General features: G+C 68.6%; 53 protein-coding genes and 1 pseudogene (1 of these 54 running past the window's edge). 27 read left to right on the top strand and 27 right to left on the bottom strand.

The genetic code is table 11. From position 1 onward, the window contains the following. Positions 1 to 217, top strand: the 3' end of a protein-coding gene (locus tag QMO14_RS16540; protein WP_301508419.1) for a 2'-5' RNA ligase family protein. It extends 377 nt beyond the left edge of the window; the window shows 217 of its 594 coding nt (coding positions 378–594); its start codon lies off the left edge, out of view; it ends in the stop codon at positions 215 to 217. Positions 218 to 288: 71 nt separating this feature from the next. Here the strand turns inward: QMO14_RS16540 and QMO14_RS16535 are convergent, their stop codons facing one another. From QMO14_RS16535 to QMO14_RS16525, 3 genes are all read right to left on the bottom strand, one after another. Then, entirely contained in the window at positions 289 to 1617 is a 1329-nt protein-coding gene (locus QMO14_RS16535) for a sulfatase (RefSeq protein ID WP_301508418.1), read from the bottom strand. A gap of 53 nt (positions 1618 to 1670) precedes the next feature. Continuing rightward, positions 1671 to 2666: a Bug family tripartite tricarboxylate transporter substrate binding protein gene (locus QMO14_RS16530; protein WP_301508417.1), complete on the bottom strand. Its 996-nt coding sequence runs from the start codon at positions 2664 to 2666 to the stop codon at positions 1671 to 1673. Positions 2667 to 2835: 169 nt separating this feature from the next. Further along, positions 2836 to 3852, bottom strand: a complete 1017-nt coding sequence (locus QMO14_RS16525; RefSeq protein ID WP_301508415.1) for a tripartite tricarboxylate transporter substrate binding protein — start codon at positions 3850 to 3852, stop codon at positions 2836 to 2838. A gap of 132 nt (positions 3853 to 3984) precedes the next feature. Between QMO14_RS16525 and QMO14_RS16520 the strand changes: the two genes are divergently transcribed. Both QMO14_RS16520 and QMO14_RS16515 read left to right on the top strand, forming a co-directional pair. Beyond that, complete coding sequence (locus tag QMO14_RS16520; RefSeq protein ID WP_301508453.1) at positions 3985 to 4926, top strand: LysR substrate-binding domain-containing protein; 942 nt, start codon at positions 3985 to 3987, stop codon at positions 4924 to 4926. Continuing rightward, positions 4923 to 6146, top strand: a complete 1224-nt coding sequence (locus tag QMO14_RS16515) for a DUF418 domain-containing protein (protein WP_301508414.1) — start codon at positions 4923 to 4925, stop codon at positions 6144 to 6146. Before QMO14_RS16520 ends, QMO14_RS16515 begins: the two co-directional genes overlap by 4 nt. Here the strand turns inward: QMO14_RS16515 and QMO14_RS16510 are convergent. After that, complete coding sequence (locus QMO14_RS16510) at positions 6119 to 6739, bottom strand: LysE/ArgO family amino acid transporter (RefSeq protein ID WP_301508413.1); 621 nt, start codon at positions 6737 to 6739, stop codon at positions 6119 to 6121. The two genes, QMO14_RS16515 and QMO14_RS16510, sit on opposite strands and share 28 nt — an antisense overlap. Positions 6740 to 6845: 106 nt before the next feature. On the opposite strand from QMO14_RS16510, the gene QMO14_RS16505 reads away from it, so the two are divergent. Beyond that, positions 6846 to 7310 carry an Lrp/AsnC family transcriptional regulator gene (locus QMO14_RS16505; RefSeq protein WP_301508412.1) on the top strand — a complete coding sequence of 155 codons (465 nt, stop codon included), beginning with the start codon at positions 6846 to 6848 and terminating at the stop codon, positions 7308 to 7310. On the opposite strand, the gene QMO14_RS16500 is transcribed toward QMO14_RS16505, so the two are convergent. From QMO14_RS16500 to QMO14_RS16485, 4 genes are read right to left on the bottom strand one after another with little or no spacing between them, the layout of a single operon-like run. Next, positions 7307 to 7714, bottom strand: a complete 408-nt coding sequence (locus QMO14_RS16500) for a YbaN family protein (protein ID WP_301508410.1) — start codon at positions 7712 to 7714, stop codon at positions 7307 to 7309. The two genes, QMO14_RS16505 and QMO14_RS16500, sit on opposite strands and share 4 nt — an antisense overlap. 7 nt (positions 7715 to 7721) lie before the next feature. Next, positions 7722 to 8807, bottom strand: a complete 1086-nt coding sequence (locus QMO14_RS16495) for a mechanosensitive ion channel family protein (RefSeq protein ID WP_301508409.1) — start codon at positions 8805 to 8807, stop codon at positions 7722 to 7724. Further along, positions 8807 to 11059: an FUSC family membrane protein gene (locus QMO14_RS16490; RefSeq protein WP_301508408.1), complete on the bottom strand. Its 2253-nt coding sequence runs from the start codon at positions 11057 to 11059 to the stop codon at positions 8807 to 8809. The genes QMO14_RS16495 and QMO14_RS16490 overlap by 1 nt, the downstream gene beginning before the upstream one ends. A gap of 2 nt (positions 11060 to 11061) precedes the next feature. Next, complete coding sequence (locus QMO14_RS16485) at positions 11062 to 12126, bottom strand: inositol monophosphatase family protein (RefSeq protein WP_301508407.1); 1065 nt, start codon at positions 12124 to 12126, stop codon at positions 11062 to 11064. Between the two features lie 110 nt (positions 12127 to 12236). Here QMO14_RS16485 and QMO14_RS16480 point away from each other — a divergent pair, with 110 nt between their 5' ends. Together QMO14_RS16480 and cysE are read left to right on the top strand one after the other, a co-directional pair. Then, positions 12237 to 12995, top strand: a complete 759-nt coding sequence (locus tag QMO14_RS16480; protein WP_301508406.1) for an RNA methyltransferase — start codon at positions 12237 to 12239, stop codon at positions 12993 to 12995. Between the two features lie 89 nt (positions 12996 to 13084). Next, the gene (cysE, locus tag QMO14_RS16475; RefSeq protein ID WP_301508405.1) at positions 13085 to 13855 is read left to right on the top strand and encodes a serine O-acetyltransferase; all 771 of its coding nucleotides are present in this window, start codon (positions 13085 to 13087) and stop codon (positions 13853 to 13855) included. A 17-nt stretch (positions 13856 to 13872) separates the two neighbouring features. Here cysE and cadR read toward each other — a convergent pair whose 3' ends face one another. Continuing rightward, positions 13873 to 14343 carry a Cd(II)/Pb(II)-responsive transcriptional regulator gene (cadR, locus tag QMO14_RS16470; RefSeq protein ID WP_301508404.1) on the bottom strand — a complete coding sequence of 157 codons (471 nt, stop codon included), beginning with the start codon at positions 14341 to 14343 and terminating at the stop codon, positions 13873 to 13875. A 70-nt stretch (positions 14344 to 14413) separates the two neighbouring features. Between cadR and QMO14_RS16465 the strand changes: the two genes are divergently transcribed. Further along, the gene (locus QMO14_RS16465) at positions 14414 to 16738 is read left to right on the top strand and encodes a cation-translocating P-type ATPase (protein ID WP_301508403.1); all 2325 of its coding nucleotides are present in this window, start codon (positions 14414 to 14416) and stop codon (positions 16736 to 16738) included. A 334-nt stretch (positions 16739 to 17072) separates the two neighbouring features. Continuing rightward, positions 17073 to 17459, top strand: a complete 387-nt coding sequence (locus QMO14_RS16460) for a hypothetical protein (protein WP_301508402.1) — start codon at positions 17073 to 17075, stop codon at positions 17457 to 17459. 6 nt (positions 17460 to 17465) lie between these two features. Here the strand turns inward: QMO14_RS16460 and QMO14_RS16455 are convergent, their stop codons facing one another. Both QMO14_RS16455 and QMO14_RS16450 read right to left on the bottom strand, forming a co-directional pair. After that, positions 17466 to 18788 (bottom strand): heavy metal sensor histidine kinase, encoded by a 1323-nt coding sequence (locus QMO14_RS16455; protein WP_301508401.1) that lies wholly within the window; start codon positions 18786 to 18788, stop codon positions 17466 to 17468. Continuing rightward, positions 18785 to 19462 carry a heavy metal response regulator transcription factor gene (locus tag QMO14_RS16450; protein WP_301508399.1) on the bottom strand — a complete coding sequence of 226 codons (678 nt, stop codon included), beginning with the start codon at positions 19460 to 19462 and terminating at the stop codon, positions 18785 to 18787. The genes QMO14_RS16455 and QMO14_RS16450 overlap by 4 nt, the downstream gene beginning before the upstream one ends. Positions 19463 to 19640: 178 nt before the next feature. On the opposite strand from QMO14_RS16450, the gene czcI reads away from it, so the two are divergent. The 6 genes from czcI to QMO14_RS16420 all read left to right on the top strand — a co-directional run bounded on the left by czcI (position 19641) and on the right by QMO14_RS16420 (position 27466). Then, positions 19641 to 20015: a cation efflux protein, CzcI family gene (czcI, locus tag QMO14_RS16445; RefSeq protein ID WP_301508397.1), complete on the top strand. Its 375-nt coding sequence runs from the start codon at positions 19641 to 19643 to the stop codon at positions 20013 to 20015. A 99-nt stretch (positions 20016 to 20114) separates the two neighbouring features. Continuing rightward, positions 20115 to 21464, top strand: coding sequence for a TolC family protein (locus QMO14_RS16440; RefSeq protein ID WP_301508395.1), 1350 nt, complete (start codon positions 20115 to 20117; stop codon positions 21462 to 21464). 26 nt (positions 21465 to 21490) lie between these two features. Next, positions 21491 to 22897 (top strand): efflux RND transporter periplasmic adaptor subunit, encoded by a 1407-nt coding sequence (locus tag QMO14_RS16435; RefSeq protein ID WP_301508394.1) that lies wholly within the window; start codon positions 21491 to 21493, stop codon positions 22895 to 22897. A gap of 10 nt (positions 22898 to 22907) precedes the next feature. Continuing rightward, positions 22908 to 26120 carry a CusA/CzcA family heavy metal efflux RND transporter gene (locus QMO14_RS16430; RefSeq protein WP_301508392.1) on the top strand — a complete coding sequence of 1071 codons (3213 nt, stop codon included), beginning with the start codon at positions 22908 to 22910 and terminating at the stop codon, positions 26118 to 26120. Next, complete coding sequence (locus QMO14_RS16425) at positions 26110 to 27021, top strand: cation diffusion facilitator family transporter (RefSeq protein WP_301508390.1); 912 nt, start codon at positions 26110 to 26112, stop codon at positions 27019 to 27021. Before QMO14_RS16430 ends, QMO14_RS16425 begins: the two co-directional genes overlap by 11 nt. A gap of 58 nt (positions 27022 to 27079) precedes the next feature. Continuing rightward, positions 27080 to 27466 carry a hypothetical protein gene (locus QMO14_RS16420; protein WP_301508389.1) on the top strand — a complete coding sequence of 129 codons (387 nt, stop codon included), beginning with the start codon at positions 27080 to 27082 and terminating at the stop codon, positions 27464 to 27466. A 27-nt stretch (positions 27467 to 27493) separates the two neighbouring features. Here QMO14_RS16420 and mog read toward each other — a convergent pair whose 3' ends face one another. Beyond that, the gene (gene mog, locus QMO14_RS16415) at positions 27494 to 28087 is read right to left on the bottom strand and encodes a molybdopterin adenylyltransferase (protein ID WP_301508386.1); all 594 of its coding nucleotides are present in this window, start codon (positions 28085 to 28087) and stop codon (positions 27494 to 27496) included. Further along, positions 28084 to 28740, bottom strand: coding sequence for a ribosome biogenesis factor YjgA (yjgA, locus tag QMO14_RS16410; protein ID WP_301508385.1), 657 nt, complete (start codon positions 28738 to 28740; stop codon positions 28084 to 28086). The genes mog and yjgA overlap by 4 nt, the downstream gene beginning before the upstream one ends. Before the next feature lie 106 nt (positions 28741 to 28846). Here yjgA and pmbA point away from each other — a divergent pair, with 106 nt between their 5' ends. Together pmbA and QMO14_RS16400 are read left to right on the top strand one after the other, a co-directional pair. Further along, a complete protein-coding gene (gene pmbA / locus QMO14_RS16405) occupies positions 28847 to 30217 on the top strand; it encodes a metalloprotease PmbA (protein ID WP_301508384.1) in 1371 nt (456 codons plus the stop codon). A 40-nt stretch (positions 30218 to 30257) separates the two neighbouring features. Further along, positions 30258 to 31205, top strand: coding sequence for an AraC family transcriptional regulator (locus tag QMO14_RS16400; RefSeq protein ID WP_301508382.1), 948 nt, complete (start codon positions 30258 to 30260; stop codon positions 31203 to 31205). Between the two features lie 2 nt (positions 31206 to 31207). Here the strand turns inward: QMO14_RS16400 and QMO14_RS16395 are convergent, their stop codons facing one another. Beyond that, the gene (locus tag QMO14_RS16395) at positions 31208 to 32431 is read right to left on the bottom strand and encodes an MFS transporter (protein WP_301508452.1); all 1224 of its coding nucleotides are present in this window, start codon (positions 32429 to 32431) and stop codon (positions 31208 to 31210) included. Between the two features lie 291 nt (positions 32432 to 32722). Here QMO14_RS16395 and QMO14_RS16390 point away from each other — a divergent pair, with 291 nt between their 5' ends. The 9 genes from QMO14_RS16390 to QMO14_RS16350 all read left to right on the top strand — a co-directional run bounded on the left by QMO14_RS16390 (position 32723) and on the right by QMO14_RS16350 (position 42262). Further along, positions 32723 to 33967, top strand: a complete 1245-nt coding sequence (locus QMO14_RS16390) for a sugar ABC transporter substrate-binding protein (protein ID WP_301508450.1) — start codon at positions 32723 to 32725, stop codon at positions 33965 to 33967. Between the two features lie 4 nt (positions 33968 to 33971). Then, the gene (locus tag QMO14_RS16385) at positions 33972 to 34865 is read left to right on the top strand and encodes a carbohydrate ABC transporter permease (RefSeq protein ID WP_301508381.1); all 894 of its coding nucleotides are present in this window, start codon (positions 33972 to 33974) and stop codon (positions 34863 to 34865) included. After that, positions 34862 to 35713, top strand: a complete 852-nt coding sequence (locus QMO14_RS16380) for a carbohydrate ABC transporter permease (RefSeq protein WP_301508380.1) — start codon at positions 34862 to 34864, stop codon at positions 35711 to 35713. Before QMO14_RS16385 ends, QMO14_RS16380 begins: the two co-directional genes overlap by 4 nt. A gap of 160 nt (positions 35714 to 35873) precedes the next feature. Further along, a complete protein-coding gene (locus tag QMO14_RS16375; protein WP_301508378.1) occupies positions 35874 to 36986 on the top strand; it encodes an ABC transporter ATP-binding protein in 1113 nt (370 codons plus the stop codon). A 37-nt stretch (positions 36987 to 37023) separates the two neighbouring features. Continuing rightward, the gene (locus QMO14_RS16370; RefSeq protein WP_301508377.1) at positions 37024 to 38073 is read left to right on the top strand and encodes an NAD(P)-dependent alcohol dehydrogenase; all 1050 of its coding nucleotides are present in this window, start codon (positions 37024 to 37026) and stop codon (positions 38071 to 38073) included. A 114-nt stretch (positions 38074 to 38187) separates the two neighbouring features. Next, on the top strand, positions 38188 to 39009 hold the full coding sequence (locus tag QMO14_RS16365; protein ID WP_301508376.1) for an SDR family oxidoreductase: 822 nt from the start codon (positions 38188 to 38190) through the stop codon (positions 39007 to 39009). Continuing rightward, entirely contained in the window at positions 39006 to 40343 is a 1338-nt protein-coding gene (locus tag QMO14_RS16360; protein WP_301508375.1) for an NAD(P)/FAD-dependent oxidoreductase, read from the top strand. The genes QMO14_RS16365 and QMO14_RS16360 overlap by 4 nt, the downstream gene beginning before the upstream one ends. Positions 40344 to 40361: 18 nt before the next feature. Continuing rightward, on the top strand, positions 40362 to 41264 hold the full coding sequence (locus QMO14_RS16355) for a bile acid:sodium symporter family protein (RefSeq protein WP_301508374.1): 903 nt from the start codon (positions 40362 to 40364) through the stop codon (positions 41262 to 41264). Next, a complete protein-coding gene (locus tag QMO14_RS16350; protein WP_301508373.1) occupies positions 41261 to 42262 on the top strand; it encodes an SDR family oxidoreductase in 1002 nt (333 codons plus the stop codon). Before QMO14_RS16355 ends, QMO14_RS16350 begins: the two co-directional genes overlap by 4 nt. On the opposite strand, the gene QMO14_RS16345 is transcribed toward QMO14_RS16350, so the two are convergent. Beyond that, a complete protein-coding gene (locus QMO14_RS16345; RefSeq protein ID WP_301508371.1) occupies positions 42246 to 43157 on the bottom strand; it encodes a LysR family transcriptional regulator in 912 nt (303 codons plus the stop codon). The two genes, QMO14_RS16350 and QMO14_RS16345, sit on opposite strands and share 17 nt — an antisense overlap. A gap of 102 nt (positions 43158 to 43259) precedes the next feature. Here QMO14_RS16345 and QMO14_RS16340 point away from each other — a divergent pair, with 102 nt between their 5' ends. Further along, positions 43260 to 44015, top strand: coding sequence for a sulfite exporter TauE/SafE family protein (locus tag QMO14_RS16340; RefSeq protein ID WP_301508369.1), 756 nt, complete (start codon positions 43260 to 43262; stop codon positions 44013 to 44015). 5 nt (positions 44016 to 44020) lie between these two features. Here the strand turns inward: QMO14_RS16340 and QMO14_RS16335 are convergent, their stop codons facing one another. From QMO14_RS16335 to ybiB, 12 genes are all read right to left on the bottom strand, one after another. Further along, positions 44021 to 44497: an NUDIX domain-containing protein gene (locus QMO14_RS16335; RefSeq protein WP_301508368.1), complete on the bottom strand. Its 477-nt coding sequence runs from the start codon at positions 44495 to 44497 to the stop codon at positions 44021 to 44023. Beyond that, positions 44497 to 44946: a GatB/YqeY domain-containing protein gene (locus QMO14_RS16330; RefSeq protein WP_301508367.1), complete on the bottom strand. Its 450-nt coding sequence runs from the start codon at positions 44944 to 44946 to the stop codon at positions 44497 to 44499. The genes QMO14_RS16335 and QMO14_RS16330 overlap by 1 nt, the downstream gene beginning before the upstream one ends. Positions 44947 to 45056: 110 nt before the next feature. After that, positions 45057 to 45269, bottom strand: coding sequence for a 30S ribosomal protein S21 (gene rpsU / locus QMO14_RS16325; RefSeq protein WP_007833691.1), 213 nt, complete (start codon positions 45267 to 45269; stop codon positions 45057 to 45059). A gap of 229 nt (positions 45270 to 45498) precedes the next feature. Continuing rightward, the gene (locus QMO14_RS16320) at positions 45499 to 46728 is read right to left on the bottom strand and encodes an NAD(P)/FAD-dependent oxidoreductase (protein ID WP_301508350.1); all 1230 of its coding nucleotides are present in this window, start codon (positions 46726 to 46728) and stop codon (positions 45499 to 45501) included. Further along, on the bottom strand, positions 46725 to 47513 hold the full coding sequence (locus QMO14_RS16315; RefSeq protein ID WP_301508349.1) for a YaeF family permuted papain-like enzyme: 789 nt from the start codon (positions 47511 to 47513) through the stop codon (positions 46725 to 46727). Before QMO14_RS16315 ends, QMO14_RS16320 begins: the two co-directional genes overlap by 4 nt. Further along, positions 47513 to 48643, bottom strand: coding sequence for a sterol desaturase family protein (locus tag QMO14_RS16310; RefSeq protein ID WP_301508348.1), 1131 nt, complete (start codon positions 48641 to 48643; stop codon positions 47513 to 47515). Before QMO14_RS16310 ends, QMO14_RS16315 begins: the two co-directional genes overlap by 1 nt. A gap of 63 nt (positions 48644 to 48706) precedes the next feature. Next, positions 48707 to 49597 carry an ABC transporter permease gene (locus QMO14_RS16305; RefSeq protein WP_301508347.1) on the bottom strand — a complete coding sequence of 297 codons (891 nt, stop codon included), beginning with the start codon at positions 49595 to 49597 and terminating at the stop codon, positions 48707 to 48709. Between the two features lies 1 nt (position 49598). After that, positions 49599 to 50516, bottom strand: a complete 918-nt coding sequence (locus QMO14_RS16300) for an ABC transporter permease (RefSeq protein ID WP_301508346.1) — start codon at positions 50514 to 50516, stop codon at positions 49599 to 49601. Positions 50517 to 50669: 153 nt separating this feature from the next. After that, entirely contained in the window at positions 50670 to 51935 is a 1266-nt protein-coding gene (locus QMO14_RS16295) for a PotD/PotF family extracellular solute-binding protein (protein WP_301508345.1), read from the bottom strand. 75 nt (positions 51936 to 52010) lie between these two features. Continuing rightward, entirely contained in the window at positions 52011 to 53138 is a 1128-nt protein-coding gene (locus QMO14_RS16290; RefSeq protein WP_301508344.1) for an ABC transporter ATP-binding protein, read from the bottom strand. An 86-nt stretch (positions 53139 to 53224) separates the two neighbouring features. Further along, positions 53225 to 54034: a uroporphyrinogen-III C-methyltransferase gene (gene cobA, locus QMO14_RS16285; protein ID WP_301508343.1), complete on the bottom strand. Its 810-nt coding sequence runs from the start codon at positions 54032 to 54034 to the stop codon at positions 53225 to 53227. Beyond that, entirely contained in the window at positions 54031 to 54849 is an 819-nt protein-coding gene (gene ybiB, locus QMO14_RS16280) for a DNA-binding protein YbiB (protein ID WP_367618160.1), read from the bottom strand. Before ybiB ends, cobA begins: the two co-directional genes overlap by 4 nt. Between ybiB and QMO14_RS33390 the strand changes: the two are divergent. Further along, a pseudogene (locus QMO14_RS33390) lies at positions 54742 to 55124 on the top strand (DNA-binding protein YbiB); the annotation flags it as partial. The gene ybiB and the pseudogene QMO14_RS33390 sit on opposite strands and share 108 nt — an antisense overlap.

The following is a 55124-nucleotide window of genomic DNA, read 5'->3' as shown; positions in this document are numbered from 1 at the left end:
GCTCGCGCCATGGCTGTCGGGCCGGCATGACGACTGGGCGCCGCACATCACTATCGCCCGCAAGGCATCGGGCGCCGCTGCGCCGGCCATGCCGCCGGTTCGCTGGCCGGTGCGCGAGTTTCTGTTCGTGCGTTCGTGGCTGAAGACGCGGCCGGTGTGGCACGAGGTGCTGGCGTCTTATCCGCTTCAGCCACCCGGCAGTGTTCCGCTGCCGTAGCAGTGGCGCTGCGCAGCGTCACTGAATGAGAGAAGGGCATGACGGCAGGGAGCCCTGCCGCCGCCGCTCGCTTATCGCTGCGGCATGTCCTTAACCGAATACCCAAGGCTGACAGTCGCATCCTCTGGAATCGCCGGCATGGTCGCATTCCACGCCTGCCAATCCGCCCGCATCGCAGCCAACCGCTCCGGCTCTTTCTTCGCCAGGTTCGCCCGCTCGCGCTCGTCGCCGGGGATGTTGAACAGGTACTCGTTGCCGTCGACCTTCAGGTACTTCCAGTCGCCGTCGCGCAGAGCCTCCTGGCCGCGATGATTCATGCGCCAGTGCAGCGGCCGGCGGAAGCTCTTCGATGCGTCCTTGAGCACGGGCATCAGCGAGACGCCGTCCAGCGGGTAGTCGGGGTGCGCGGCCACGCCGGCTGCGTCGAGCATGGTGGCCGACCAGTCCATGGTCATGCACAGCTGGGTGCTCTCGCCGCCCTTGCCGATCACCGCTGGCCAGTGCGCGATCCATGGCACGCGGATGCCGCCCTCGGTCAGGTCCATCTTGCCGCCGACCAGCGGCCAGTTGTCGGAGAAGCGTTCGCCACCGTTGTCGCTGGTGAACACGACCAGGGTGTTGTCGGCCATGCCGTGCTTCTTCAGCGCGTCCATGATCCAGCCGATGCCTTCGTCCATGTGATGGATCATGCGGCGGTATACGTTGATGTTGCCGCCGGCCAGGTCGAACAGGTTGTCCTTGATGTTCGGTGCCTTGGCCGCGTCGTCGCGGGTTTCCCAGGGCCAGTGGGGGGCGGTGTAGTGCAGGCTCAGGAAGAAGGGGGTTTCCTTTTTCTTCTGGAGCTCTGACATGCGCTCGACGTAGTCGACGGCGCGTTTGGAGAGGATGTCGGTGAGGTAGCCGTCTTCCTGCTTGTCTTCCTCGCCGAACCACAGGTCGTGGCGGCCGGTGGAGTCGCAGTGGGTGAAGTAGTCGACGCCGCCCGACATGGGGCCGAAGAACTCGTCGTACCCCGAGCGCAGCGGGCCGAAGGTGGGCGGGTAGCCGAGGTGCCATTTGCCGATGAGGGCGGTCTGGTAGCCGCTGGCCTTCAGCAGCGAGGGCAGGGTGGGGTGGTCGGTAGGCAGGCCCAGGGTGGTGCTGCCCCGGCTGCGGCTGTTGATGGGCTCTTCGGCCGCGCCGCGCAGGCGGTACTGGTAGCGGCCGGTGATCATGCCGAAGCGCGTGGGCGAGCACACGGGCGAGTTGGCGTAGCCCTGCGTGAGCTTCAGGCCGTTGGCGGCCAGGCCGTCGAGCACGGGCGAGACGGGGCCGAACACCGCGTCGCGGCCGCCGTAGCAGCCGAGGTCGGCATAGCCGAGGTCGTCGGCGACGATGAAGATGATGTTGGGTCTTGCCATGTCTCTCTGGGGCTCTCTCGCTTGCTTGGTTCTTTGCTTCTGCTTGTCGGGGGTCAGGGCTGGTAGCCCGATTTCTGGACCACGGGCGCCCATTGCGCGCGGTAGGCCTTGAGCATCGCGGCGGTCTGCGCCTGGGTGCTCACCACGGGTGTCATGCCCGAGTCCTTGAACTTGCGCTGGGTGTCCGGGTCCTGCATGACTTCGCGGATGACGGTGGCGAGGCGCTCGACCTTTTCCTTCGGCATGCTGACCGGCGCGAAGAAGGCGTTCCAGCCGGTGGCGGCGAGGTCAAGGCCGGCTTCCTTGAAGGTGGGCACGTCGGGCACGAAGGGCGAGCGCTTGGTGCCCGAAATGGCGAGGATGCGGACCTTGCCGGCGGTGTGCTGTGGCACGACCACGTCTTCGGTGTCCACCGCGATGGGCACTTGCCCGCCGACCAGGTCGTTCAGCAGCGGGGCCGAGCCGCGGTAGCCGATCACCTGGGTCTGCACCTTGGCCTTCTCGCCGACCATGAGGCCGAAGAAGTGCGGCAGGCTGCCGGTGGCCGGCACGCCCACGTTGGCCTGGTTGGGGTTGGCACGCATCCAGGCGAGCAGGTGGTTCAGCTCGCGCACGGGCAGGGTGGGCGACACGGCGAGCGCGAAGTTGTAGTCGTTGACGTGCGACACGGGCACGAAGTCGCGGTCGGGGTCGTAGTTGTTGTCCTTGAAGACCAGCGGCGCCACGATCATCACGGCGGGGTTGGCGAGCATCAGCACGTTCTGGCTGGCGGGCGTGGTCTTCACCTGCTGCGCCGCGAGGCGGCCGCCCGCGCCGGGCTTGTTGTCGACCAACACGGGCACGCCCAGGCGGGCGGTGAGCTTGTCGCCCACGATGCGCGCCACGCGGTCGGTGGCGCCGCCGGGGGCGTAGCCGACGACGATGCGCAGGGGCGTGTCGAACTTGACCTCGGCGGCCGCCGCGCTGGTGGCGAAAGCCGTTGCAATGCCGGCAATGGCCAGCATGCCGGCAAGGCGTCGGGTGATGGAGAGGGATCGGGTCGGCAGCATGGTGGGCAGGTCCTTGTCTTCGTCGTTCAGGCGATGGCTATCGATGGCAATCGAGTATGGCCGCGGGATCCGCAGTTGCGGACGATTCTGAAGAGGCCGCGCTCGATTGATCAAATCAACCATTCACCGGACTTACCCTTCCTGCTGCTCTTTCCTTTCGTCTGCCTGGTCAGTCGACCTTCATGCCGGTGGCCTTCACGATGCGGCCGTAGCGCGCCTGGCTGGCGGCCAGGTGCTCGGTGGCGGCGGTGCCGGTTTCTCCCAGCGGCACCATGTCGAGCGAGGCGATGCGAGTCTTGATTTCGGGCAGCGCCATCGCCTTCCGCAGCGCGGTGCGCAGGGTCTGCACCACCGGCTCGGGCGTGCCGGCGGGCAGCATCGAGAGGTAGAGCACTTCGAACTCGAGGCCCTTCAGGCCCAGCTCGCCCACGGTGGGCACCTGGGGCAGCAGCGGCGAGCGTTGCTTGCCGGTCAAGGCCAGGGCACGCAGCTTGCCCGCCTGCACCTGCGGCAGCAGGCCCGGCGTGGCGAGGATGCCGGCCTGCACCTCGTCGCCCATCAGCGCCAGCACGGCGGGCGCGTTGCCCTTGTAGGGCACGTGGGTGATCTTCGCGCCGGTGTCGCTGGCGAAGATCTCGGCGGCGATGTGGCCGGGGCTGCCGTTGCCGGCCGAGCTGAAGGTGGCGGGCTCGGCCTTGGCCTGGGTGATGAACTCGGGCAGCGTCTTCGCCTTCACGCCCTGCGCCACGCCGAAGGCCAGGCCCGAGGAACTGAAGATCATCAGCGGCTTCAGGTCCTTGGCCGCGAAGGGCATCGAGGCGTACAGGTGCGGGTTGATGGTGAAGGTGCTGTCGATGCCCAGCAGCACGGTGTAGCCGTCGGCCGGGCTCTTGGCGACCAGGTCGGCGCCGATGTTGCCGCCCGCGCCGGGGCGGTTGTCGACGATGAAGGGCTGCTTCAGGTCTTTTTGCAGCGCGTCGGCCAGCGCGCGGGCGAGGATGTCGATGGGCCCGCCCGCCGGGAAGTTGACGAGCAGCCGCACCGCCTTGGTGGGGTAGGGCGCGTCGGCGGCGAGGGCCGGCGTGGTGGCGGTGGCCCCGAAGGCGAGGGCTGCGCAGGCCGCAAGGGCAGCGGCGAGGCGGCGGCGCGTGCCGCGAAAGGTGTTGCTGGGCGAACCGGTGGTCATGTCGTCTTGTCTCCGTTATCCAGGGCAACTCTAGGTGCGCGGCGGGGGCGGCACAACTGAAAGCTCTTCTGCCAGCTATTCCGGCTGGTTATATTGAAGCGGCCAATCTCCCAAGGAAACACCGTGTCAGCCATGAACTTTGGGCGCCTGAAGATGCGCCACCTGCAGTGCCTCGTGATGGTGGCGCAGGAGCGCAACCTGGTGCGCGCGGCAAAGGCGCTGTCGCTCACGCAGCCGGCGGTGTCCAAGACGGTCGCCGAGCTGGAGGAGATCGTCGGCCGCCAGCTGCTGCTGCGCCGCCGACGCGGCGTGGAGCTCACTCCCGCCGCCGAGGTGCTGGTGCGCCATGCCGTCTCGGCGCTGCGCGGCCTGCGCGAGGGCCTGGGCCTGGCCATGGACCAGCCCGAGGCCGACCAGCTCCGCGTGGCAGTCGGCGCGCTGCCGAACATGGTGGCCAACCTGCTGCCCGAGGCCGTGGCCTCGCTGCACGCGTCGCAGCCGGCACTGCGGGTGCGGGTGGTCAGCGGCACCAACGCGCAGCTGATGACGCAGTTGCGCCAGGGCGAGATCGACCTCGTGCTCGGCCGCCTCGCGCAGGCCTCGGCCATGGCCGACCTGGCTTTCGAGCAGCTCTACAGCGAGCCGCTGCTGCTGGTCGCGCGGCCCGGGCACCCGCTGGCGGCGCGCCGCAAGCCGCCGCTCGACGCGCTGGCGGGCCATCCGCTGGTGCTTCCGGTGTCGGGCACGCTGATCCGGCACACGGCCGATGCATTCCTCATCGCGCAGGGCATGGTGCTGCCCGGCCGGCTGGTGGAGGCGACGGACACCAGCTTCGTGCTGGGGCTGCTGCAGCGCTGCGATGCGGTGTGGTTCGCGCCGCAGGGCGCCGTCGAAGGGCTCATCGCCCAGAGCGAGCTGAAGCGCCTGGCCATCGACACATCGAGCACCGAGGGGCCGGTGGGGCTCACCGTGCGGCGCGGCGATGCGCCGGGCGAGGGCGCGCGGCTGCTGATAGAAACCATCCGCGAGATTGTCGCGGCGAGGCCCCGCGCGCCCGAGGGGGCGCCGGCATGAGCGGCGGCGAAAAGGCAGCCCCCGGCGAGCGCCAGTCGCTGGTCGACGCCCTGCGCGGCTTCGCGCTGCTGGGCATCCTCGTCGTCAACATCGCGAGCTTTTCCTCGACCTACTACGGCGCGGGCATTCCCGACCCGATGGCGCAGTCGGTGCTCGAACGCGCGGCGCTGTTGGTGCGCACGCTGGTGTTCGAGACCAAGTTCTACCTGCTGTTCTCCTTTCTCTTCGGCTACAGCTTCACGCTGCAGATGCAGTCGGCCGAACGCAGCGGAAAGTCTTTCGCGCCGCGCATGCGGCGGCGGCTGGTGGGGCTGTGGGTGCTGGGGCTGATGCATGGCGTGCTGCTGTACCACGGCGACATCCTCACCACTTATGCGGTGCTCGGCGCGGTTCTGCTTTTGCTGCGGCGTCGCGGCGACGTGTTCATGGCGCGTGCGGCGGTGTTCCTGGTGCTGGCTACCTCGCTGCTGTGGGCGGGCATCGGCTACCTGCTGGTGAAGGCGGGCGTGTCGAACGACACGCGCATGGCGCATGCGGATGCCGTTGCCGCGCTGGCCGCGTATCGCGGAACGCCGGCCACGGTGATCGTGCAGCACCTGCGCGAGCTGTCGCAGATCTGGTGGATCACCGGGCTGGTGCAGGCGCCGACCGCACTCGCGATGTTCTTCGCAGGCTTCATCGCAGGGCGTCGGGAACTGTTCGCGAATGCCGATGCGCACCGGCCGCTGTTTCGCCGCCTGCTGCGCTGGGGGCTGGTCATCGGGCTGCCGGGGGCGGCTGTGTACGCCTTTCCGTCGATCCGGCTGGACAGCGCGGTCCGCGAACTCTACGGGCTCGCCGCCACGCTGCTCACTGCCCCCTTTCTCACGGCAGCCTATGCGGCCGGCCTTGTGCTGCTGATGCTGTCGCCGCACGGCCGTGTGCTCGAAGGCATGCTCGCACCGGCAGGCCGCATGGCGCTGACCAATTACCTGATGCAGTCGCTGGTGTGCGCATGGCTCTTCCTGGCCTACGGGTTGCGCTGGATCGGCACCATCGGGCCGCTGGCCGCCACCGGCATCGCCTTCGCGATCTTCGCGGCGCAACTGGTGCTGAGCCGCTGGTGGCTGGGCCGATTCGTCTATGGGCCCGTCGAGTGGGTGCTGCGCGCGTTCACGAACCTGGAGCTTCCGCCGATGCGGCGCAAGGCAGCTCAGCGCGGCAGCAGCGTCGACAGCTGATAGACCGCGAAGGCCAGCAGGATCGCGCCCGACAGCCGGTTGATCGACTGCATGGTCTTCGCGCTGAGCTTGTGCCGCACCGACGAGACCATCGTCGAGAGCCCCAGCCACCACAGCGCGGAACCGAGGAACACGCCGAGCACCATCGTCGCGGCCTGGCTGCCGCCTGCGACGTGGCCCGTGGAGATGGAAGCGAACACCGCGACGAAGGACAGGATCGTCATCGGATTCGCCAGCGTGAGCACGAAGACCGAGAGCGTGGCCTTCAGCGGCGTGGTCGCGTCTGCCGCCTGACGGGCTTCGGTCGCCACCGGCGCGCGAAGCAGCTGCACGCCCATCCACGCCAGGAAGGCCGCGCCGCCCAACGCCAGCGGCACGCGCGCAGCCACCATCGACGCGATGACGGCCGACACGCCGAGCGCGCCGATGGCACCGTAGCAGGCGTCGGCCAGCGCGGCGCCGAACCCGCTGAGAAAGCCGATGGCGCGGCCGTGCGCGAGGGTGCGCTGGATGCACAGCAGGCCGATGGGGCCGACGGGTGCTGCGATGGAGAGGCCGATGACGAAGGCCTTGAGGAAGAGGGTGGAGTCCATCCCGAAATTGTCCCGAAGCGCCCACCTGTGGAGAATGCCGAAGCTGAGGCGGAAGGCCCTTCTTGCCTGAAATTCGAATACAACAGTAGCCCGAAGCCTGAAATCCATGGAAATCGACAGCAAGAACTGGCAGATCCTCGAAGTGCTGCAGGCCGATGCGCGCACTTCGCTCACGGCGCTGGCGCGGCAGGTGGGGCTGTCGGTGCCCTCGACCTCGGAGCGGGTGAAGAGGCTGGAAGAAGCCGGCGTGCTGGCCGGCTACCGGGCCGTGGTGCCGCCGCGCAATGTGGGCTATACGGTGATGGCGCTCGTCGGCATCACCACGTCGCAGCCCGACAAGGCGCGGCTGCTGAAGCTGCTCCAAGGCAAGAGCGAAGTGCTCGAGTGCTTGCACGTGACGGGGCAGGACTCGTACGTGCTGAAGGTGGTCACGCACGACATCGGGCATCTCGAAGCCTTCGTGAGCAGCATCAACCACCTGGGCGAGACACGCACCTCGATCGTGATGTCGGAGTCGATTCCGGCGCGGGCCGTGGCGGCGCCGAGGGCGCAGGAGCAGACTGGACGCTAAGGCGCCGGAGGCAGCGGCCGCGACCAGAGCCAGGCCAGCACGCAGGCCATGCACCCGATGGCCAGCGCGGCCAGCCACGCGCGGTGCGCGGTGAAAGACACGATCACCGCGCAAGCCGCCATCGTCACGGTCGCGCTCCACTTGGCGCGCCGGCTCACGGTGCGGCCGTTGGCCCAGTTGTGCAGCAGAGGGCCGAAGAGGCGGTGGTTCAGCAGCCACGCATGCAGCCGCGGCGAGCTGCGCGCCGCGGCCCATGCCGCCATCAGGATGAACACCGTGGTCGGCATGCCGGGCACGATCACGCCGATGAGGCCCAGCGCCAGGCACAGCACCGCGAAGGCATGGAGCAGCGCTCGCGTGAGCGCGGACTTGCGTTCGGGGGCGGGTGCTGGCGCTGGCTTCAAGACCGGATCAGGCGGGAACCTGTCCTTGCGGCAGTTGCTGCTCGCGCTCGGGCAGCCCGTCGGCCGAGATGCGCATCTTCGGCAGGAACTGCGGGTACTCGCGCTGCATGAAGTCGATGAGACCCTCGCGCACGCTGCAGCGCAGGTCGAAGGTCAGGCCCGAGGTGGCGGCGGTGCACAGCACGCGGATCTGCATGGTGCGCTCGGTGGCGTCGGTCACGCGCAGGTTGAAGAAGCGGCCGTCCCACTCGGGCGCGGCCTTCACGATGCGCTCGACCTCTTCGCGCAGCGGCGCGAGCGGCATGCCGTAGTCGACGTAGATGAACACCGCGCCCAGCAGTTGCGACGAATGCCGCGTCCAGTTCTGGAAGGGCTTCTCGATGAAGTAGGTCAGCGGCAGGATCAGCCGGCGCTCGTCCCAGATCTTCATGACCACGAAGGTGCCGGTGATCTCCTCGACGCGGCCCCATTCGCCCTCGACCACCAGCACGTCGTCGATGCGGATGGGCTGTGCCAGCGCGATCTGCAGGCCGGCGATGAGGTTGCTGAACACGGGCTTGGCCGCAAGGCCGGCCACGATGCCGATCACGCCGGCCGAGGCCAGCAGGCTCGCACCCACCTGGCGCGCTCCGGGGAAGGTCATGAGCATCATCGCGCCGCCGGCCACGACCACCACGGTCATCGCGGTGCGCGCGAGCACGCGCGTTTGCGTGAGTACGCGGCGTGCCTGCAGGTTGTCGGCGATGTCGGAGGGGTGTTGTGCGAGCACGCCCTCGGCGAAGCCGCTGATGGCTTTCACCGCGAGCCAGGTGGTGGCGGCGATGAGCAGCAGGCCGGTGAAATGCCGCACGTTGCCGATGAAGCGCAGGTCGTCCGGCGCGCCCTGCCACACCATGGTGAGCGCCACCAGCGGGAACACGAGCCGGGCGGGAGCCCTGCAGTTGACCACCATCGCATGGATGGCGGGCGCTGGGCGGGTGATCCGCCTGAGCACCATGCCGGCGATGCGGTGCGCGAGAAGAGAGAGGGGAACTGCGATCAGTGCGGCAATCCAGGTGCCGAACCAGGGGTGGGCGAATATCTCTTGGGTCATCAGGCGGGGGTCGTCTTCGCTTGTGCTGTTGTCTCGTTCAGAGGTTGAAGAATGCGCGCCGCGTCGTCGCGCAGCTGCGTGGCGAGTGCCGTGGCCAGGTCGAGCCGGCGAAGCAGCCAGGGGCTGATGTCGTTGTCGAACGGGTCGGGCAGTGGAATCGGGCCGCCAACCGTGGTCGAACCGGCACTCTCGGGGTGGGAGGGGCCGGTGGTCGGAATGGTTCCGATGGCCGCCTCGATGCGTTGTGCGGTGCGGCTGATGGGCCCCTCGACCTCGGCGGGCGTGAGGCGGTCGCGGCGCAGCACGAGCATCGACTTCACCGCGCTGAGCTGCGCGAGCAGCTGGTAGCTGTGGGCCTGCAGGTGTTCGAGCGGCTCCAGCGGCGGCTGCACCGCGCGAGGCTCCGACAGCGAGCGCTGCGTGGCCTGCACCAGCGCCGAGAGGCTGTCGTAGGCCTCGCGGCGCGCGAGGCGCCATTCGAGCTCGGGGCTGCTGTCGATGGCCTTGAGCTGGCCCAGGCCCAGCGCCAGCCGCGCATGCCGCGCCTGCGCGGTGAGCACGCGCGCGACCAGCGCCGGGATCTGCGTGCGCTCCCACGAGGGCAGCACGTAGCAGAAGCCCCAGGCCAGCGCGGCGCCGATGAGCGTGTCGGCGATGCGCTCGAAAAGCGCGAAGATCGGCGCCACGCCCACGTTCAGCATGTGGGCCTGCACCAGGCCCAGCACGGTGGCGGCCACCGCGGTGATGAGGTAGCGCCGCACCGCGAAGCTGTGGGCGATGGCTTGCGCCACCGTCATGATGACCAGCAGCGACAGCGCCGACGGATGCGCCGACAGCAGCCCCACCGCCAGCACGCAGCCCAGCAGCGTGCCGGCCACGCGGGCATTGCGGCGCTCCAGCGTCTGCGAGAGGCTGCCGCGCAGCACCACCACGATGGTCAGCAGGATCCAGTAGTCGTGCGAGCCCCAGGGCATCGACACCGCGATGGCGTAGCCGGCCGCGATGGCCAGCGCGGCGCGGATGGCGTGGCGCAGCGGCGGCTGGTCCCAGCTCCACAGCGTGAAGAAGGGGCGCAGCGACCAGTCGGTGGGGCTCACGAAGAGCTGCCAGTTGGCGCGCACGACGGCCAGGTTGGGCTCGGCGTCGCCGCGCGCCATGGCCGACAGGCGCAGCACCTCGTCGTTGATGTGGCCGATGCGGCTGGCCAGTCCGCGCGCGAGCATGGCGGCGGTGGGGCCCATGTGGCCGCCGCCGCTGCCGTCGGCGCTGTCGTCGGCACAGACGTGGATGGCCGCCAGGCGCGGGCGGCGGTCGGCCACGGCGTCCGGGTGGCGGCCGAAGAGCAGGGCGTCGGCMAGCGCGACGGTTTCGTCGGCGAGCTCCTCGAGCACGCGGCGCATCTCGATGAGTGCTTCGGCATGCGCGGGGTGGGCGCGCAGGGTGTCGAGGTCGAGCTCGCTGGCCAGCAGCTGGTCGCGCATCTCGAGCACGATCACCAGCATGGCCGCCAGCCGCTGGCGGCGCGGGGTGCGCGGCGATTCGAGCACGATGTCGCGCGTGGCCTGCAGCTGGTCGGCCAGCGCGGCCTGCTGGCGCAGAAGCTGGCCCAGCAGGGGCGCGGGGGTGTCGCGCACGTCGCGGGTCTCGTCCTGCGGCAGGAACTGGCTGGCCTCGGTGCGCATGAGCGCGGCCAGCGAATACAGCACGTCGGCCATCGACTGGGTGCGAAAGCGGCCGTTGAGCGCCAGGTTGGCGAGCGTGGCCCACACCACGTACAGGCCCGCGCCGAGGCCGAAGTGCCAGGTGCGCTTGATGACGTCCGCCATGTCGGTGGGCGGCTGGGTGGCCATGGAGAACACCATCGAGAACATCACCGCGATGGCGATCGGAATGCCGCGCTTGCCCCAGGCCATGGCCAGGAAGGCCATGAAGGTGGCGGGCACCAGCAGCAGCCCGAGGCGGATGGGGGCGCTGTGCAGCATCTGCACCGCGAAGAAGAGCGGCAGCCCGATGAGGGGCGCCGGCAGCATCTGCAGGAACTTGCCGCGGCGCGGGCCGGGCAGGTCGGGCGGCGCGGTGACGATCACGCCGGTGGCGGCGGCCGAGGCCGCGAGGGTGCCCAGCCAGAGATGGACCCCGCCGGAGATGAACAGCAGGCCCAGCGCGACGGTGAGCCCGCTCGCGACGTAGTGGCTCAGCGCGATGCGCAGAGCGGCGCGGACCCGGGGCGCGGCGTTGCTGGGCCCCAGCATCGTCACTTGGCGGAAGCGTTGCCCCCGGAGGGAGCGCCGTTGGCGGGCGCTTCGCGGCGCACGCGCGTGAGCTTGCGGGGCGCGGGCGGCGCCACCGGGGCGGCCGGTGCCTCGGCGTCGGCGGCCTCGTCGGCGAAGCCCACTACCGTGCTGCGGGCGTAGAGGTCGGTCGAGTCGTCGGCATTGCCGGCGCTGGCCTTGGCGGAGGCCGACACGGCGCGCACGCGGTCGCTGGCGCGCAGCTTGTCGTCCACGTTGGCGAACTTGGAGTACTTGGCGAGCAGCGGCACCAGCTGGCCGTACACGCGCGGGGCGCCGGCCAGGCATTCGCGCTGGTCGAGGAACTCGGGCTCGCCCGTGAAGTTGCCGATCAGGCCGCCGGCCTCGGTGACCAGCAGCGAACCCGCTGCCACGTCCCAGGGGTTCAGGCCGGTCTCGAAGAAGGCGTCGGTGAAGCCGGCCGCCACGTAGGCGAGGTCGAGCGCGGCGGCGCCGGGGCGGCGCAGGCCGGCGGCGCGGGGCATCATGTCCGCCATGATGGCCAGGTACTGCTTGAAGTTGTCGCCGGTGCGGAAGGGGAAGCCGGTGGAGATCAGGCACTCGTTGAGCCGGGTGCGCTTCGAGACGCGGATGCGGCGCTCGTTCATGTAGGCGCCGCGGCCCTTGGTGGCGGTGAACAGGTCGTTGCGGGTGGGGTCGTAGACCACGGCCTGTTCGATCTTGCCGCGCACCGACAGCGCGATGGACACGCAGTACACCGGGAAGCCGTGGATGAAGTTGGTGGTGCCGTCCAGCGGATCGATGATCCAGACGTAGTCGGAGTCCTTGGCGCCGTACTGGCTGCCGGATTCTTCCGCCAGGATGCCGTGCCCCGGGTACGCGCCGAGCAGCGTCTCGATGATCGCTTGCTCGCTGGCGTGATCGACTTCGGTGACGAAGTCGTTGACCTGCTTCTGGGAAATGCGCACGGCTTCGACGTCGAGGGCGGCGCGATTGATGATGGCGCCAGCGGCGCGTGCGGCCTTGACGGCCACGTTGAGCATGGGATGCAGGTTGGGGGACGACATTGGATTGTGGGAAGAACGGTGGGGAGGGCCCACGGAGACGACCCGGCGATGCGGGCGGCGAGAATGGGGGGATTTTACCGGCTCCGCCCGTTAGTGTCCGCCAACCCTCCATGCGCACCCGTTTCATCCTGATCCAGACCAGCCACGCCGGCAACGTGGGCGCCGCCGCCCGCGCCATGAAAACAATGGGCTTTTCCGACCTGGTGCTGGTGGCTCCCCGCTGGGCCAACGTGCTGCGGCGCGAGGAAACCATCCAGCGTGCGAGCGGCGCGCTCGACGTCCTGGCCAACGCCCGCATCGTCGAGACGCTCGACGAGGCCCTCGACGGCGTGACCCACCTGTGCGCCACCGCGATGATCCCGCGCGACTTCGGCCCGCCCACGCGCACGCCCCGCCAACACCTGGAGCCGCTGGCGAAGCAAGGCGACCAGCACGTGGCCTTCCTGTTCGGCTCCGAGCGTTTCGGCATGCGCAACGAGGACGTCTACCGCTGCAACGTGGCCCTGAGCATTCCCACCGACCCGAAGTTCGGCTCGCTCAATCTGGGCGCGGCCATCCAGGTGGTCGCCTACGAATGGCGGCTGGCGCTGGGCGGCTACGAGGTGCGCGAGGCCGTCCAGCCCGTGCAGGCGGCCGACGCGCAGGCCGTGGCCGGCATGCTCGACCACTGGGAGCGCTCGCTGGTGGACATCGGCTTCCTCGACCCCGAGGCGCCCAAGAAGCTCATGCCGAGGCTGCAGCAGCTCTTCAACCGCGCCCAGCCCACGCCGGAGGAGATCCACATCCTGCGCGGCATCGCCAAGGCGATGAGCGACGCGGCCCGGCCGCCCAGGGGCGAAAAGGGCGGCAATTCCTCCGGGAAAGACTAAAACCCCATCGCCCGTACGCGAAGACCCCCGGCCTTAGACTGCGCGGCCCTATCGATATAACGACAACAGACAGAAGGCATAAGGCAGCGATGTTCTCCAGACTGCGCGCCGACATCCGGTGCATCCTCGAACGCGACCCGGCCGCCCGAAGCGCCTGGGAAGTGATCACGGTCTACCCCGGCTTTCACGCCGTGGTGCTGCATCGCTGGGCGCACGCCTGTTGGACCCATGGCTTCAAGTGGCCCGCGCGCGCCATCGCGCACTGGGCCCGCTGGCTGACCGGCATCGAGATCCACCCCGCGGCCAAGATCGGCGATCGCGTGTTCTTCGACCACGCCATGGGCGTCGTCGTCGGCGAAACCGCCGAGATCGGCGACGGCTGCACCATCTACCAGGGCGTCACGCTGGGCGGCACCTCGCTCTACAAGGGCACCAAACGGCATCCGACGCTGGGGCGCGACGTGGTCGTGAGCGCCGGCGCCAAGGTACTGGGCGGCTTCGTCGTGGGCGACGGCGCCAAGATCGGCAGCAACGCGGTGGTCATCAAGCCCGTGCCGGCCGGTGCGACGGCCGTGGGCATCCCGGCGCGGATCATTCCGTCGAAGGCCGGCGAGAGCGCCGATGTGGCTGCGCCGCAGAAGTTCTCCGCCTATGGCATCACGCAGGAAGACGATCCGCTGAGCCAGGCCATGCGCAGCCTGATCGAAAACGCGTCGAGCCAGGAGCACCAGATCGCGCTGCTGTGGCAGGCCATCGAGAAGCTCTCGGCCCAGCCCGGCAGCAAGGACTGCGTGCCGGGCGAGGCCGCGCGCGACGAGAGCTTCGAGGCCGACAAGCTCACGCAGCTCATCGGCAAATAAGAGGAAAAAGAAGGCGCTCAGCCGGCCCGCTTGGCGGGCGCATGCAGCGCCCCATGCACATGGCCAGCGTGCTGTCCGAAGGTGTCGGGCGCCAGCGTGGTGGTGTCCAGCTCCTGCAGGATGCCGCAGGCGTTCGCCGATTCGGGGCCGCGGCATTGCTGGCGCAGCGCCTTCAGCTGCTTTTCCAGCGTCTTCAGCTCGGCGATGCGCGCGGCCACGTGGCCGATGTGGTCGTCCAGCAGCTGGTTGACCTCGCCGCAGTCCTCCTGGGGCGCATCGCGGAATTCGAGCAGGCTGCGGATCTCGTCGAGCGTCATGTCCAGCGAGCGGCAGCGGCGGATGAAACCCAGGCGCTGGGCGTGGTCTTCGTCGTAGATGCGGTAGTTGCCGTCGGTGCGCGCGGGTTCGGGCAGCAGTTGCTCGCGCTCGTAATACCGGATGGTTTCGACAGGCGTGTTCGCGGCCTTGGCCAGTTCTCCGATTTTCATGATGCGGCAAATGGACGAGTGGACATGAACGGTTGACTCTACACCTGCTTCAGGGTTTCCAATCGATTCCATGACGAACCAGAACGCCCTGAACCCGACCGTGCCGCGCGCGCATGCGCACTCTCATCCGCACTCACACGAGGAAGGTCACGGGCATGACCACGCGCACGAGCACCCGCAGCCAAAGGCCGCCGATGCCTGCTGCGGCTGCAGCAGCACCGCCAGCCACGGCGCGATTCCGCTGGCGCCGGATGTGAGCGACGTGCCCATCGGCGCTTTGCTCTTTCGCATTCCCACCATGGACTGCGCGGTGGAAGAGTCCGAAATCCGCCGCGCGCTGGAGCCCATCGCCGGCGTCAAGGCGCTGCGATTCCGCCTCGGCGAGCGCACCATGGCCATCACCACCAACGACGGCGCGCTGCCCGAGGCGCTGGCCGCCATCCGCAAGGCGGGCTTCAAGCCCGAGCCGCTGAATGCCACGGGCGCGCAGGCAGCCCCTGCAACGCCCGCGAAGATCGCCGGCATGAGCGCGGGGCTCGCGCGGCTGGTAGCGGCGCTGGTGCTGGCGATCGCGGCCGAGTCGGTCTCGTTCATGGGGCTGGAGGGCCGGGGCTTCATGGTGTTCGAGATGGCCCTGGCACTCGGCGCCATCGGCCTCGCGGGCCTCGACACCTACAAGAAGGGCTTCGCGGCGCTGGTGCGCGGGCGCCTGAACATCAACGCGCTGATGGCGGTGGCCGTCACCGGCGCATTCATCATCGGCCAGTGGCCGGAGGCCGCGATGGTGATGGCGCTCTACGCCATTGCCGAACTCATCGAGGCCCGCGCCGTGGACCGCGCGCGCAACGCCATCCAGAGCCTGCTGGCGCTCGCGCCCGAGCAGGCCGAGGTGAAGCAGGCCGACGGCAGCTGGCGCACCGTGATGGCCGGCGAGGTGGCGCTGGGCGCCATCGCGCGCATCCGCCCCGGCGGTCGCGTGCCGCTGGACGGCATCGTCACCGAGGGCACCAGCGCCATCGACCAGGCGCCGGTCACCGGCGAGAGCATTCCGGTCGACAAGACCATCGGCGACCAGGTGTTCGCCGGCACCATCAACCAGACCGCCGCGCTGGAGTTCCGTGTGACGGCCATCGCGGCCAACACCACGCTCGCGCGCATCATCCACGCGGTCGAGGAGGCGCAAGGCTCGCGCGCGCCCACGCAGCGCTTCGTCGACCGGTTCGCCGCCATCTACACGCCCACCGTCTTCGTGCTGGCGCTGGCAATCGCTGTGTTCACGCCCTTCTTCATGGACTGGACCTGGATGCAGGCCATCTACAAGGCGCTGGTGCTGCTGGTCATCGCCTGCCCGTGCGCGCTGGTCATCTCCACGCCGGTGACGGTGGTGAGCGCGCTGGCCTCGGCCGCGCGGCGCGGCATTCTCATCAAGGGCGGCACTTACCTCGAAGAGGCGCGCAAGCTCAAGGCGGTCGCGCTCGACAAGACGGGCACCATCACCGAAGGCAAGCCGAAGCTGGTGGAGTCGTCGCTGATCGGCGATTCCCCGGGCAACGAGGCGGCGGTGTTCGCCGTGGCCGCCGGCATCGCGGGCCGCTCCGACCACCCCGTGTCGAAGGCCATCGCCGAGGGGCTGAAGAGCGAGCGCGGCGAAGTCGCCGACTTCACCGCGCTGCCCGGCCGCGGCGTGCAGGCCGCGCACGCGGGGCAGGTCTACGTGCTGGGCAACCACCGGCTGATCGAGGAGCGCGGCCTTTGCACCCCGTCGCTCGAAGCCGAGCTCAAGCGCCACGAGGAAGCCGGCCGCACCGTCACGCTGCTGGCCTCGGACAAGGCCGTGCTCGCGCTCTTCGCGGTGGCCGACACGATCAAGGAGTCGTCGCAGGCGGCGGTGGCCGAGTTGCGCTCGCTCGGCGTCGTGCCCGTGATGCTCACCGGCGACAACACCGCCACCGCCAGGACCATCGGCGCCCATGCCGGCATCGAGGATGTGCGCGGCAACCTGCTGCCCGAGGAAAAGCTCGACGCCGTCAAGGCCATGCAGCAGCGCTACGGCGCCGCAGCGATGACCGGCGACGGCATCAACGACGCCCCGGCGCTCGCGCAGGCCGACATCGGCTTCGCGATGGGCGGCGCCGGCACCGACACCGCGATGGAAGCGGCCGACGTGGTCATCATGAACGACGACCTGCGCCGCATCCCCGAAACCATCCGCCTCTCGCGCCGCGCGCACTCGGTGCTGTGGCAGAACATCACGCTGGCGCTGGGCATCAAGGCCGTGTTCTTCGTGCTCGCCGTGTTCGGCAGCGCGACCATGTGGATGGCGGTGTTCGCGGACATGGGGGCGAGCCTGCTGGTGGTGGCGAACGGGCTGCGGTTGATGCGCGGTTCGAAGTAAGCCAACGGGCAGGCCGGGAGGTGCGAGCCCTGACATCGGCCGGATATCCCTTCCCCAGCCAGAGTCCTTCGATGTCCGTCGCTTCGACACGTCGGCCAGCCCGGCGTGGTTGGCGAGATGGCGGCGCTCTTCCCCTCGCTGCGCGCGCAGCTGTTCTCGAAGGAGCCGCTGCACGGGCTGTCTTCCCTTTCCACGCCGGGGCTGGGGCTTTTCATGCTCGTGGTCGGCCTGGAACTGCGGGCCTCCAAGGGCGTGCACGAGCAACTGTGCTCGGCGAGCTATCTGGGCGCGCGGAGCGTGGTCGTGCCGATGGCACTGGCCATTGCGATTGCGCATGACGCGCACGCCCTTCGGGCAGCTCTCGCTGAACGTGGCGGCCGTGGCCGACGTGTTCGCCTGGATCCTGCCGGCCGTGGTGATCGCGCGGGCCGGCGCGGGCCATGGCTGCCAGGGACTGCTGAAGATCACGCTGGGCATGGCTTTGGTGCTGGTGGCGCTGTTCCTCGGGCTCAAGCCGGCCTTCGCATGGCTGTTGCGCGTGAAGGCCCCCGAGGGGGAGCCCTCGACCATCGTGATGGCGGCGCTGATGAGCGGCCCCGAGCTCTTCACCATGCTGCTGGTGATGGCGCTGGCCACCACCGCGATGACGGGGCCGCTGATCAACCTGTTCATCGGCCGCAAGCCGGCGGTCGCGGCGGACGCCGCGCACGCGAAGCCCTGACTTCGATCAGCGCTTCGCCACGATGAAGCCGATGCGCGTCTCGCCGCCCCGGCTGGCCGCGAACACCCGCCCGCCGTGCATGCGGGCAATGGCTTCCACGATAGACAGGCCCAGCCCGTGGTGCCGGGTCGAGCCGTCGCGGGCCTGCGCGGCGCGGTAGAAGCGCTCGAACAGGCGGGGCAGGGCGGCGGGGTCGATGGGCTCGCCCTTGTTGACCACGGCCACGGCGAACTCGGTGGCGCTTTCCTCGCCGATCTCGATGCGTATCGTCGAGGCCGGCGCCGCGAAGCGGATGGCGTTGCCCAGCAGGTTGAAGAGTGCGCGGCGTACCAGCGCGGCGTCTACGTCGGCCATGGCGTCGCCGCGCACCTCGGCGCGCAGGCCGGCTTCTTCCAGCATGGCATCGTAGAAGTCGATCACGTCGGTCGCCTGCGCGGCGAGGCTCGCCACTGCCCGCGTGCGCATGGGCGCGCCGCGCTCGGCCTGCGAAAGGAACAGCATGTCGGTGACGATGCCCGAGAGCCGGCCGACCTCCTCGAGGTTGGAGGCGAGCACGGTCTGCAGCTCCTCGTTGCTGCGCGGGCGGGTGAGCGCGAGTTCGGTGGAGCCGATCAGGTTGGCCAGCGGTGTGCGCAGCTCGTGCGCCACGTCGGCGTTGAAGGATTCGAGCTGTACGTAGGCCCGCTGCACCCGCAGCAGCAGGGCGTTGAACTGGGTGATCCAGGGGCGCAGCTCTTCGGCGAAGTCGCTGGGGTCAATGGGCTGGTTGGCCTTGTCGGGCGCCATTGCGGCGGTGCGCTCGGTCAGCGTCTTCAGCGGCTTCAGGCCCCGGCGCACCAGCCACATGCCGGTGAGCGAGACCAACGCGGTGCCCAGCACCACGGCGCCCAGCAGCGTCCAGGCGAGGCGGCGCAGCAGTTGCGCCTCCTGCGCGGTGTTCACGCCGATGCGCACCGAAAGCTGCGTGGTGGTGCCGGCCTGGTTCCACGGCACTTCCAGGTCGCGCACCATCCATTTGCCGCCTGCAGTGGGCCTCGATTCGAAGAGCCGCCTGCCGCCGGCCGAGATCGACAGCGTTACGTCGTCCTGCATCGAGAAGAAGTCGTCGAGCTTGTGGCGCAGGAAGACGAGGTCGCCGCCTTTCTCGGCCTCCTGCAGCAGGTGTTCCACCAGCACCGCCTTGCCAGTGAGCTCTTCCTCCTGCTTCTGGCCGAAGTTCCAGGCGGTGACGAGGTAGATCGCGAAGCAGATCACGCTCAACCCGAACAGGGTCTGCGCGGCGAGCCAGAGCGAAAGCCGGCTCTGCAGGGATTGCGGCCGGGCGGTCAATGCCAGGAACGGTCTTCGAGCACGTAGCCCATGCCGCGCACGGTGTGCAGCAGCTTCACCTCGAACGGGTCGTCGAGCTTGCTGCGCAGCCGGCGGATGGCCACTTCCACCACGTTGGTGTCGCTGTCGAAGTTCATGTCCCACACCTGCTCGGCGAGCGTGGTGCGCGAAAGGATCTGGCCGCGCCGGCGAAGGAGCACCAGCAGCAGGGTGAATTCCTTGGCCGTGAGGTCCAGCCGCGTTCGGTTGCGCGTGCATTTGCGGGTGATCAGGTCGACCTCCAGGTCGGCCAGGCGCAGTACCGTGGATTCCTGCGGCTTGCCCCGGCGCAGCAGGGCCTGCACGCGCGCCAGCAGCTCGGAGAACGAGAAGGGCTTCACCAGGTAGTCGTCGGCGCCCTGCTGCAGGCCCTGCACGCGATCTTCGACCTTGTCGCGTGCCGTGAGCACCAGCACGGGCACGTTCTTCGTGCGACGAATGGCCTGCAGCACGGCGAAACCGTCGATGCCGGGCAGCATCACGTCGAGCAGGATCAGCGCGTAGTCACCTTCGGTGGCAAGGTACTTTCCTTCGATGCCATCGCGGGCTATGTCGACGACGTACCCGTTTTCCTCCAGCCCCTTCTTGAGGTATTCGCCCAGCTTGGGCTCGTCTTCGATGACAAGGATTCGCATTGGGAGATGGTATCGAAGCACTTTCCATACGCGGGTTACGTTTTGGTAATCCTGATGACGGACAAAGCCCCGCCCGGGCGTCATACATTGCGCCGGGCCCGTATCGCGGCGTGCCCTGCGTCCCGCAGGGCCATTGCCGGAATACCCGGACGTGCCCGCCGATATACTTTTTGCCTCCATGCGCCGCTGGTTTCTCATCTTCATGCTCGTCCTGCTGCCGTTCCAGTTCAGCTGGGCGTCGGCATCGGCGTACTGCCAGCATGAACGCGACACCCGGCCCGACCACTGGGGCCATCACGAAAGCGAGACCCGCGGCACCGACCGCAGCCATAGCGGCGAGGGCGCGCAGAAGAACTCCAGCACCCAGCCCAATGCGGTGGTCGGCGACTGCGCCGTCTGCCACTTCGGCCATGCCCAGCACGCCGATGCACTAGCCGAGCCGGTGCAATCCGTGGCGCGCGTGGCCCAGCCGCTGCGCGCGATGCCCGACGAGCGTTTCGCCTCGCATGTCTCCGACGTTCCGGTCCGCCCCGACTGGTCTCTCGCCTCCTGATTCGGCGAGAGAACACAACCCCTTTCTGATACCCACCATCAGCTAGCCGAGCTCTCGCCGAATTCGTCCGTCCGTTGTTTCGCAACCCAGGAGAATTCGATGCGCACGTTCTTCGTGCCGCTGGCCGTGCTGGCCATGGCGGCGCCCCCGGCTTTTTCGCAGGTCGCACAGACCTCCGCCGGAGTTCCATATCCACAACCCGCCCCATCCGGCGCAGCAGGTGCCCGCGTGCAGGAGCCTTCGGGCCCGCTCACGCTGCGCGGCGCCGTCGCCATGGCGCTGCGGGCCAACCCCGGCCTGTCTTCCGCATTGCGCGAGCAGGAAGCCACCGAGGCCGCCATCGTCCAGGCGGGCGCGTGGCCCAACCCGACGCTCGATGCGCAGTTCGAAGACCTGCGCCGCGACAACCGCACCACCACGCTGCAGCTGAGCCAGCCTATCGAACTGGGCGGCAAGCGCACAGCCCGCGTCACGGCGGCCGAGCGGGCTCGTGACCAGGCCGCGTCGGCGCTGGCGGGGCGCCGCGCCGAGATCCGTGCGGCCGCCGTCACTGCCTTCTTCGAGGTGCTGACCGCGCAGGAGCGCCTTCGGCTCGCGCAGGATTCGGTGGGCCTCGCGCAGACCGCCACCCGCGCTGCCGCCAACCGCGTGGCTGCCGGCAAGGTCTCGCCGCTGGAGGAAACCAAGGCGCGCGTGGCCGAGGCCGGCATCCGCGTCGAGCTGATGCAGGCCGAGGGCACGCTGCGATCGGCGCGCCAGCAGCTCGCAGCGCTCTGGGGCAACCCCAGTCCCCGCTTCACGCAGGTGGATGGCGCGGTCGATCAGCTGCCCGCCATGGCGTCGGCCCAGGACATCGCCGGCAAGCTGGCCGATGCACCGGTGGTGCGGCAGGCGCGGCTCGAAGTCGAGCGGCGCAAGGCGCTGGCCGATCTGGAGCGCGCCAGGCGCATTCCCGACGTGACCGTCTCGCTCGGCGCCAAGCGCGTGCCGGCTTCCGACGGCGACACCGGCGGCAGCCGGCGCAACCAGGTGGTGCTGGGCCTGTCGGTGCCGCTGCCGATCTTCGACACCAACCGCGGCAATGTCGCCGAGGCCCTGAGCCGCGAGGAAAAAGCGCGCGACGACCTCGCCGTTGCCGAGCTCCAACTGGGCACCGAGGTGGCACAGGCCACCGAGCGCCTGCGCTCCGCGCACGCCACCGCCGAGACGCTGCAGCGCGACGCGCTGCCCGGTGCCGAGAGCGCCTACAAGGCCGCCACCAAGGGCTTCGAGCTGGGCAAGTTCAGCTTTCTCGAAGCGCTGGACGCGCAGCGCACGCTGTTCCAGGTGCGCGCGCAGTACCTGCTCGCGCTGGCCGACGCGCACCGCGCGGCGGGCGACCTCGACCGGCTGCTGGGCAACGAAGGCGACGCGGCCGCTCCCGCGATGACTACGCCCGTCGCGCGCTGACAGGCAAACAAGGAATTCCACAGATCATGAACACAGAAGAACGCAAGACTTTCGCCGAGCGTGTCGGCAAGAAGCAGCTGATCGCCATCGCGGCGGTGCTCGTGCTGGGCGCGGGCGCAGGGGCGCTGATATTGCGCAGCGCGCCCGCCAAGCCCGAGGCGGCCGGCCATTCGGAAGCAGCCGGACACGGTGACGGCGAGCACCACGAGGAGGCAGGCCACAAGGAAGAGGGCCACAAGGAAGGCAAGGCGGCCGGAGGCGAGGACCACGACCACAGCCACGGCGAGGCCAAGGGCCATGCAGACAAGGAGCACCACGCCGAGGAGGGCAAGGCAGGCGAGGGCAAGGCCGAGGAGAAGACCGAGGCGAAGGGCGAAGCCAAGCCCGCCGCGCACAAGGAAGACGAGGAAAAGATCGCCTTCACCGACGAGCAGATCAAGGCCGCCGATATCGCCATCGAAAGCGCCGGCCCCGCACGCATCAAGCTGTCGCTGCAGCTGCCGGGCGAGATCAAGTTCAACGAAGACCGCACGGCCCACGTGGTGCCGCGCGTGGCGGGCGTGGTCGACAGCGTGCCGGCCAACCTGGGGCAGGAGGTCAAGCGCGGCGAGGTGCTCGCGGTGCTGTCGAGCCCGGGGCTCTCGGAGCAGCGCAGCGAGCTTCAGTCGGCGCAGCGCCGGCTGGAGCTGGCCCGCACCACCTACGAGCGCGAGAAGAAGCTGTGGGAGGAAAAGATCTCGCCGCAGCAGGACTACCTGCAGGCCGAGCAGGCCATGCAGGAGGCGCGCATCGCCGTGGCCAACGCCAACCAGAAGCTGCTGGCGCTGGGCGCCACGCCCGGCTCGTCGGCACTGGGCCGCTACGAGCTGCGCGCGCCCTTCGACGGCATGGTGGTCGAAAAGCACATCTCGCTCGGCGAATCGGTGGGGGAGGCGGTCAACGTCTTCACCATCTCCGACCTGTCGACCGTGTGGGCCGAGATCAGCGTGGCCGCCAACAACCTGAACCTGGTGCGCATCGGCGAGCAGGTGAAGATCCGCTCCAGCGCCTTCGACCAGACTGCGACCGGCAAGGTGTCGTACGTGGGCTCGCTCATCGGCGCGCAGACGCGCACAGCCACCGCGCGCGTCACGCTGACCAACCCGCAGCGCATCTGGCGCCCGGGCCTGTTCGTGAACGTCGAGCTGGTGGCGTCGGAAACCGAGGCGCCCGTGACCGTCGCGGCCGACGCGGTGCAGACCGTGGAAGACAAGCCCACCGTGTTCCTGCGCGTGCCCGGCGGCTTCCTGCCGCAGCACGTGGAGACCGGGCGCAGCGACGGCAGGCGCATCGAGATCGTCGGCGGGCTGAAGCCCGGCGCGGCGTATGCGGCCAGCGGCAGCTTCGTCGTGAAGTCGCAGCAGGGCAAGAGCTCGGCCACGCACACCCACTGAGGAAGCCCGCATGTTCGAACGAATCATCCGCTTCTCCATCGAGCAGCGCTGGCTGGTGCTGCTCGCCGTGTTCGGCATGGCGGCGCTGGGCATCTTCAGCTACCAGAAGCTGCCCATCGACGCCGTGCCCGACATCACCAACGTGCAGGTGCAGATCAACACCGCCGCGCCCGGCTACTCCCCGCTGGAGACCGAGCAGCGCGTGACCTACCCGATCGAGACCGTCATGGCCGGCCTGCCGGGCCTGCAGCAGACGCGCTCGCTCTCGCGCTACGGCCTCTCGCAGGTCACGGTGATCTTCAAGGACGGCACCGACATCTACTTCGCGCGGCAGCTCGTCAATGAGCGCATACAGTCCGCGCGCGAGAGCATGCCGCGCGGCATCTCGCCGGTGATCGGGCCCATTTCCACCGGCCTCGGCGAGATCTACCTCTGGACCGTCGAGGCCGAGGAGGGCGCGAAGAAGGCCGACGGCAAGCCCTACTCGCCCACCGACCTGCGCGAGATACAGGACTGGATCATCAAGCCGCAGCTGCGCAACGTGCCGGGCGTGACCGAGATCAACTCCATCGGCGGCTATGCCAAGGAGTTCCAGATCGCGCCCGATCCGGCCAAGCTGCTGGCGCACGGCCTGACCATGGGCGACATCGTGCTCGCGCTGGAGCGCAACAACGCCAACGTGGGCGCGGGCTACATCGAGAAGCGCGGCGAGCAGTACCTGATTCGCGCGCCGGGGCAGGTGAAGTCGGCCGAGGACATCGGCAACGTCATCCTCGGCAACGCCAACGGCATTCCGCTGCGCGTGCAGGACGTGGCGGAGGTCGGCATCGGCCGCGAACTGCGCACGGGCGCCGCCACCGACAACGGCCGCGAGGCGGTGCTGGGCACGGTGTTCATGCTGATCGGCGAGAACAGCCGCACCGTGTCGCAGGCCGTCGACAGGAGGATGCAGGAGATCAACCGCACGCTGCCCGCCGGCGTGAAGGCGGTGACGGTGTACGACCGCACGGTGCTGGTCGACAAGGCCATCGCCACGGTGAAGAAGAACCTGTTCGAGGGTGCGGTGCTGGTCATCGCGATCCTGTTCCTGTTTCTGGGCAACATCCGCGCGGCGATCATCACGGCGCTCGTGATTCCGCTGTCGATGCTCTTCACCTTCACCGGCATGGTGAACCAGAAGGTCAGCGCCAACCTCATGAGCCTGGGCGCGCTGGACTTCGGCATCATCATCGACGGGGCGGTGGTGATCGTGGAGAACTGCGTGCGAAGGCTGGCCCACGCGCAGGCCCACAAGGGCAGGCCGCTCACGCGCAGCGAGCGCTTTCACGAAGTGTTCGCGGCCTCGCGGGAGGCGCGCCGGCCGCTGCTGTTCGGCCAGCTGATCATCATGATCGTGTACCTGCCGATCTTTGCGCTCACCGGCGTCGAGGGCAAGCTGTTCCACCCGATGGCCTTCACCGTGGTGATCGCGCTGCTGGGCGCGATGATCCTGTCGATCACCTTCATCCCGGCGGCCGTGGCGCTCTTCATCGGCAACAAGGTCAGCGAGAAGGAAAACCGCCTGATGCTGTGGGCCAAGCGCGCATACGAGCCGCTGCTGGCGCGCGTGATGTCGGCCAAGCCGCTGGTCATCACCTTCGCGACGGTGGCCGTGGTGCTGTCGGGCCTGCTGTCCACGCGCCTGGGCACGGAGTTCGTGCCCAGCCTGAGCGAGGGCGACTTCGCCATCCAGGCGCTGCGCATCCCGGGCACCAGCCTCACGCAGTCGGTCGAGATGCAGAAGCAGCTCGAGCGCACGCTGAAGGCGAAGTTTCCGGAGATCGAGCGGGTGTTCGCGCGCACCGGCACGGCGGAGATCGCCTCCGACCCGATGCCGCCGAACATCTCCGACGGCTACATCATGCTCAAGCCCGAGAGCGAGTGGCCCACGCCGAAGCGTTCGCGCGCCGAGGTGCTCGCGGCGGTGCAGGAAGAAGTCGAGAAGCTGCCGGGCAACAACTACGAGTTCTCGCAGCCCATCCAGCTGCGCTTCAACGAGCTGATCTCGGGCGTGCGCAGCGACGTGGCGGTGAAGATCTTCGGCGACGACATGGACGTGCTGAACAAGGCCGCGGCCGAGGTCTCGGGCGTGCTCAACGGCATTGCAGGCGCGGCCGAGGTGAAGATCGAGCAGACCACCGGCCTGCCGATGCTCACCGTGAACATCGACCGCGGCAAGACCGCGCGCTACGGCCTCAACGTAGGGGACGTGCAGGACGCCATCTCCTCCGCCGTGGGCGGGCGCGAGGCCGGCACGCTGTTCGACGGCGACCGGCGCTTCGACATCATCGTGCGCCTGCCCGAGGAACTTCGCACCGACCTGGAAGCCATCAAGCGCCTGCCTGTGGCGCTGCCCAAGGGCGCGGGCGCCGAGGGCGCGCGCACCAGCTTCATCCCGCTGGGCGAGGTGGCAACGCTGGACATCGCACCCGGCCCCAACCAGGTGAGCCGCGAGGACGGCAAGCGCCGCATCGTGGTCAGCGCCAACGTGCGCGGCCGCGACCTCGGCTCCTTCGTGGCCGAGGCCGAGGAGGCGATGGGCAAGGTGAAGATCCCCACCGGCTACTGGACCGTGTGGGGCGGCCAGTACGAGAACCTCGCCTCGGCCACGCAGCGGCTGCAGATCGTGGTGCCGGTCTCGCTGCTGCTGGTGTTCACGCTGCTGTTCGCGATGTTCGGCAACATCAAGGACGGCCTGCTGGTGTTCACCGGCATCCCGTTCGCGCTCACGGGCGGCATCGTGGCGCTGTGGATGCGCGGCATTCCGCTGTCGATCTCGGCGGCGGTGGGCTTCATCGCGCTGTCGGGCGTGGCGGTGCTCAACGGGCTGGTGATGATCTCGTTCATCCGCAACCTGCGCGAAGGCGGCCTGCCGCTGGACGCGGCCATCCGCGAAGGCGCGCTCACGCGGCTGCGGCCGGTGCTCATGACCGCGCTGGTCGCCTCGCTGGGCTTCGTGCCGATGGCCATCGCCACCGGCACGGGCGCCGAGGTGCAGCGGCCGCTGGCCACGGTGGTGATCGGCGGTATCCTTTCTTCGACCGCGCTGACGCTGCTGGTGCTGCCGCTGCTCTACCGCATCGCCCACCGGCGCGACGAGGAGGAGGTGCAAGTGCAGCAGCAGGCCCACGGCGCGCCGCTCGATCCCACAGATCCTTCACTGCGAGGTTCCCATGGCACATGAGCATTCCCACGCCACCGGCGGCAACGAGAAGGCACTGCGCTGGGCGCTGCTGCTGACCTCGGTCTACCTCGTCGCCGAGGTGGTGGGCGGATTGGTGTCGGGCAGCCTCGCACTGCTGTCCGACGCCGCGCACATGTTTACCGACACCGTGGCGCTGGCGATCTCACTCGTGGCCATCCGGATCGGCAAGCGGCCTGCCGACCGGCGGCGCACCTTCGGCTACTACCGCTTCGAAATCCTGGCGGCGGTGCTCAACGCGGTGCTGCTGTTCTTCGTGGCGATCTATGTGCTGTACGAGGCCTACCGGCGGATCTCGGCGCCGGCCGAGATCCAGTCGACCATGATGCTGCTGGTGGCCGCCGGCGGCCTGGTGGTCAACCTGATCGGCATGCGGCTGCTGGCCTCCGGCAAGGACGAGAGCCTCAACGTGAAGGGCGCGTACCTGGAGGTGTGGGCCGACATGCTGGGCTCGGTCGGCGTGACCGTCGGCGCCATCGTGATCCGCTACACGGGCTGGGGCTGGGTCGACTCGGTGATCGCCGTGGCGATCGGCCTCTGGGTGCTGCCGCGCACCTGGCGCCTCTTGCGCGAGAGCCTCAACGTGCTGCTCGAAGGCGTGCCCGACGAGGTGGACCTGCCTGCGGTCGAGAGCGCGCTGCTGGGCAGCGAGGGCGTTGCGAGCCTGCATGACCTGCACGTGTGGGCACTGTCCAGCGGCAAGGTGAGCCTGAGCGTGCACGTGGTGTGCTCGCCGCAGGTGGGTGACCTGGCGCCGCTGACGCAGCAGTTGCGCGCGATGCTGGCCGAGCGCTTCGACATTCACCATTCGACCGTGCAGGCCGAACGGGTGCCCTGCGAACTGGCGGCGGACAGCCACGGCTTCGGCCCGGCCGGGCCCTGAACCCGGGGGGGGGGGCGCGGATATCGGACAATCTGCCCGATCCAGGATACGCAGATCGATGAGCCGCCACCCCAACTCTTCTTCCGCATCGACCAGAAAGGCCGAGGCTCGCGCGCCGCAGCGTCGCGCGATCCATGGGGGATCGTCGACCCGTGTACCGATGGTTTTCGATCCGGGCGCCGTTGCCGCGCCTGCCGCGGCATCCTCCGCGCCGCGCAGCACCTGGCGATCCACCGTGGTCGGCTTCTCGATCGGTTTCGGCGTCGTGCTCGCGTTCGCCATGAAATGGCTCATGGGCTACCAGATCGACAGCGCGCAGCAGCGCCAGGAGCAGCACAAGGCGATGCGTGCCGCGGCCGTACGGTGCTACGAGCTCACGTCGAACTCGGCCATCAACGCCTGCCTGAAGGACATYGAGGCGAAGAGCGTCCAGGCGGCCCGCTGAGGGCGCGGGCAAACCGCCGCGGAAAGCTCAGCGGGCGCGGATGGCCGACTTGGGCCGGAAGGCCTTGCAGACGGAGTCGTCGGTTTCCAGGTACGGTCCGCCGATCAGGTCGATGCAGTAGGGCACTGCCGCGAAGATGCCCGGCACCACCTGCACGCCCTCGGTGTCCTTCAGCCCTTCGAGCGTTTCGGCGATCGACTTGGGCTGGCCTGGCAGGTTGATGATCAGGCTCTTGTCGCGGATCACCGCCACCTGACGCGAGAGGATCGCGGTGGGCACGAAGCGCAGGCTGATCTGGCGCATCTGTTCGCCGAAGCCCGGCATTTCCTTGTGCGCCACGGCCAGCGTGGCTTCGGGCGTCACGTCGCGCAGGGCGGGGCCGGTGCCGCCGGTGGTCAGCACCAGCGAGCAGCCTGCGTCGACCAGTTCGATCAGCGTGGCGCTGATGCGCGCGGCCTCGTCGGGGATCAGCCGGGGTTCGAACTCGATGGGGTTCTTCAGCGCCCGGCCCAGCCATTCCTTCAGCGAGGGGAGGCCCTTGTCCTCGTAGGTGCCGCTGGAGGCGCGGTCGCTGATGGAGACGATGCCGATGCGCACCGGCTCGAATGCAGCTTCGCTCATGCGTCTTCTTCCCGGTCCTGCGCGGCGGCGGCGGCGGCATGGTCGGCGCCGCCGTGCACGGCCAGCTGGGCGCGCACCACCTGGAACACCTCGCGGTAGGCCTTGCCCTGGCGCGGCGCCTCGCCGGCGGGGCCGGCCTTCATGTCCTTGCGGGCCTGGCGCACCAGGGCGCGAAGCTGCTGGGCGTCGGTGGCGGGGTGGGTCTCGATCCAGCCGCCGAGGGCGTCGTCGTCGGCGATCAGGCGGTCGCGCCAGCGCTCGGCCTCGTGCAGGGCGGCGACTTCGGCGGCCGGCACGGTGTTCTGCTCGGCCAGGGCCCGCTTCACGGCCTCCAGCACCTCGGGCTCCAGCTTGCGCATGAGCTTGCCGACGTACTGCATCTGGCGGCGCTTGCCTTCGAAATTGGTGATCCGCCTGGCCTCGGCGATGGCGTCGACCAGCTTCTCGTCGAGCTGGAGCGCGTCGAAGAGGCCTGCGCGCAGTGTGAGCAGCTCGGCGCCGAGCTTCTGCAGCTCGTCGCTTTCGCGCTTCAGGTCGGTGCGGCTGGCTTCGTCGGAGCCCTTGAGCTCGCGCTTGAGCTCGAGGTCGAGCTCGCTGCCTTCGGCCACGAAATGGCCGCGGACGTAATAGCCTTTTTTGGGTTTGCGGGACATGGGAGTCGATTCTGGGCCGCGCCGTGCGGCGTTGCAACGCGTGCAATGCGCAGCGGGAAGCTGGGGGGAAACCGGAAATGGGGGGCGCAAGTATCATAGCCACCACATGACGACATCCTCCTCGCGCGCCGATTCCGGCTTCGCCTACAGCCGCTCCTTCTTCGAAAACCTGGTCGACACCGCCCTGGCGCATGCCAAGAAGCTCGGTGCCACCGACGCCGGGGCCGAGGCCTCCGAAGGCTGCGGCCTGAGCGTCTCGGTGCGCAAGGGCGAGCTGGAGAACGTCGAGCGCAACCGCGACAAGTCGCTGGGCGTCACGGTCTACGTGGGCCACCGCCGAGGCAACGCCAGCACCTCCGATTTCTCCGAGGCGGCCATCGCCCAGACCGTGCAGGCGGCCTACGACATCGCCCGCTTCACCGCCGAAGACCCCGTGAGCGGCCTGCCGGACGAGGAAGACATCGCCAGGGAACACCCCGAGCTCGATCTGTTCCATCCCTGGGACGTGACCAGCGAGCAGGCCGCCAGGCTGGCCCTGGAGTGCGAAGAGGCTGCCCTGTCGACCGACAAGCGCATCACCAACAGCGAGGGCGCGGGCGTCTCGGCCCAGCAGAGCCACTTCTTCAGCGCCCATACGCATGGCTTTCGCGGCGGCTACGCCAGCTCGCGGCACTCCATCTCGGTGGCGCCCATCGCCGGCAAGGGCGACGACATGCAGCGCGACGCCTGGTACAGCTCCATGCGCTCGGCCGATGAACTGGCCAGCCCGCAGGCCGTGGGCCGCTACGCCGCCGAACGTGCGCTCAGCCGCCTGAAGTCGCGCAAGATCAAGACCGTCGAATGCCCGGTGCTCTTCGAGTCGCCGCTGGCCGTGGGCCTGCTGGGCTCGCTGGTGCAGGCCGTGAGCGGCGGATCGCTGTACCGCAAGAGCACATTCCTGCTCGACTCGCTGGGCAAGCCCGTGCTGCCCGCGCACGTCGACGTGGCCGAAGACCCGCACGTCATGCGCGGCAAGGGCAGCGCCCCCTTCGACGACGAGGGCGTGATCACCCGGGCGCGCAAGGTGGTCGATGCCGGCCGCCTCGAGGGCTACTTTCTCTCGACCTACTCGGCGCGCAAGCTGGGCATGAAGACCACCGGCAACGCCGGCGGCTCGCACAACCTGACGCTGAGCTCGCGCCTGACCAGGCACACCGATGACCTCGACGCCATGCTCGCCAAGCTGGGCACCGGCCTCTTCGTGATCGAGCTGATGGGGCAGGGCGTGAACTACGTGACCGGCGACTACTCGCGCGGCGCCAGCGGCTTCTGGGTGGAGAAGGGCAAGATCGCCTTCCCGGTGCAGGAGATCACCATCGCCGGCAACCTGAAGGACATGCTGCTGGGTATTGAAGCCATCGGGGCGGATGCCTACACTTTCGGCGCCAAGACCACCGGATCGGTCCTGGTGAACCGCATGAAGGTCGCCGGCGCCTGAAGGCTGCGCCGCTGGCCTGCGCGCGAGAGGCTGGTCGAACATGAGGCACAACGCAGCGCGAAAACCGGAACTCGAGCACGAACTGATGCGCGACCCGAGGCTCGGCTTCGAGCCGGCGGGCGGCAGTTCGGTGCGCTGCCTGCAGCACGGCGTGCCCTGGCCCTTCGACTGCTGGCACTACCACGACGAATACGAGCTGCAGTGCATCAACCGCAGCAGCGGCGATGCCTTCGTCGGCGACCATATCGGGCGCTTCGAGCCCGGCTACGTGGCGCTGGTGGGTGCCCGGCTGCCCCATACCTGGATCTCGCACGACGTGCCGCCCGAGGGCATCACCGAGCGCAGCATGGTCATCCACTTCCGCGACGAGCCGCTGCGCAAGGGCACGGACCTGTTCCCCGAGCTCAAGGCGGTGCTGCCGATGCTCGACCGGGCGAAGCTGGGCGTCGAGTTCTTCGGCATCGGCGACCTCGTGCGCGAGCGCTTCCAGCGCGTGCAGGGGCAGGAGGGCATGGCGCGACTCTCGGCCTTCATCGGGCTGCTGCACGAGCTGGCCCGCTGGCCCGACTGGCGGCAGATTTCGAGCACGGCCGAGCCCGTGGCCGAGGATCCGAGCGTCAACACGCGCATGCGCCGGGTGCTCGACTACCTCGACCGGCACCTGACGGAGGAACTCTCGCTGCCGGCCGTGTGCGCCGTGGCCAACATGGCCGAGAGCAGCTTCTCGCGCTGGTTCCACAAGCACATGGGCGCCACCTTCACCGATTTCGTGACGCGGCTGCGCGTGGCCAAGGCCTGCGAGATGCTGCAGAAGTCGGACAGGCTGGTGAGCGACATCTGCTACGAGGTGGGCTTCGCGAATCTCGCGAACTTCAACCGCCGCTTCCTGCAGCTCAAGGGCATGACGCCCTCGGTCTACAGGCAGCAGGCGCAGGACCGCTTCGGGCTGCGCACCGCGCAGAACACGCCGCTCGCCACCACGGACTGAACTCAGGCGGCCGTGTCCCTCGGCGTCAGGTGCCGGGTCAGCGCCCAGAACAGCAGCGCCGTGCCGCTGACGAGGGCTCCGGCCAGGCAGACGCCATTCCAGCCCGCGTGGGCGTACACCATCGTCGAAGCAATCGATCCGGTGGCGGAGCCGATGGAATAGAAGATCATGTACCCGGCCGTCAGCCGGCTCTGCGCCTCCGGGCGCACGCGGTAGATCAGGCTCTGGTTGGCCACGTGCACCGACTGCAGGCCGAAGTCGATGACGATCACGCCCACCACCATCGCCCAGATGGACCACGGCAGCATGGCGATCAACCCCCACGACAGCAGCATCGCGCACAGGCCGATGCAGGTGGTGCGCTGTGCGCGGCCACGGTCCGACTGGCGCCCCGCCCGCGCTGCGCCCAGCGCACCGGCCGCGCCCGCCAGTCCGAACAGGCCCACCTGCGTGTGCGAGAGCGAGAAGGGTGGCGCCGTGAGCGGCAGCACCATCGGCGTCAGCAGCATCGTGACGGACATGAAGATCAGCATCGCGAGCACGGCGCGGATGCGCAGCACAGGCTCCTGCGCGAAGAGCGCGAATACCGAGCGGATCAGCCGCGGGTACGGGATGCCCGGCGCGGGCCGCGTGCGCGCCGGCAGCACCATCCACAGCAGCCCGGCGACGACCAGCGTGGCCGCCGCCGACGCAAGGTACACCGAGCGCCAGCCGAACAGATCCGACAGCGTGCCCGAGACCGCCCGCGCCAGCAGGATGCCGATGATGATGCCGCTGGTGACGGTGCCCACCACGCGTCCGCGCTCGCCCGGCGCGGCCATGCTCGCGGCATAGGCGACCAGCACCTGCGTCACGACGGCCAGCACGCCCACGGCGGCCATCGCCGGCAGCAGCACAGACGCGCTCGGTGCCAGCGCCACGGCCAGCAGCGCGACAACCGACAGCAGCGATTGCCCGACGATCAGCCGCCGCCGGTCGACGAGATCGCCCAGAGGAACCACCATCAGCAGCCCCAGCCCGTAGCCGATCTGCGTGATGGTGATGACGACGCCCACCGTGGCGGGCCGGATGCCGAAGGTTTCCGCCAGCGTGTCCAGCAGCGGTTGGGCGTAGTACACGTTGGCCACCGCGAGCCCGCAGGCGACGGCGAACAAGAGCGCCAGCGCGCCTGATATCGACGGTTCGGGGCATGGGCGCGCGAAGGCTGCGGCCTGGCATGGTGGCATGGTGCTCATGGCTTCTTCATCTGGTTTTAAATAAAAACTGAAATAGATTCTATCGATACGGTTTCTGGTTGCAACCAGAGGGGCTGAAAGCCCTCGACCCCGGCAAAACCCCAAGCCGGCTGGTCATCAAAATATCAGCGTCCCGGCTCGCGTGTACGCGGCGCCGCGCCGCCGCTGCCTACGCTTCGTCCCACCTGTTTCCGCCGCGATCCGCCGGCAATTCGCTACAGGTTCAAAGGAGACAAAACGATGGCTGTTCAAGAAAACCGGCACCGGCTCAAGGGCTGCGCGATGCTGCTGGCGGCACTGGCCGCGTGGGGCGGCGCGGCCCAGGCGCAGCAGGTCTGCAAGGAGGACCTGCGCGTCCTGTCCCAGCCCCGCGACGGGCTGACCCTGCTCGAAAAGTACAAGGACGAGTTCAAGGCCTTGAGCGGCGCCTCGTTCAACATCGACAACCTCAACGAGAACGACCGCCGCACCAAGACCCGCGCCGACGCCTCCACCGTGGGCAAGTACAACGTGTACTACGTCGACGAGGCCAACGTGCCGCTGTTCGCCCAGTCGAAGTGGATCGTGCCGCTGGCGAAGTACTACCCCGCCGACTACGACTACGCCGATTTCGACCCCGGCCGCCAGAAGGTCGCTACTTTCGACGGCCAGGTCTGGTTTGCGCCGCTCACCGGCGGCGGCGACCTGCTGGTCTACCGCAAGGACCTGCTGGAGAAGGCCGGCATCAAACCGCCGACCACGCTGGAGGAATTCGCCGAGGCCGCGAAGAAGCTCAACGATCCGGCCAACGGCGTCTACGGCGTGGCGCTGCGCGGCCAGCGCGGCTCCGGCGCCAACGTGTGGCGCTGGATGCCTTTCTTCCGCGGCTACGGCGGCCAGTGGTTCGACGGCGACAAGCCCGTGTTCGATTCGCCCGCGGCCGTGAAGGCCACGCAGACCTACCTCGATCTCTTCAAGTACTCGGCGCCCGGCACCAAGACCGGCGGCTGGGACGAATCCACCGGCGCCTTCCTCGCGGGCAAGGTGGCGATGCTGGTCGAGTCGACCCCGCTGGCCGGCAATGCGCTCGACCCGAAGATGTCGACCGTGATCGGCAAGATCGCCTACCTGCCGCCACCCGCGCCGCTGACTGGCGGCGGCTACGGCCACGGCCTGGCCATCGGCACCAAGGCCAACAAGACCGAAGAAGCGAAGAAGTGCGCGGGCCTGTTCATCGCCTGGGCCACTTCGAAGAAGCAGGAGCAGCGCCGCCTCGCGGAAGGCCAGTTCGGCGAGCTCAATCGCACCAGCGTGCTGTCGAGCCCCGAGTTCGCCAAGCGCTACGGCGCCGACCTCGGCAAGGCGCTGGCCGACACCGGCAAGGTCACGGCCGTGAATTTCTGGCAGGACCCGGCATGGCCCGACCTCGGCGACCGCTGGGGGATCATCCTGGAAGAATTGATCACCGGCTCGCGCACCGACATCAAGGGCGGGCTGGACGAGCTCGACGCCTACGCGAAGCAACTGGTCGCGCGGCGCAAGAAGTAAGCAAATGACGCTCAGGGAGAAGAAAAAGAAGACGGCGACGGCAACCCGGCTGCCTCTCGTCTTCATCGGGCCCGGCCTGCTGGTGCTTGCAGTGCTGGCGCTGGTGCCCACCTTTTTCGCGATCGGCATCTCGCTGCAGGACCGCGAACTGGGGCAGGCCGACACGGCCTGGGTCTGGCTGTCGAACTACATCCAGCTCTTTTCGGACAGGCGCTTCCTCAATTCGGTGCGCGTGTCGCTGGTGTGGGAGGTGCTGACCGTCGGCGCCACCATGGGCCTCGCGGTGCTGCTGGGCGTGCTGATGTTCCAGTGCACCACCGCGCGCTGGCGCAACCTGCTGTCGATGCTGTTCATCGTGCCGGTGCTGCTGCCGCGCGTGTCGGCCGCCTTCGTGTGGAAGTTCGCTTTCCATCCGCTGTTCGGCCTGCTGACCTGGCCGTACAAGGCGATCACCGGCGAGCCGCTGGACCTGCTGGCCAGCCCGGTCACGGCGCTTCTCACCGTGGCCTTCGTCGACGTGTGGCAGTGGGGCCTGTTCTTCGCCGTCATCGTGCTCAAGCTGCTCGAAACCCTGCCGCCGCAGCCCTTCGAGGCCGCGCGCATGGACCACGCGAAGACCTGGGAGGTGTACGCCTACGTGGCGCTGCCGATGCTGAAGGCGCCGCTGGTCAGCCTGTGCTTCGTGAAGATGGTGGAGTCGCTGCGCGCCTTCGACCTGATCTACGTGATGACCCGCGGCGGCCCCGGCATCTCGACCGAAACGCTGGACATGTACGCCTTCTCGCAGGGCTTCATCGAGTCGGGCCGCATCTCGTATGCCTCGGGCATGGCGGTGCTGATGATGATCGCCTCGACCGTGGCCTTCACCTACATCTGGAAATGGACGCGGCCGAAATGAGCGCATCCCCCAACAAGAAAACGAAGAAGCTGTCCCTCGGCACGCTGCTCGCGCGGCTGGTGCTGGTCCTGGCCGGGCTCTCGGCGCTGGTGCCGGTGTTGTGGACCTTTCTCAACTCGTTCAAGAACCGGGTCGACATCGTCTCGGCCGTGCCCAGGTTCTTCTTCACGCCCACGCTGGAGAACTACGCCTACGTGCTGAGCCGCGAGGCGGTGGCGCAGGGGCTCGTCAACTCCGTCGTGGTGGTGGGCGCGGCGGTAATTGCGGGCGCGGTGCTCGGTCTGCCTGCCGCCTATGCGCTCGCGCGCTATCCGCTGCGCTGGGCCGACGACATCCAGTTCTTCGTGTTCTCGATGCGCTTCCTTCCGCCGGTGGCGGTGGCGATTCCGCTGATGGTGATCTGGCTGCAGCTGGAGCTGTACGACACGCGCATCGCGCTCATCGTCACCTACACGCTGCTCACGCTCTCCACCGTGATCTGGCTCGCCATTCCCGCCTTCAAGGCCGTGCCCAAGGAGGTGGAGGAGGCCGGCCGTGTCGACGGCTACGGCCCTTACGCGATCTTCTTCAAGGTGGCGCTGCCGATCGCCGCGCGCTCGCTGATCGGCGCCATCGCCTTCGGCTTCGTGCTGGTGTGGAACGAGTTCCTCATCGCGCTGATGCTCACCACCTCGGATGCGAAGACGCTGCCCATCGTGGCCTCCGAGCTGAGCCAGCTCGGGCGCGACGTGCCCTGGGGCATCCTGAATGCCTCCGTCATCCTGCTGTCGCTGCCGCCGCTGCTCATGGTCGGCGTGCTCAGCGGTTTTCTCAACGCGGCGTTCAAGCGCAAGCGCGATGCCACATGAAGCCGCATTGCATTTCTCCCTCCCCCTTGGGGGAGGGCAGGGGTGGGGGCTCGACGGCCTTCGTTCATGCGCGGCGCGCTTGTGGAGGCCTGCCCCCATCCCGGCCTTCCCCCAGAGGGGGAAGGAGCAATGCCGAACCCCATTCCCCCGAGAGAACAACATGTCCGCAATCAGCTGTCACAAGATCATCAAGCGCTACGGCGACACGCAGGTCGTCCACCAGTTCGACCTCGACGTCTCCGACAACGAGTTCGTCGTGTTCCTCGGCCCCTCGGGCTGCGGCAAGTCGACCATCCTGCGCATGCTCGCGGGCCTGGAAGACATCTCCGGCGGCGACCTCATGATCGGCGGCCAGCGGGTGAACGACCTGCCGCCGCAGGAGCGCGGCATCGCGATGGTGTTCCAGAACTACGCGCTCTATCCGCACATGAGCGTGCGCGACAACATCGCCTTCGGCCTCAAGCGGCTGAAGGTGCCCAAGGCCGAGATCGACGCGCGCATCAAGGAGGTTTCCGACACGCTGGGGCTGGAGCGCTACCTGCAGCGCAAGCCCACCGAGCTCTCGGGCGGGCAGCAGCAGCGCGTGGCGATCGCGCGGGCGATGATCAAGACGCCCAAGGTGTTTCTCTTCGACGAGCCGCTGTCGAACCTCGACGCCAAGCTGCGCAACCACATGCGCATCGAGATCGCCCGGCTGCACCAGGCGCTGAAGACCACCACCGTCTACGTGACCCACGACCAGCACGAGGCGATGACGCTGGCAGACCGCATCGTGCTGCTGCGCGACGGGCGCATCGAGCAGGTCGGCTCGCCGCGCGAGATCTTCGAGCGGCCGCGCTCGGCCTTCGTGGCCGGTTTCATCGGCACGCCGCCGATGAACCTGGTGGAGATGGAGGTGCGCGACGACGGGCAGGCCAGCGGAACCATCGAGCTCGTCGGCCGCGAAGGCACGGTGCTGGTGGACCCGCACCGCTTCGCGCTCGAAGGCCGCAAGCGCGTCACGCTCGGCGTGCGTCCCGCGCACCTGCATCCGGACGCCGACGGCAGGCAGGGCGGCGGCTTCCATGGCGAGGTGCAGCTCATCGAATACCTCGGTAACGAGGTGCTGGTGAGCTTCGGCCAAGGCGACGGCGAGATCGCCGCGCTCATGCCTTCCGCGCAGTGCCCGAGGCTGCGCGAGCGCGTGCGCTTCGTGGCCGACCCGGCGCAGGTGCATCTGTTCGACATCGACTCCGGTGCCTCGCTGCTGCGCGCCGGCACCTCGTTGCACTGACGACATACCGACAACACCCATTCAAGGACTCGAATACATGAAAGCACTGGTTCTGGAAAAAGCGCACGAGCTCAGGCTGCGCGACGTCGAATTGCCCCTGGACATGGGGCCGCGCGACGTGAAGATCCGCATGCACACCGTAGGCGTGTGCGGCAGCGACGTGCACTACTACCAGCATGGCGGCATCGGCCCTTACGTGGTGGAAGATCCGATGGTCCTCGGCCACGAGGCCTCGGGCACGGTGGTAGAGGTGGGCGCCGAGGTCACGAACCTCAAGCCCGGCGACCGCGTGTGCATGGAACCCGGCATTCCCGCCGCTGACTCGCGCGCCACGCTGGAAGGCATCTACAACCTCGACCCGGCGGTGCGCTTCTGGGCCACGCCGCCCATTCATGGCTGCCTCACGCCCTACGTGGTGCACCCGGCGGCCTTCACCTTCCGGCTGCCCGACAACGTGAGCTTCGGCGAGKGCGCCATCGTCGAGCCGCTGTCGATCGGCCTGCAGGCCGCGAAGAAGGCGGCGCTGAAGCCGGGCGACGTGGCGGTGGTCGTCGGTGCCGGCACCATCGGCGCGATGACGGCGCTGGCGGCGCTCGCGGGCGGCGCGGCGCGCGTGATCCTCGCGGACCTCGTGCCCGAGAAGCTGGCGCTCTTCGACGGCAACCCGGCGGTGACGACCGTCGACGTGCGCCGCACCAACCTCGCCGAGGCCGTGAAGTCGCTCACCGACGGCTGGGGCGCCAACGTGGTCTTCGAGGCCAGCGGCAGCGCGCGCGCCTTCGAGGGCATCGTCGACCTGCTTTGCCCCGGCGGCTGCCTGGTGCTGGTGGGCATGCCCGGCGGCAAGGTGCCGATGGACATCGTCGCGATCCAGTCGAAGGAAGTTCGCATCGAGTCGGTGTTCCGCTACGCCAACATTTTTCCGCGCGCGCTGGCGCTGATCGCCTCGGGGCAGGTCGACGTCAAGCCCTTCATCTCGCGCACCTTCGCCTTCACCGACGGCGTGCGGGCTTTCGAGGAAGCCGCGGCGGGGCGCGCGGGCGACGTGAAGATCCAGATCGAGTTTCCGCAGGGCGCCGAAGCCTGACGCATACCTGAAGCCCCGTTTCGGAAGCCGCCGGGGCAAGGGGAAATGCCGGGGGGCGCGGCGCGCATGCGCGGCTACAGTGGCCGGGTTTTGCCACCCGGAGACCGCGAGCCGATGCCCCTGCAGTTTCGCAACGTAGTCCTCACAGGCGCCTGCGGCGGCCTGGGCCAGGCGCTTGCACGCGAGCTGATCGAAGAGGGAGCGCAGGTCGCGCTGGCGGGGCTCGATGCCGGAAAACTGGAAGCACTGGCCGCGCTGGCACCCGGGCGCTGCGCGGTCTACACGCCCGACGTGTCGAACGGGCCGCAGATGCAGGCCCTGGCCGCCGACTGGATGGCCAAGGCCGGCGTGCCCGACCTGGTGATCGCCAATGCCGGCGTCGCGGGCGGCTACGACACCGCCCAGGCCGACGACCTGGCCGTGTTCCGCCGCATGCTCGAAATCAATCTGCTGGGCGCGGCCACCACCTTCCAGCCTTTCGTCGCCGCAATGCGCGGGCAGTGGCGCGGCGCACTCGTCGGCATGGCCAGCATCGCCGGCTGGCGCGGCATGCCGGGCAACGGCGCGTACTGCGCGAGCAAGGCCGGGCTGATCCGCTATCTGGAAAGCCTGCGCGCCGAGTTGCGAGAGACGGGGCTCACGGTGCACACGGTCAGCCCAGGCTACATCCGCACCGCGCTCACCGCCGGCAACCGCTTCGCGATGCCGGGGCTGCTCGAAGCCGACGATGCCGCGCACCGGCTGCTCGCTGCGGTGGCGGCTGGGCGCGAGAAGATCGTGCTGCCGCGCCGCATCGGCTGGCTCTCGAAGGCGCTCGACCTGCTGCCCGAGTCGCTGCACGACCGCCTGCTGCGCGGCCAGCCGCGCAAGCCGCGCGTGGGCGAGGCGGGTGCCACTGCAATCCCGGGTCTTCCCAAGGAGCCACCAGCCCGATGACGACGCCCAACGCCGCCGTACCCACCCACGAACAGATCGCGCTGATCGGCGCCGGCCCCTCCGGCCTCGCCGGCGCGCGCAACCTGCAGAAGCACGGCGTGCCGTTCCAGGGCTTCGAGGCGCATGCCGACGTGGGCGGGCTGTGGGACATCGCCAATCCGCGCTCCACCGTCTACCACTCGGCGCACCTGATATCGAGCAAGCGCACCACCGAGTTCAGCGAGTTCCCGATGGCCGACACGGTGGCCGACTACCCGAGCCACCGCGAACTGCGCCGCTATTTCAGCGACTTTGCCGACCGCTTTGGCCTGCGCGAGCACTTCCGCTTCAACACGCGCGTGCTGCGCGTCGAGCCGGTGAGCAACGAGCCCGGCACGCGCTGGCTGGTGACCACGGAGGACGGCGAAGGCACCATCGAGACGGCCGAGTACAGGGGCGTGGTCATCGCCAACGGCACGCTCGCCGAGCCCAAGCGGCCCAGCTTCGACGGCCACTTCGACGGCGAGCTGCTGCACACCAGCGACTACAAGCACCCGGAGCTCTTCAAGGACAAGCGCGTGCTGATCGTCGGCGCGGGCAATTCGGGCTGCGACATCGCGGTCGATGCGGTGCACTACGCGAAGAGCGTCGACATCTCGGTGCGTCGCGGCTATTACTTCGTGCCCAAGTACGTGTTCGGCAAGCCGGCCGACACGCTGGGCGGCAAGCGGCCACTGCCGCCATGGCTCAAGCAGCGCATCGACTCGACGGTGCTCAAGTGGTTCACCGGCGACCCGGTGCGATTCGGCTTTCCGAAGCCCGACTACAGGATGTACGAGTCGCACCCCATCGTGAACTCGCTGGTGCTGCACCACGTGGGCCACGGCGACATCGGCGTGCGCGGCGACATCGCGCGGCTCGATGGGCGCACGGTGCATTTCAAGGACGGCAGCGCGCGCGACTACGACCTGATCCTCGCGGCCACCGGCTACGCGCTGCACTATCCCTTCATCGACCGCGAGCTGCTCAACTGGCAGGGCATGGCGCCGAGGCTGTACCTGAACATCTTCTCGCCGCGCTTCGAGAACATCGCGGTGCTCGGGATGATCGAGGCCAGCGGCATCGGCTGGCAGGGCCGCTACGAGCAGGCCGAGCTGGTGGCGCGCTACTTCCGCGCGCAGGCGGCTGGTTCTTCCAGGGCGGCCGCGCTGCGCACGGCGGCGCAGGGGCCGTCGCCCGATCTGTCGGGCGGCTTCAAGTACCTGCAGCTGGAGCGCATGGCGTACTACGTGCACAAGGACACCTACCGTGCGGCCGTGCGCAACGCTGCCGCGGCGCTGGTCGATCCCACCTGAACCAACGAGGCCCACCGCATGCTGCCTGTCGACGAGATACGCCTGCATTTCAACCCGGCCTCGCTGGTGCTGCTCAACGTCGTGCTGGGCTTCCTGATGTTCGGCATCGCGCTGGACACGCGCATCGAGGACTTCAGGCGCGTGGCGCGCATGCCCGGCGCGATGGCGGTGGGCATAGGCGCGCAGTTCATCGTGCTTCCGGCCGTGACTTACGTGCTCACGCTGATCCTCAAGCCGGGGCCGAGCATCGCGCTGGGCATGATCCTGGTGGCCTGCTGCCCGCCGGGGAACATCTCGCAGATCCTCACGCACCGCGCGGGCGGCAACGTGGCGCTGTCGGTGTCGATGACGGCGATTTCGAACGCCATCTCCATCGTGGTGATGCCGCTGAACTTCGCGTTCTGGGGCGGGCTGCATCCGACGGCCTCGGCGCTCCTGAAGACCATCGCGCTCGATCCGCTGGACATGCTGGGGCACATCGTGGCGATCATCGGCATTCCCTTCGTGCTGGGCGTGGCCTGCGCGCACCGGCTGCCGGCGCTCACGGCGCGCATCAAGAAGCCGGTGGGCGTGCTGAGCTTCGTCGCGCTGATCGTGTTCATCATCGGCGCCATCGCGGGCAACTGGCGTTTCTTCCTCGACTACGTGGGGCTGGTGCTGATGGCGGTAGTGATCCACGACGCGCTGGCCTTCGGCACCGGTTACCTCTGCGCGCGGCTCTCGGGGCTGGGCGACTACGACCGGCGAGCGGTGTCCATCGAGGTGGGCATCCGCAACTCGGGGCTCGGGCTGGTGCTGATCTTCAGCTTCTTCGGTGGGCTCGGCGGCATGGCCGTGGTGGCGGGCGTGTGGGGCTTCTGGGACATCATCGCGGGCCTCGCGCTGGCGAGCTTGTGGGGCCGCAAGCCCGCGAAGCCATGAGCGGCGGCGAAGGGCTTGTTGCGCGTCGCGTGCTGGTGACCGGGGCCGACGGCTTCCTGGGGCGAAGCCTGCTCGCCGCACTGGCGCGGCAGGGCACGCTGGAGGCGCTGGTCGCGGTCGACGTGCGCGAGGTACCGCCGGACCGGCGGCTCATGGGCGTGACCTACCGGCAGCTGGACGTTCGCGATTCGCTCATCGCGGAGACCATCGCCGACCATGCCATCGACACCGTCGTGCACCTCGCTTCCATCGTCACGCCGGGCAAGGATTCGAACCGCGCCTTCGAGCATTCGGTGGACGTGGGCGGCACGCGCAACGTGCTCGACGCCTGCGTGGCGAAGGGCGTGCGGCACATCGTGGTGTCGTCCAGCGGCGCGGCCTACGGCTACCACTCGGACAACCCGGCGTGGATCACCGAGTCGCAGCCGCTGCGCGGCAACGCGGTGTTCGCGTACGCCGACCACAAGCGGCAGGTGGAGGAGATGCTGGCCGACTACCGTGCCCGGCATCCGGCGCTGGCGCAAACGGTGCTGCGCATCGGCACCATCCTCGGCGAGCGGGTGGACAACCAGATCACGGCGCTGTTCGAGAAGAAGCGGCTCATCGCCATCCGGGGCAGCGCCAGCCCCTTCGTCTTCATCTGGGACGAGGACGTGACAGGCGCCATCGCGCATGCGCTCGGCGGCGCGCCGCCCGGTTGCTACAACCTCGCGGGCGACGGCGCGCTGGGCATCCACGAGATCGCTTCGCGCCTCGGCAAGAGCGCGGTCGACTGGCCGGCCGGCGTGCTGAAGACAGCACTGGCGGTGGGCTCGGCGCTGCGGGTTAGCCGATACGGGCCGGAGCAGCTCGACTTCCTGCGCTACAGGCCGGTGCTGCTCAACACCGCGCTGAAGGAGCGCTTCGGCTACGTGCCGCGCAAGACGAGCAGCGAGGCCTTCGATGCCTTCGTGGCGGCGCGGGCGCGGCTGGGGCGGCCGGTCACTGCTGCTTCCTGACTTCTTCGGCCGGCGGCGCGACGAGGTATTCGAGCATGCGCCGGGCGTTGAGCGGCAGGTCTTCCGATGAGCGCACGCAGGCCATCAGCGTGCGCTCGGCCCAGGCGTCGGCAAGCGAGGCGCGCGCGATCTTCATCGAACGGGCGCAGCGCTCGGCGGCGGTCTGCGGAACGATGCCGACGCCGATGCCGTACTCCACCATGCGGCACACCGCCTCGAAGTTGCGCACGCGCACCCGGTAGGCCAGGTGCCTGCCGAGGGCGCGGACGTGCTGGGTGATGAGCTGCTGCAGCGCGCTGTCGGCGGGCAGGCCGACGAATTCGCTGTCTACCACCTCGGCCAGCCGCAGCCTCCGGCGGCCGGCCAGCGCGTGGCCGCGCGGCATGACCAGCACGAGGTCGTCGCGGCGGAAGGGATGGCATTCGAGGCCCTCGCTGTCGATGGCGTCCGAGACGATGCCGATGTCGCACAGGCCGCCGCGCAGGGCTTCCACCGTGTCGGGGCTGGGGCGCTCCTCCAGGTCGACCGAGATGCGCGGATGCTCGGCGAGGAAGCGGCTCAGCACCTCGGGCAGGTGCTCGGTGAGCGCCGAGGTGCCGCACATGAAGCGCACATGGCCCTTGAGGCCCTGGCCGTACTCGCCGAGCTCGCCGCGCAGCCGCTCCATCTGCTGCAGCACGACGCGCGCATGGTGCAGCAGCGTGCGTCCGGCCTCGGTTGGGCGGATGCCCTGGGCGTGGCGGGTGAGCAGGGGGCTGCCGAGCGCGTCTTCCATGCCCCGCACCCGCTGGCTGGCGGAAGCCAGCGTCATGTGCGAGCGGCCGGCGCCGGCGGTGAGGCTGCCGGCCTCGACGACGTGGATGAAGAGCCGCAGGTCGGTGAGGTCGAATCGCATGGTTGGGCGGAGTGTGCACCAGGAGCCTCAGCCTGAGACTGAGGCCCGCTTCGCGAATCCCGCATTTGCGGCGACCGGCTTCGTTGGCAGAGTCGGCGTCCGATGACGCATCCGACAGACGCAACCACTTTCTGGGCCGCCGCCACGGCGGTGTACCTGCTGGCCGGACTGATCAAGGGCGTGGTCGGCCTCGGCCTGCCCACGGTGTCGATGGCGCTGCTCGCGCTGTGGATGTCGCCGGCCCAGGCGGCCGCGCTGCTGATCGTGCCTTCGCTGGTCACCAACATCTGGCAGACCGGGCCGCGCGCGAGCTTCATGGCGGTGCTGCGGCGCATCGGCGGCATGCAGGTGGGCGTGGTGATCGGCACGCTGGCCGGGGCGCTGTGGCTGGGCGTGCCGGCGGGGGCGTGGGCCTCGTTCGCGCTCGGGGTGGCGCTGGTCGTCTATGCGCTCTGGGGGCTGTCCGGGAGGCAACTGCATGTGAGCGATGCGCAGGCGCGCTGGATCGGGCCGCTCGTGGGCGTGGTCACCGGGCTGGTGACGGCGGTGACGGGGGTGTTCGCGGTGCCGGCGGTGCCTTACCTGCAGGCGCTGGGTTTTCAGCGCGATTCGCTGATCCAGGCGATGGGGATCTCGTTCACCACCTCGACGGTGGTGCTGGCCATCGGGCTGGCCGGGAACGGGGGATATCCGGTGTCGGCGATCGCAGGCTCGATCGCGATGCTGGCGCCTGCCATCGGCGGCATGGTGCTCGGGACCTGGCTGCGCAAGCGGCTGTCGGTGGCGGTGTTCCGGCGCTGCTTCCTGATCGGGCTGGCGCTGCTGGGGCTCTACATGGCCATGCGGGCCGCGATCTGATTCGGTCAGGCCGCGAGCAGCAAGGCGGCGCGCACGCGTTCGATGGTCTGGCGGTAGGGCAGGGCGAAGTTGTCGAGCGAATCGCCGGCTTCGAGCCAGCTGAAGAGGAACACCAGCCCTTCTTCCTCGGGGCTGCCGGTGGCGGTGTGCGTGAAGCTCTCGGGCAGCGTGCCATCGGCGCGCATCAGGAACAGGTGCCACAACTGCGGATGGCGGTGCGTGTTGCCTTCGACGCCGGCTTCGCATTCGCGGTCCAGCGTGCCCAGCGATTGCAGTTCGCCGGCGTAGTCGATGCCCGACTCCTCGAGCAGCTCGCGGCGAACCGCCACCTCGGGCGACTCGCCGGGCTCGATGGTGCCCTTGGGGAGCTGCATGTTGCCATCCTCGGGATGGCGGAACACCAGCAGCCGGCCCCGTGCGTCGATCAGGCAGGCGCAGGCCTTGGGAATGGCGACGGAGGAACTGCCGGCGTTCATCGGCATCAGGCGCCCGTCAGAGCGGCCTTGACCGCTGCGCTGACCTGGCCCATGTCGGCCTTGCCTGCCAGGCGGGTCTTGACCACGCCCATCACCTTGCCCATGTCGCCCGGGCCCTTGGCGCCCAGCTCGGCCACGATGGCCTTCACTTCGGCGGCGACTTCATCGGCGCCCATGCGCTGGGGCAGGTAGACCTCCAGCACCTTGATCTCGGCGGCTTCCTTGTCTGCGAGGTCGGTGCGGCCACCGGTGGTGAAGGCGGCGATGGAGTCCTTGCGCTGCTTGACCATCTTGTCGACGATGGCGACGACCATGGCGTCGTCGAGCTCCACGCGCTCGTCGACTTCCTTCTGCTTCATCGCGGCCAGCAGCAGGCGGATGGTGGCCAGGCGCTCGGAGTCCTTGGCGCGCATCGCCGTCTTCATGTCTTCGGTGATTTGTTCTTTGAGAGTCATTCGGCTACCTACTTTCGGAAAAACAAAAGCCGCGGCAGGTTTCCCTGGCGCGGCTGAGGCAACGGGGCGACGGCGCCGACTTTCGTCTGGGCCCATCACCCGGGTGTCGCTTAGTACAGCTTCTTGGGCAGCTGCATGCTGCGCACGCGCTTGTAGTGGCGCTTGACCGCGGCTGCCTTCTTGCGCTTGCGCTCGGCGGTCGGCTTTTCGTAGAACTCGCGGGCACGCAGGTCGGTCAGCAGGCCGAGCTTTTCGATGGTGCGCTTGAAACGGCGCAGTGCGACGTCGAAGGGCTCGTTTTCTTTAACGCGGATGGTGGTCATTGATGAATCGTTGAAATGAATTTGGCCTGGGGAGATCGAGGCCCCAAGCCGGGGTTCCTCAACTGAAAACTTTTGCGGCCGTTGAGGGGAGGCCAGAGTTAGCCCGCGAGTATAGCACGCCCCCAGGCTCCGCGCACTTCGTGTCGCTTCTCCAACCCCCTCGCCGGGGGCGACACCTGAAGCCCGGCAAAGCCGGTTCTTCGGTGTCCCTGGAATTGGGCGGGGAAGGTCAGAGGGCCTGGGCGCACGCATGGGCGCTCGCCCAGGCCCACTGGAAGTTGTAACCGCCGAGCCAGCCCGTCACGTCGACCACCTCGCCGATGAAATACAGGCCCGGCTGCTTCGATTCCATGGTCTGGGACGACAGGTCGCGGGTGTCGACGCCGCCGGCCGTGACTTCGGCTTTCTTGTAGCCTTCTGTGCCGCTGGGGACGATCTGCCAGCGGGCGATGCGCTCCGACAGAGCAGCCAGCGCCTTGTCGGCCGCCTCGTTCACCGGCCGCTGCAGGGCAGGGTCCTGCCCGACCCAGGCGTCGGCGAGTCGGGAGGGCACCAGCGCGGCCAGCTCGTTGGCGATGCGCTTCTTCGACCGCAGCTTCGCCTCGCCCAGCGCCTCGGCCACGTTCACGCCGGGCGCGAAATCGAGCGTCAGCGGCGCGCCGGGCTTCCAGTAGCTCGAAATCTGCAACACCGCCGGGCCCGACAGGCCCCGGTGGGTGAAGAGCAGGTCTTCGAGGAAGGCCGTCTTTTCCTTCTTTACGCCGGTCTCGATGCGCACCGGCAGCGCCAGCCCGGCCAGTTCGGCATATGGCGCCCAGGCGTCGCCGCCGAAGGTCAGCGGCACCAGCGCGGGTCGGGGCGCGACCATGCGCAGGCCGAACTGCTCTGCGATGCGGTAGCCGAAGTCGCTGGCGCCGATCTGGGGGATCGACAGGCCGCCGGTGGCGACCACGATCTTCGGCGTCTCGACCGGCCCCCGATTGCTCTCGATTCGATAGCTGCCGATGCCCGTCCCGTCTGCATTGCCGTCGGAAAATTTGATCTCACCGATCCTGCACGGCTGCCACCGCTCGACCCCGCCTTCCGCACACTCGGCCAGCAGCATGTCGACGATCTGCTGCGAGGAGCCATCGCAGAAAAGCTGCCCCTTGTGCTTCTCGTGGAAGGCGATCCCGTGCTTGCGCACCAGCTCGATGAACTGCTGCGGCGCATAGCGCGACAGCGCCGAGCGGCAGAAACTCGGGTTGTCGCCGATGAAGTGGCGCTGCGGCGCGCGCACGTCGAGGTCGCGGTTGGTGAAGTTGGCGCGTCCGCCACCCGAGATGCGGATCTTTTCGCCCACCTTCTCGCTGTGGTCCACCAGCAGCACCTTGAGCCCGCGCTGGCCGGCCACGCCGGCGCAGAAGAGCCCCGCGGCCCCGGCGCCGATCACGACGACGTCGAACTCCGCCGCGCTCAAGGGCCATCGGCCGCGAGCAGCGGCGGCGGGTTGTATTTCAGGTGCCCCACGTAGCGCAGCGGCTGCGTGGCGGCGATGGAGGGCACGTCGCCCTCGCGCATGTGCAGCAGGTCGGCCGGGCTCACCCAGCGCGGGTCGGCGTTGGTGATCGGCATGCCTGTCTGGCGGTAGGCCTCCAGCACGAACTGGGAGCAGAAGAACTGGTCGTCGCGGCTCGCGCCCAGCTGCACCATGGCCATGCCGCTCATGCAGTAGTGGCTCACGGCGGTCGGCACCAGCGGCAGCTCGCACAGGCGCCGGTTCAGCACGAAGGGCGCGTTCAGCAGCACGCCGACGGTGTTGTAGCGCGTGCCCACCCGCGACAGCGCCCATTCGCGCATGCGCGCGGCGCCGGCGTCGTCCACGCCCGGCACGCGGAAGGCCACCACCATCTGTTCCTCGTCGACCACTTCCGCGAGCGGCCGTGCGCGCACGCCCGTGCCCACGGCTTCGGCGATCTGGCCGTCGCCCAGGTACAGCACCGCGTGGCTCACCGGCGAGAAGGTGCCCAGCCGGATGCCGAAGGAGTTCACCGTGGCGATGGAAGTCAGCAGGATGTCGCCCGGCGCCAGCGCGTCCGCGGCGATGAGCTCGCCGCCGTTGCCCGGCGCGATGACCGAACTCTGCACGCGCAGGCGCAGCCCGTTGTCCTTGGTCGGCAGGTCTAGCCGCGTGGCGCACGCCGAGAGCAGCAGGGCGGCACTCGCCGCAACGATGGCCGCGGCGGTACGGAAAGCGATGCGCATCAGCCCTTCCAGACGAACGGGAACTTCAGCTGCCTGAAGAAGCCGTTGGGCACGTAGTCGCCCAGCACGCCGTACTTCTCGGGCCAGAGCTTGGTGCTCTTCACGGCGGTGCCGAAGATGTAGTCGAGGAAGGCGTAGTGCGCCGCGTAGTTCTTGTCCAGCGCTTCCTGGTCCTGGCTGTGGTGCCAGTGGTGGAAGTTGGGCGTCACGATCAGGTAGCGCAGCGGGCCCAGCCGCACGCTCACGTTGCAGTGGTTGAACACCGCCTGGAAGCCCACCACCACGATGTAGGCGTCGATCACTTCCTTGCTGAAACCCAGCACGTAGATCGGCGCCAGCACCAGCGTGCGGGTGATCAGCAGTTCCAGGATGTGCTGGCGCGAGCCGGCCATCCAGTCCATGCTCTTCACGCTGTGGTGCACCGCGTGCAGGCGCCACAGCACGGGCACCTCGTGGTACGCGCGGTGCGTCCAGTACTGCACCAGGTCGGCCACCAGGATGATCAGCAGCAGCCCCGCCCAGAAGGGCAGGTTGCTCACCCAGCCCCGGATGCCGTCGTTGGCGGCCCAGCCGAAGAGCTTGTGCACCATCAGGTTGGTGGCCAGCAGCACGAAGCCCACGATCATGTGGTTCACCACGAAATGGTGGAAGTCGGTCTGCCACTCCTCGCGGAACACCGGCTGGTCCTTGCGCAGCGCGAACAGCTTCTCGATGAAGATGAAGATCAGCGATGAGCCCAGCAGGTCGAGGATGAACCAGTCGAGCCCGATGTAGGGCGTGTTGTCCGCGAAGTCGTGCACCGGCACCTTGTGCCCGCCCAGCAGCGCCGAAGCCGCCACCAGCAGGAACGCGGCCGAAGACAGCCAGCGCGAGCGGTTGAAGATGATGTTGACCAGCGAGAGCCCGCCCGAGACGACCAGCGCCACCAGCAGGATCATGCGCATCACGTCGACGTTGTAGCTCTTGCGCAGCTCGGGCGTGGTGAGGTACTGCGGGAAGTGGAAGGCCAGCACGCCGAGGAAGCACAGGATGGCCAGGCTCAGCGCGATGGTGCCGGTGACCAGGCCCTGACCACGGCGCAGCTCGCCGTGGTTGTGGGTGAATTCGTTGAGTTTGTCGATGTCCAGCATGCCCCGCCTCTCTCTTCTTGCGCTTTTGTGGGTGCGCGATTTTAGAGGGGCGGCGGGAAATGCTCACCCCCTGCGCACGGAACGCCGGCGCAGCAGCGCTCCCGCGCCCAGCGCCGCCGCCATCACCAGCAGCGACACCACCGTCGTCACCGTCCCCAGCGCATAGATCGACGGCGTGGTCACCGTCGAGGTCAGCCCCTGCAGTTCGAGCGGCAGCGTGTTCACGTCGCCGATGGCCTGTGAGGTGCGGGCGATCTCGTCCCACGACAGCGTGAAGCCGAACATGCCGATGCCCACGATCGACGGGCCGATCAGCGGCAGCACCACGAAGCGGAAGGTCTGCCAGGGCGTGGCGCCGAGGTCGCGAGCGGCTTCCTCGTAGGCAGGGTTGAAGCGGTTGAACACCGCGAACATGATGAGCAGCCCGAAGGGCAGCGTCCACGTCAGGTGCGCGCCTAGCGCGGAGCTGAAGAGGCCCAGTGCTGTGCCGTAGCCTTCGAGCAGCGTGGTGGCGTCCATGGCCGTCAGCACGCTCTTGATGCCGGTGTCGATCAGCCGGAACTGCAGGCCGATGCCCAGCGAGATGATGATCGACGGCATGATGAGGCTGGCGACAGTCACGAAGAACAGGGCGTTGCTGCCCGCGAGCTTCTTGCGGAACGCGAGCCCGGCCAGCACCGACAGCACCACGGTGAAAGCCATCACCACCGCGCCCAGCGCCAGCGAGCGCCTGAAGGCCGCGCCGATGTCGACCGTGCCCAGCCCTTCGGCCAGCTTGTGGAACCAGTGCAGCGACAGCCCGCGCAGCGGAAAGGTCAGCCCGCCCTCGGGCCCCTGGAAGCTCAGCACGAAGATCGTGATCATCGGGCCGTAAAGGAACAGCACGAAGAGCCCGAACACGGTGGCCAGCGGCCAGAAGCCGGGGGCGCGCTGGGCGCCGATGGGTGTCTGCATCTCAGAGCTCCTTGCGGATGTCGACCATCCGGGTCAGGCCCCAGATGATCATGAGCACCACGGCCAGAAGGATCATCGCGTTGGCCGCCGCCAGCGGGAACTGCAGGTACGAGGTCTGCACCTGGATGATCTTGCCGATGGACGCGATCTGCTGGCCGCCCATCACGCCGATGGTGACGAAGTCGCCCATCACGATGGTGATGACGAAGATCGACCCGATCAGGATGCCGGTGCGCGACAGCGGCACCACCACGTTCCACAGCGTCTGCCAGTCCGAGGCGCCGGCGTCGCTGGCCGCTTCGAGCAGCGAGCGGTCGATGCGCATCATGCTGTTGAAGATCGGCACGATCATGAACATCGTGTACAGGTGCACGAAGGCCAGCACCACCGAGAAGTCGGAGAACAGCAGCCACTCGACCGGCTGGTTCACGAGGCCCATGCCCATCAGCGCCTGGTTGACCAGCCCGTTGCGGCCCAGCAGCGGCACCCACGAGATCATGCGGATCACGTTGGAAGTCCAGAAGGGCACCGTGCACAGCACGAACAGCACCGTCTGCATCGTCGAAGAGCGCACGTGGAAGGCCAGGAAGTACGCGACCGAAAAGCCGATCACCAGCGTGATGCCCCACACCAGCAGGCAGAACTTGAAGGTGCTCAGGTAGGTGTTGAGCGTGACGCAGAGGTCGCCGTTGTCGGTGAGCCGCGAGCAGCCCTCGAACAGGCTCAGGTAGTTGCGCAGCGTGACGGCCGGTATCAGCTCGTACTCGTTGAAATTCCACAGGCTGACCATCGCGACCAGCGCCAGCGGAATCAGGAAGAACAGCAGGAACACCAGCGCGAACGGCGCCGCCTGCCACCAGGCTTTCACGGCATGAACGGGGGCGGTGGCGGCATGGCTGGACGCGACGGGTGTACTCATGGATGGAAGCGAAAAACTGTGTCCAAGGGCGAGCAAGGCGAAGCCCGTTCGTGGGACGCCGCGGAACCGGCTTTGCCGGGCCGCAGGTGTCGCCCCCTTACAGGGGGTTGGCGAAGCGAAGCGCAGCCTGGGGGTCGAGTTCGTGGACTGCCGTCAGGCGGCCACGAACTCGTTCCACTTCCTCACCATGTACTCGTTCTCGTCCATCACGGCGTTCCAGCACGCGATGCCGCCCATGCGCTGCTCGTAGCTGCCGCCGTCGCGCACCGAGCCGGCTTTGGCGATCACGTCGCCCTGCGGGCTCTTGATGTCCTGGGCGGCAGGCTTGCCTTCCATCCAGTAGGCCCACTCGTAGGCTTCCATCTTGGTCTTGGCGGTGTCGAGCACGGCGCTGTAGTAGCCCTGGCGGTTGAGGTAGGCGCCTGCCCAGCCGTCGAGGAACCAGTTGATGAACTCATAAGCGCCGTCGAGCTTTTTGCCCGAGAGCGTGGCCGGCAGGCCGAAGCCCGAGGCCCAAGCGCGATAGCCCTCCTTGAGCGGCTGGAAGGTGCAGTCGATGCCCTTGCTGCGCACGGCCGTCACGGCGGGCGACCACATCGACTGGATCACCACCTCGCCCGAGGCCATGAGGTTCACCGACTCGTTGAAGTCCTTCCACAGCGCGCGGAACTGGCCGGCCTTCTTGGCTTCGATCAGGGTCTTGATCGTCAGGTCGATCTCGGCCTTGGTCATGTTGCCCTTGTCGGCGTACTTGTGCAGGCCCTTGGCCTCCACCACCATCGCGGCGTCCATGATGCCGATCGAGGGAATGTTCAGGATCGCGGCCTTGCCCTTGAACTCGGGGTTCAGCAGCTCGGCCCACGAGCCGATGGGGCGCTTGATGAGGTCGGGGCGGATACCCAGCGTGTCGGCGTTGTAGGTGGTCGGAATGAGCGACATGTACTGCGTGGCCGACTTGGCGAAGGCCTTGCTCTTCTCGCCTTCGAGGTAGATCACCTTCACCGGCGCCGTGCCCTGGCTGCCGACCTTCTTGCCCGCCACTTCGCCCTTGGTGAAAAGCGACGTGATCTTGTCCGCGTTCTTCACGCGCTTGCTGTCGATGCCCTTGAGGTTGCCCGTGGGCACGATCTTCTTGAGAGAGAAGAACTCGGTGTCGATCAGGTCGAAGCTGTTGGGCGCGGTGACGGCGCGCTTGGTCACGTCGTCGGTGGTCACTGCCACGTACTGGATCTCGATGCCGGTGTCGGCCTTGAATTTCTCGGCGATCGCCTTGTCCTGGTTCACTGCCGTGCCGAGGTAGCGCAGCACGATCTTCTCCTGCGCATGCACGAAGGGTGCGATGCCCGTGGCCAGGATGCCGGCGGTGCCTTGCAGCAGGGTGCGGCGCTTGACGCCTTTGTTGTCGATGGAATCGGTCATGGGCTGGGTCTCCATTGAAGAAAAAGGAAAGTGAAGGGAACGAACGCGGAGAAAAAAGCTGGACGGCGTGGGTGCTCAGAAGGGAACGGCGAGCACGGCCGTGTCGTCTTTCCGGCTTGCTTCGGCACTGCTGGGCACCGGCGGTCGCTCGCCCGGCGGCTTGACGCCGGGACCGAGCACGCGCGCGTCGGCTTCGGCCCACGAGAGGTGCACCGCCTCGCCGTGCGCATAGGGGCGCGCGAGGAAAGCGGCTTCGCTCAGCAGCACCGAGACGCCCTGGGGCGCGGCCGCTCCGGTGGCGGTGCCGCCGAGCGCCAGCCCGAGCAGGACGTAGGTGCCCTGGTATTCGACGTCGGTGACGGTGGCTGCCAGAGCACCATCCGTCGCCGCCTGCGTGGCGGCTGCGATCCGCATGCGGTCGTTGCGCACCGCTATCGGCCCGGCGGGTGTATGGAACACGTTGTGCCCGCCCATGAAGCGCGCGACGAACTCGCTCGCCGGGTGGTTGTAGACCGCATGCGGCGAGCCGACCTGCTCAATCACGCCATGGTTCATGACCACCATGGTGTCGGCCAGCGCCATCGCCTCTTCCTGCGAGTGCGTGACGTGGATGAAGGTCAGGCCCAGTTCCTTCTGCCAGCGCCGCAGTTCGGCGCGCATCTGGATGCGCAGGAAGGGGTCGAGCGCCGACAGTGGTTCGTCGAGCAGCAGCACGCGCGGCTCGGTGATGAGCGCGCGCGCCAGCGCCACGCGCTGCTGCTGGCCGCCCGACAGTTCGCCCGGCTTGCGCGCGGCGAGGTGGCCCATCGCGACGCGCTCCAGCAGATCGTTGGCGCGGCGCTGGCGCTCGGCCTTGCCCACGCCTTTCATCTTGAGGCTGAAGGCCACGTTGTCGGTCGCCGAAAGGTGCGGGAAGAGCGCGAAGCTCTGGAACATCATCGCCGTGCCGCGCGCGGCGGCGGCCAGGTTCGTGATGTTGCGGTTGTCCAGCAGGATGTCGCCGCTGCTGACCGACTCGTGCCCCGCGATCATGCGCAGGGTGGTGCTCTTGCCGCAGCCCGAGGGGCCGAGCAGGCAGCAGTAGCTGCCGCTGGCGATGCGCAGGTCGATCCGGTCGACGGCGGCCGGCGTGTCCGGCGCGTATCGCTTGGTGAGGGCGACGATCTCGACGGCGGCGGATTCAGGCGTGGCGACGGCATTCATTGCCCATCGCTGAGCACGATCCATGCCACGTTGTGGTGCGCGGCGCCCGTGCCGCTTGCACCTGGGTCGCCCTGGTCAGGTGCGGTTCAGGTGCCGAACTTGTCCGCGCCCACCGGCATGGCCGCCGCCGCCAGCCCGCGCAGCACGTCGCCCACCACGATCACCGCCGGGCTGGCGATGCCCGCTTCGGCGATGCCGTGCTGCAGCCTGCCCAGCGTGGTCGCGATGTGCTTTTGTTGCGGCAGGCTCGCATGCTGGATGACCGCCACCGGCGTGTCGGCCGGCAGGCCCTGCAGGAGCTCGCGCTCGATGTGCGCCGCGCCCGACACGCCCATGTAGATCACCAGCGTGAGCCGTGCGTTGTACGCGGTCGCGGCCAGCGCGCACCAGTCGGTCGGGTCTTCGGCCGCGCCGGCGCCGGTCTTGGCATGGCCGGTGACGAACACCACGCCCTGCGCATGGTCGCGGTGCGTGAGGGGCACGCCCAGCGTCGTCACGGCCGCGAGGCCGGCGGTGATGCCGTTGACCACCGCGCATTCGATGCCGGCTTCGCGCAGATGCTCCACCTCCTCGCCGCCGCGGCCGAAGATGAACGGGTCGCCGCCCTTCAGGCGCACCACCGTCTCGCCCTCGCGCACGGCGGTGATCATCAGCCGCTCGATGAAGGCCTGCGGCGTGCTCTTGCAGCCGCCGCGCTTGCCCACGTGCACGATGCGCGCGCCGGGGCGGGCGTAGGCCTGCACGATCTGGTCGTTCACGAGGTCGTCGACCAGCAGCACCGTGGCCGCCTGGATCGCCTTCACGGCCTTGATGGTCAGCAGCTCCGGGTCTCCGGGGCCTGCGCCCACCAGCGTGCAGCGGCCGGCGATGAGGGAGGTGGGGTTGTCGTTGTTCATGCGTGGGATGCCAATGCCAGTTGCGTGATGTGCCTGACCTGCGTCGCGATGGCCTCCGGCACGGGAAGCTCGCCGGCCAGCACGCGGCGCGTGTAGTCGGCGGTGGTGGCGACGTCGATTTCCTTCGGCAGCCCCGGCACCTCCGAGGCGGTGCCGGCCTGCTGCGACTGCAGCTCGGTGCGCGCGCCGCGCACGAAGCCGTCGATCTGCGCGGTGCGGCGCGGGTCCGACACCACCTCGCCTTCGAGGCCGCGCGAGAGCAGGGCGGTCATGCCCATGAGCTCGAAGGTCTCGGCCATGACGCGGGCGTATTCGGGGTGCGTGTAGCTGGCCACCACCACGCTCGGGCCGGCGGTGGGCTGCATCAGCTTCACCACGCTGTGGCCGGGGTTGCGCAGGCCGACCACGCGGCGCACGTCGAGCAGGCGTTTGAGCGCGGGGTTCAGCAGCTCGGTGGAGGCAAAGGCCGCCTCGCCGTTGGCGACGGGGCGGATGGCCGTCATCGGCGCTTGGCCCAGGGCCGCGAGCACGTTCGAGGCCAGCACGCGCGAGGTTTCGCTGGCGCTGCCGTGCACCAGCACCGGCAGGCCCTCGCGCGCCAGCAGCAGCGCCAGCAGCGGCGTGAGCACCGGCAGCTTGCGCGCGCCGTTGTAGCTGGGCAGCACGACCAGCGGGCGCTCGCCGGCGGGGATCATCTGGAGCCGCGCATGGGTCGCATCGAGGAAACCGGCCATCTCCTCGGGCGTCTCGCCCTTGATGCGCATGGCCAGGCAGAAGCCGCCGATCTCCAGGTCGGTCACGGTGCCGTCCAGCACCTGGCCGAAGAGGTCGGCGGCCTGTTCGCGCGTGAGCGGCCTGGCGCCTCGCGCATCAAGGGCGAGACGCCCGAGGAGATGGCCGGTTTCCTCGATGCGACCCATGCGCGGCTCCAGATGATCCCCGCCGGCGAGCGCCCGCTGGTCGTGCTGCCCAGCTACAACGGCGCGCGCAAGCTGCCGGTGCTCACGCCGCTGCTGGCGCTGCTGCTGGCGCGCGAGGGCCTGCCGGTGCTGGTGCACGGCAGCGCCAGCGAAACCTCGCGAAACCTCGC

This window comes from Variovorax sp. CAN15 (genome assembly GCF_030462475.1).
In the GTDB taxonomy this organism is placed as follows: Bacteria; Pseudomonadota; Gammaproteobacteria; order Burkholderiales; family Burkholderiaceae_C; genus Variovorax.
The sequence above is the reverse complement of the archived record's forward strand: the minus strand, read 5'-3'. Positions and strand labels throughout refer to the sequence as shown.

Excerpts from the sequence above, each read along its gene's own strand:
- QMO14_RS16480 (WP_301508406.1), top strand. The coding sequence starts at position 12,237 with ATGCGCACCCGTTTCATCCTGATCCAGACCAGCCACGCCGGCAACGTG.
- QMO14_RS16335 (WP_301508368.1), bottom strand. The coding sequence starts at position 44,497 with ATGCCGATGAACGCCGGCAGTTCCTCCGTCGCCATTCCCAAGGCCTGC.
- QMO14_RS16385 (WP_301508381.1), top strand. The coding sequence starts at position 33,972 with ATGACGCTCAGGGAGAAGAAAAAGAAGACGGCGACGGCAACCCGGCTG.
- QMO14_RS16505 (WP_301508412.1), top strand. The coding sequence starts at position 6,846 with ATGGAAATCGACAGCAAGAACTGGCAGATCCTCGAAGTGCTGCAGGCC.
- QMO14_RS16390 (WP_301508450.1), top strand. The coding sequence starts at position 32,723 with ATGCTGCTGGCGGCACTGGCCGCGTGGGGCGGCGCGGCCCAGGCGCAG.
- QMO14_RS16460 (WP_301508402.1), top strand. The coding sequence starts at position 17,073 with ATGACGCGCACGCCCTTCGGGCAGCTCTCGCTGAACGTGGCGGCCGTG.
- QMO14_RS16365 (WP_301508376.1), top strand. The coding sequence starts at position 38,188 with ATGCCCCTGCAGTTTCGCAACGTAGTCCTCACAGGCGCCTGCGGCGGC.
- QMO14_RS16530 (WP_301508417.1), bottom strand. The coding sequence starts at position 2,666 with ATGCTGCCGACCCGATCCCTCTCCATCACCCGACGCCTTGCCGGCATG.
- QMO14_RS16315 (WP_301508349.1), bottom strand. The coding sequence starts at position 47,513 with ATGCGCATCGCTTTCCGTACCGCCGCGGCCATCGTTGCGGCGAGTGCC.
- QMO14_RS16350 (WP_301508373.1), top strand. The coding sequence starts at position 41,261 with ATGAGCGGCGGCGAAGGGCTTGTTGCGCGTCGCGTGCTGGTGACCGGG.
- QMO14_RS16300 (WP_301508346.1), bottom strand. The coding sequence starts at position 50,516 with ATGAGTACACCCGTCGCGTCCAGCCATGCCGCCACCGCCCCCGTTCAT.
- QMO14_RS16340 (WP_301508369.1), top strand. The coding sequence starts at position 43,260 with ATGACGCATCCGACAGACGCAACCACTTTCTGGGCCGCCGCCACGGCG.
- QMO14_RS16345 (WP_301508371.1), bottom strand. The coding sequence starts at position 43,157 with ATGCGATTCGACCTCACCGACCTGCGGCTCTTCATCCACGTCGTCGAG.
- QMO14_RS16400 (WP_301508382.1), top strand. The coding sequence starts at position 30,258 with ATGAGGCACAACGCAGCGCGAAAACCGGAACTCGAGCACGAACTGATG.
- QMO14_RS16355 (WP_301508374.1), top strand. The coding sequence starts at position 40,362 with ATGCTGCCTGTCGACGAGATACGCCTGCATTTCAACCCGGCCTCGCTG.
- cysE (WP_301508405.1), top strand. The coding sequence starts at position 13,085 with ATGTTCTCCAGACTGCGCGCCGACATCCGGTGCATCCTCGAACGCGAC.
- QMO14_RS16375 (WP_301508378.1), top strand. The coding sequence starts at position 35,874 with ATGTCCGCAATCAGCTGTCACAAGATCATCAAGCGCTACGGCGACACG.
- pmbA (WP_301508384.1), top strand. The coding sequence starts at position 28,847 with ATGACGACATCCTCCTCGCGCGCCGATTCCGGCTTCGCCTACAGCCGC.
- QMO14_RS16305 (WP_301508347.1), bottom strand. The coding sequence starts at position 49,597 with ATGCAGACACCCATCGGCGCCCAGCGCGCCCCCGGCTTCTGGCCGCTG.
- cobA (WP_301508343.1), bottom strand. The coding sequence starts at position 54,034 with ATGAACAACGACAACCCCACCTCCCTCATCGCCGGCCGCTGCACGCTG.
- czcI (WP_301508397.1), top strand. The coding sequence starts at position 19,641 with ATGCGCCGCTGGTTTCTCATCTTCATGCTCGTCCTGCTGCCGTTCCAG.
- QMO14_RS16520 (WP_301508453.1), top strand. The coding sequence starts at position 3,985 with ATGAACTTTGGGCGCCTGAAGATGCGCCACCTGCAGTGCCTCGTGATG.
- QMO14_RS16440 (WP_301508395.1), top strand. The coding sequence starts at position 20,115 with ATGCGCACGTTCTTCGTGCCGCTGGCCGTGCTGGCCATGGCGGCGCCC.
- cadR (WP_301508404.1), bottom strand. The coding sequence starts at position 14,343 with ATGAAAATCGGAGAACTGGCCAAGGCCGCGAACACGCCTGTCGAAACC.
- QMO14_RS16290 (WP_301508344.1), bottom strand. The coding sequence starts at position 53,138 with ATGAATGCCGTCGCCACGCCTGAATCCGCCGCCGTCGAGATCGTCGCC.
- QMO14_RS16430 (WP_301508392.1), top strand. The coding sequence starts at position 22,908 with ATGTTCGAACGAATCATCCGCTTCTCCATCGAGCAGCGCTGGCTGGTG.
- QMO14_RS16395 (WP_301508452.1), bottom strand. The coding sequence starts at position 32,431 with ATGCCACCATGCCAGGCCGCAGCCTTCGCGCGCCCATGCCCCGAACCG.
- QMO14_RS16295 (WP_301508345.1), bottom strand. The coding sequence starts at position 51,935 with ATGACCGATTCCATCGACAACAAAGGCGTCAAGCGCCGCACCCTGCTG.
- QMO14_RS16485 (WP_301508407.1), bottom strand. The coding sequence starts at position 12,126 with ATGTCGTCCCCCAACCTGCATCCCATGCTCAACGTGGCCGTCAAGGCC.
- yjgA (WP_301508385.1), bottom strand. The coding sequence starts at position 28,740 with ATGTCCCGCAAACCCAAAAAAGGCTATTACGTCCGCGGCCATTTCGTG.
- QMO14_RS16465 (WP_301508403.1), top strand. The coding sequence starts at position 14,414 with ATGACGAACCAGAACGCCCTGAACCCGACCGTGCCGCGCGCGCATGCG.
- QMO14_RS16495 (WP_301508409.1), bottom strand. The coding sequence starts at position 8,807 with ATGACCCAAGAGATATTCGCCCACCCCTGGTTCGGCACCTGGATTGCC.
- QMO14_RS16525 (WP_301508415.1), bottom strand. The coding sequence starts at position 3,852 with ATGACCACCGGTTCGCCCAGCAACACCTTTCGCGGCACGCGCCGCCGC.
- QMO14_RS16360 (WP_301508375.1), top strand. The coding sequence starts at position 39,006 with ATGACGACGCCCAACGCCGCCGTACCCACCCACGAACAGATCGCGCTG.
- QMO14_RS16515 (WP_301508414.1), top strand. The coding sequence starts at position 4,923 with ATGAGCGGCGGCGAAAAGGCAGCCCCCGGCGAGCGCCAGTCGCTGGTC.
- mog (WP_301508386.1), bottom strand. The coding sequence starts at position 28,087 with ATGAGCGAAGCTGCATTCGAGCCGGTGCGCATCGGCATCGTCTCCATC.
- QMO14_RS16450 (WP_301508399.1), bottom strand. The coding sequence starts at position 19,462 with ATGCGAATCCTTGTCATCGAAGACGAGCCCAAGCTGGGCGAATACCTC.
- QMO14_RS16425 (WP_301508390.1), top strand. The coding sequence starts at position 26,110 with ATGGCACATGAGCATTCCCACGCCACCGGCGGCAACGAGAAGGCACTG.
- QMO14_RS16330 (WP_301508367.1), bottom strand. The coding sequence starts at position 44,946 with ATGACTCTCAAAGAACAAATCACCGAAGACATGAAGACGGCGATGCGC.
- QMO14_RS16380 (WP_301508380.1), top strand. The coding sequence starts at position 34,862 with ATGAGCGCATCCCCCAACAAGAAAACGAAGAAGCTGTCCCTCGGCACG.
- QMO14_RS16510 (WP_301508413.1), bottom strand. The coding sequence starts at position 6,739 with ATGGACTCCACCCTCTTCCTCAAGGCCTTCGTCATCGGCCTCTCCATC.
- QMO14_RS16535 (WP_301508418.1), bottom strand. The coding sequence starts at position 1,617 with ATGGCAAGACCCAACATCATCTTCATCGTCGCCGACGACCTCGGCTAT.
- rpsU (WP_007833691.1), bottom strand. The coding sequence starts at position 45,269 with ATGACCACCATCCGCGTTAAAGAAAACGAGCCCTTCGACGTCGCACTG.
- QMO14_RS16435 (WP_301508394.1), top strand. The coding sequence starts at position 21,491 with ATGAACACAGAAGAACGCAAGACTTTCGCCGAGCGTGTCGGCAAGAAG.
- QMO14_RS16310 (WP_301508348.1), bottom strand. The coding sequence starts at position 48,643 with ATGCTGGACATCGACAAACTCAACGAATTCACCCACAACCACGGCGAG.